The following is a 56,339-nucleotide window of genomic DNA, read 5'->3' as shown; positions in this document are numbered from 1 at the left end:
TGGAGCCGGAGCAGTGATGTCCGCGTCGAGGCTCACCACGTGAGCGGCGGGAGCACGTCCTTCTGGAGCGCGCACATCTCGTCGATGAGGTTGACCGCGGCGCGGTACGAATGGCACGTGGGTTCGAGCAGAAGCGCCTGGAGAAGCTTGTTCTTCGACCGTTCCTCGAAAGCCTCGACGAGCAGCCGGTTGATGCTCGTCTGCGGATGGAGCAGGCCGAGCACGCCTTCGGGCAGCCGGGGCATCGGCGTCGGGTGCAGCCCCTCGCCGTCGGCGCGGGCGGGCGTCTCGACCACGGCGCCCTCCGGCAGCCCCGGCACGTAGCCCCGGTTCGGCACGTTGACGGCGTCGAGCTCGCGCGGCTCGCCGCAGAAAACACCCTCGATGATCGGGACGGCAAGTTCGCCGGATGCTTCGACCGGCCCCTCCGCCGTGAGCGCGCTTCGATCCGGGCGCAGGCGCGGCAAGGGACGTTCGGGAAAGAGCGGCACGTCGGTGGGGTGCTCCTGGAGGTTATAGATCCACGTGGGCACCTCGCCCGTCTCCCACGGATGCCCCCCGACGGGATCGTAGAAAAACTGAAGGAGGCTGCTCCCGAGGAATTCCTCCGCCCATCGGAGGTACTCGCCGATGTGGTTCGCGCCGGGCGAGGGGTACAACCCGTAGACGCGGAAAAGAATGCGGCTGAGGGCGATCTCGTCCCACTCGGCCAGCCAGTGCGCCGCCCGCTCGCGCTCGCGGAGCTTCGGGTAAAGGTCCTCGCCCGTCTTCCGGTGACGGAGCGACTGAAACCACGTAAAGTGGTTCAGCCCCGAGGCACGCGCGTCGAGATCCGCCACGTCCATACCGAGGAAGTGCGCCACCTGCCCCATCCCCTGAAAGACGCCGTGACACAGCCCGACGAGGTTCACCGAAGAGAGGCGGGTGATCGCTTCGCAGAGTTTGGTGAGCGGGTTCGTATAGTTGAGCAGCCAGGCGTCGGGACAGACGCGTTCCATCGCCCGGGCGATCTCGAGCGTTGGCCCCATGTTTCGGAGCGCATGAAAGAGCCCCCCCGGCCCCCCGTTCTCCCCGTAAATCTGTCGGAAACCATGCTTGCGCGGCACGTGAAAGTCCATCGCCCAGTAGAAATAGCGCCGGATCTCTATGGCCGTCACCACGAAGTCCGCGCCGTCGAGCGCGACCTCCAGGTCGGTCGTGTGCGTGATCTTTGGCGAGCGCCCGAGCCGTTCGGCCACGGCTTCCGCGTAGCGATGCATGGCGGGCAAGCCCTTTTCGCTCACGTCCATGAGCGTGATTTCGAGGTCGCGGGCGCATACGGGATCGCTGAGGAGGATGTCGCGGATGGTCGCCGGGCCGAACTCCCGACTGCCGGCTCCTACGAGGACGATTTTGAGCTTCATAGCATGATGAGGTTAGTGCCGGAAAGCGACGATGAGGCTCATGAAGCCAGGTGCGCGGTCCGGGCGATGCGGATGGTGCCCAGGGCGCTCAGCGTCGAGAAGGCGATGAGGAGAATGCCCACGAGCGGTTTGCCCAGGACGAGGTATCCGACCCCCAGGAGGGCGGAATAGATGAAGAGCACGCCGAGGAACCAGCCCATCCACTTTTGCGATGCCGTCATGTCCGCCTGCACCTCCGGACACCGGGCGGCGACCGGCCCCCACCACCCGCCGGGACGCACTTTCCGGTAAAAATGGTCAAGTTTTTCGTCCGGTGCGGGCTTCGTCTTCAGCGCGACCACCACCCAGACGAAGGTGCAAAAAAGGAGGATGAAGACGGCCCGGATGAAGTTGTATTCTTCGCCATAAAACGTATCGACTGCCTGCACGACCGCGTCGGGCAGCAGGCCGATCTTTTCGAGGAGCCGCGCCGCGAGAAAACCGTTGGCGATGGCCACGGATCCGATCATCGCGCTGATCTCCGCCCACGCGTTGACGCGCCACCAGTACCATCGGAGCAGCAGCACCATCGCCATACCCGCCGTCAACTCGATGATATAGATCCACGCCCGTTCAATGGATTCCATCTGCCATGCCGTCAGCGCCGCGATGACGACGAGGATGACCACCGCGACGCGAGAGGCCAGCACATAGTGGCGAGCCGTCTCATTTTTTCGAAGGAAGCGTTTGTACACGTCCGTGACGAGGTACGAAGCGCCCCAGCACAGGTGCGTGTCCATCGTGCTCATGAACGCTGCGAGGAAAGCCGCCACGAGCAATCCCCGCAACCCTGCCGGCATCATCTTCGCAATCATCATCGGATAGGCGAGTTCGGGATCGGCGGCCAGATGCGCCACGGCGCCGTCGACCGGAAGGATGATGAGCGAACCCAGACCCGCGATGATCCACGGCCACGTCATGAGCGTTCCGGCGAAGGCAAACCAGAGCGCGGTCAACGTCGCCTGCTTGTCGTCCCTGGTGGCGAAGAGGCGCTGGGCCATATAACCGTCGTGCCCGCTCCGGGTCCAGAGCACGAGGATCAGACAGAGGTAGGAGAAAAACTCGAGCGGGCTGATGTGCGCGGGGTTCGGCACGAGGTCGAGCGCGCCCGCCGGGGCGTCCGAGAGGGCGCTTATTTGCCGCACCATCTCGACGGGTCCGCCGACTTCATAGAGGATGATGCCGGCCAGGATGAAGGACCCGATGATGCCGACGGAAAACTGGAGAAAATCCGTAGCCACGACGCCCCAGAGGCCTGAAGCGATGGTATATACGAGCGCCATCGTGACGCACACGGTGAGGGTGAGCACCGGTCCCCAGCCGAGGAGGATGCGGCTGAACTTCACCATGGCGAGCATCACCCACCCCATGATGACACAGTTCCGCAACACGCCCTGATAGATGGCCGTAAAGCCCCGCAGCGCCGAGGCCGAACGCCCGCCGTACCGGAGCTCGATGAACTCGGCGTCGGTGATGACCTCCGCCCGCCGCCACAGCTTGGCATAGAAGAACACCAGCAGCATGATGCCGGCGGCCTCGTACCACCACAGCCAGTTCGCGTAGATCCCCTGCTGCCGGACGAGTGAGGCGGCCGCCAGCGGCGCGTCGGAGGCGAACCATGTGGCGGCAATGGACGTGCCCGCCAGCCACCACGGCAAGGTGCGCCCCGCCACGAAATACTCTTCGATGCTCTGTCCTGCCCTGCCGGTGAACCACAGACCGAGCGCAAGCGTGATCACTCCATAGGCTGCAATAACGATCCAGTCAGCCGCGACGAGTTGCATAGACGAGGGGCTTCGGGTGAGCGTGAGGGCTTCGGAACGGCCTCGGTGATCAGCCGCGAACGAAGATAATGAAAACGATACCATCACGCCAGGCGCAGGAAAAAAAGACCCTCGCCCGGATCTCCGCCCCGGCCCGATTCCCGCGTCCCGGGCTCCTTCAGCCCGCCGCCGTCATCGAAGCTCGACGATCTCTTTCCGCCCGTCCTTCTGCGTGATGGACAGGCTGTTGATCCGCCCGTCCTGCTCATCTACATAAATCTCGACGGGATGATAGATGAGGTGGTCGAGGTTTTCGACGGCGATCTCCAGGAGGTCGTCTTTCGGATCGTAGGTAATGCCGATGAGGGGCAGCCACTTCGTCTCCGGCTGCGTGCCGATCTCCGGCGAAAGCACCTGAATCTCGGCATAATCGACCCGCTTGTTCTGGATCATCTCCCGGGAGAACCGATCGAAAAACGCTTCCCACGCTTCTTTCTCTAGTTTGCGGACGCTCATGAGTTCACCTCGTCTGGACGTGGTTTCGGCAGAAAAAGGTCTTTGACTAATGATATCTCTGGCGGAGCAACACTTCATGCACGGCCCGGCGCGGAGTCGCTCGCACGCTCGGTCCATAGCCCATCCGGAGCACCAGTTGCGGCTGACGCTCGCCTCCGATCAACTTGCGCACCTCGGTGCGGAGCGCATCCACTTCCACGGGCTGATTGAGGAACGAGGCGTACAGCCCCAGATCCGTGGCGCGGAGCAGGGCCCGTTCGAGCGCCTGTCCGGCAGTCAGCCAGGCGGGCGGCGTGTCGGCGCCGGTGCTGAGGACCAGCAGCGCGGGAGAGCCTTCGGCGAGTTGCCGATCCCGGGCGGCCCGCCCTCGGCCCCAGTCGAAGGTGCGAATTATGAGAGGTTCGGCGTATGCGCCGGGCCCGGAGCGCCCCAGAGCATAGCCGGGAATCCCGTCGCGGCTGTGGCTTCGCCCGGGATGGACCCATGAGGCCAGCTCCCGGCGGAAATGACGATCGCTCGCCTGCCGCCGGTCGCCCTCCGCGATCAGGTCGGCCAGGCGCTCCCGGTCCGCCCGTTTCCGGATCACGTGCAGCTGCGCGCCTTCCCGCGCCGCCGCCTCCTGCACCGCCCCCAGGTCCGCCTCCGGTATGGGTCTCGGCTCGAAGGGCCGCCGGTTCGTCCGCCGCTTCTTGATCGCCATGAAAAGCCGGTGATCTTCCACGGACGCCTCGCGCCCGGACCCGAAGCGCACAAAGGCCAGCAGGTCCGGGTCGTCGAGCTCCGGGAAAGTGTGCGTCACGGGCACGAAGCCATAGTGGATCATGGCGATCCGAAGGTTGAAGAGCGCCGCCCCGCAACTCATGATGAGTTCGCGGTCTTCCGGGTCGAGGACGGCCAGCCCGCGCGTTCGGTCGGCATACAGCTCCAGTTCATCCCCGGCGATCTTGAAGAGCCACGGCTGCGTGTTGTGTCCCGAGGGCGCCAGCACCGCGTAATTTAGAAGAAACTTGAAGCGTTCTTCTGCAGTCCCCCGCCAGGGAAAGTCTTCCTCACGGACCATCCAGGGATCATCGAGGTTTTCCATGACACGATTCCGGATACTGTCAGGCAAACGTGCACCCTTCTAGGATAACGGCATGTTATCCCGCCCTTTGCCGTGTTTTCGCGGAAAAATGCTGTCGGGGAAACTCCCACAATAGCCGGGTCGGACGGGCGCCAACGAAAAAAGGCGGAGACGCCGAAGCGCCCCCGCCCTCTTCGCCCGGTTCGTCCGGATTCAGAGCGGCAGTTCCTTTTTGCAGAAGTACCAGTCCACGCACTCGTAGCCCTCGTGCATCCGCGCCTCGGCTTCCTCGGCAGTCGCCGGCGGGGGCACGATCACCTTGTCGCCGGGATGCCAGCCTTCGGGCGTGGCGACGCCGTACTGGTCGGTCGTCTGGAGCGCCCTGACCAGGCGCAGCACCTCGGGAATCGCACGGCCGTTGGTGAGCGGATAGTAGATCATCGCCCGGAGGATGCCCTTGTCGTCGATGACGAAGACGGCTCGGACGGCCGCCGTGTCGCTCGCGCCGGGCTGCACCATTCCATACTTACTCGCGACGTTCATCGAGAGGTCGGCGATGATCGGGAAGGGCACGTCGATGCCGAACTTCTCCTTGATGTTGCGGACCCACGCCAGGTGGGAATAATTGCTGTCGATGGAGAGTCCGAGCAGGTCGCAGTTCATCGCCTGGAACTCTTCGTAGTGCTTCGAGAAGCCCAGAAACTCGGTCGTGCACACAGGCGTGAAGTCGGCCGGGTGTGAGAACAGCACGAGCCAGCGGCCCTTGTAATCGGAAAGCCTCCGGACGCCGTGCGTCGTGGGCGCTTCGAAGTCGGGCGCGGGTTCGTTCAGACGGGGAAACTGGATCGTCTGCCCGTGCGCCGTCGTGGTTCCGTTCTGGGTTAGTGTATCTGCCATGATGCAACCTCCAGTATTTTTTTAAGGGTTGAGCTCTCCGGAAAAAGCGACTCCATACCCCGAAGAGTGATCAGTTTTTTATTCGAAAAAAAGTACAGAAATGACTTTTTCAAATACGCTAGTCTTCATGATCCGGTTCCGCATGATTTTCATCGGCATCGTCGTCTGAAGTCGAAACGGATGTCGTGTTCGCGCGAATCTCCGGATGGTTGATTTTTCCGCCGAGCGAGCCCGTCCATACCATGAGGCCGCTCGTCACGACGGCGAGCGCGAGCGCCACCGGTGCCAGGCGCCGGTGCAGGCTCTGCAGGAACAGGGCCGCCAGCGACGCCACCCCGAGCACGAGGGCCGCGATGAACGCGAAGAGCGCCGCATCTTCGTGCGCTTCGATGAGACTTTCCGAGACCCCCGGCCCATGTTCGACGAGTTCCTCCGCTCCCTCCCCGGAAAAGTAAACGGCTATCGCCACGAGACCCGTGAAGACGAAAAGCGCAAGGCTCAGACGCACCATCTCGGGTTTCTTTCGCCACAGAGCGAAGGCAAGCAAAACGGTCCCGAAGAGGATGCCGAGAATTGGAATGTGGTTCAGAAGCAGGTGTATTTGGGCGGCATTCATTGCGACCTCCAGGGGTTATTTCGACATGTACTCCGAGTTATAAACGATGTCCTCTCCGGTAAAGCGTTCGAGTTCGATGAGGTTGCGGTAGTACTCATGAAGGACGTCGTAATAGCGTTTCTGGCTGTTGAGATACGTGCGCTGGGTATCGAGGAGCGTGAGCAGGTCGAGTTCTCCCAGGCGGTAGCCCTCTCGGGTGCGGCGCATCAACTCGGCGGAGCGGCGGCGCACCACCTGCTGATACCGTCGGATCGTGTGGAGACTCGTGTCATAGTTGTGCCACGCCTGCTCGATATCGTTTTTCATCCGGAGCAACACGTCCTGCCTGCGCCAGACCTGGTCCTGCTCCTGTGCCCGGGCCGTCTCGATCCGCCCCCTGTGGTTGAAAGGCAACCAGAGCGGCACGGTGAACCCGACCTGAAATCCGAAATTTCGATACCCACGGCCAAAATCCTGGGGATAGTACTGAAAATTTAGCCGGGGTAAAAGCGCGCTTTTCTCCTCTTTGAGCCGGACCCTCGCCGCCTCCAGGTCCCGGTCCGCGGCCAGAAGCGCCGGCTGGGCCTTCAAGCGCGCCAGCACCGATGCCTGATCGATCTCGACCGGAAAAAACCCGAGCGTGTCGGGGAAGCGAATGGCATAGCTCTGCTCGTCCGGATCCAGCCCGATGACGCGGAAGAGGACGTAGCGGGAGGTGTGAAGCACCTTCTCGGCTTCGGCCAGCTTGTTCTGCGCCTCGGCATGCTCGATCTCGGCTTTCATCAGGTCGATCTCGGCGGATTCGCCCACCTCCATCCGCGTCCGGACGGCGCGCATGAGGTCCTCCATGAGGCTCACTTCCTCCCGCCGCAGGCGCACGAGTTCGAGCGAATAGACCAGATCGGTGTAGGCCCGTTTGACGGCGGCCCGAACGGTCCGCACCGCGTCTTCGACCTCGAGGGTGCGCGCTTCGCGTTGTGTATCGATCCGACGCACCCGAAAATAGCTCTGGAGCGGGAAGTCTATCGTCTGCGAAACGCCCCACCGTTGTTCCGTGAACCCGCCGCCGCCGCCGGTGGGAATCCCTTCCCGGAAATAGGTGATCTCCGGGGCATGGATCCCGAAGGCCGTCCACCGTTCGCCCTGCTGCATTTCCACCTGACGGCGTTTCCGGTTGAGGAACGGGTTGTTCGCCAGGGCCGTCTCGATGGCGTCGTACACCCGCAGTTCCGGCCCCACTTCCGGCGCCTGGGCATGAAGCGTTCCGGCGGCGGGAAGGAGCCAGATGAGCGCGAGCAGCATCCGCCGCGCGCCGAGATCGGTCGTCGAAGTGAAAAAGCCGTCCTTCATCATGCGCCTGCTCCTTGCGTCTGATCGGTGAGGTCCACTTCCCGGAACGGGTCTTCGCGCCCCGGCACGTGCGCGTCGCTTTCGAGCCAGTTGTAAATCGTCGGGAGGACGAGGAGCGTCAGCAGCGTCGCCGTGATGAGGCCGCCGATGACGACCGTCGCCAGGGGCCGCTGCACCTCCGAGCCGGGTCCGACGTTGAAGGCCATCGGGATGAAGCCGAGGCTTGCCACGAGCGCCGTCATAAGCACCGGGCGGAGCCGGTCGGCGCTGCCCCGGATCGTCGCCTCCCGTACGGAGAGACCTCGACGACGGAGCTCGTTCAGGTGAGAGACGAGCACGATGCCGTTGAGCACCGCCACCCCGAAGAGCGCCACGAAGCCGATGCTCGCCGAGACCGACAGATACAATCCCCGCGCGAAGAGCAGAAAGACGCCGCCGGAGAGCGCAAACGGGAGGTTGAGGAAGATGAGCCACGCATAGCGCATCTGACCGAACATGAGGTAAAGCAGCCCGAGGATGATGAACAGCGAGAGCGGAACCACCACGTAGAGGTGGCGCATGGCGCGCTGTTGGTTTTCGAACGCCCCGCCGTATTCGATGAAGTTGCCGGGCGGGACGTCCAGACGCTCCTCGATGGCGTTTTGCAGGTTGGCCACGTACGTGCCGATGTCGATGTCTTTCAGGTTGGCCCCCACCACGACGCGCCGCCACCCGTTCTCCCGAGCGATCTCGCGCGGCCCCTCCTGCGCCGTGATCTTGGCAAGGCGACTCAGCGGAACGTCGTCGCCGCCGGGCAGGTGCACGGGCACATTCATCAGGTCCCGGAACGTGCGGCGCAGGTGCTCGGGATAGCGCACGGTGATGTCGTACCGGCGCTGCCCCTCGAAGACCTCGCCTGCCGTCTGCCCGCCGATGCCCGCCTCGATGATCTGCTGCACGTCCTGCACGTTTAGTCCGTACGCCGCGATAGCCTTGCGATCGATCTCGATGTTCAGGTATGGCTGCCCGATGGATTGTTCGAGGAAGAAGTTGTCCGTCCCCGGAAGGTCCGGCAGGATGCGCGTGATCTCCTCGCCGATGCGATTGAGCACGTCGAGGTCTTCGCCGTAGACCTTCACCGCCACGTCGGACTTGACGCCGCTCGTCAGTTCGTCCACGCGCATGGCGATCGGCTGCGTGAAATTGTAGGAAAGCCCCGGCTCGGAGGTCAAAAAAGGTCGTATCTCTTCAATGATACGCGCTTTCGTCATGCCCTTGCGCCACTGATCGCGGGGCTTGAGAATCACCCATACGTCGGTCTGATGCACGCCCATCCAGTCGTTGGCCAGGTCCGAGCGCCCCGTCTTTGGAACCACCGTGGCGATCTCGGGAATGTTCGCGACGAGTTGTCCCGCCAGCCGGTCGGCGTTCCGGACGGACTCTTCGAGCGTCACGCTCGGCATCCGCACCTCCTCGATCAAGATCGAGCCTTCGTCGAGCTCCGGCAGAAACTCGGTGCCGAGCAGGGGTATGACGGCCATCGAGAGCGCAAAGACGACGAGCGACGCGCCGATGACCGCCCACTTCCGATCGAGACTTTTTTCGAGGAAGCGTCGGTAGCGGGGCAGCATCCGGTCGAGCACGTAATTCTTCCGCACCCGCACGCCCCTTCTGAAAATGACGGCCGCCATCGCCGGGACGTAGACGAGCGCGAGCAGGAGTGAGCCGAAGACCGCCGTCGCCACGGTGATCGCCATCGGGCGGTAGAGGATGCCCTCCATCCCCTGGAACGTGGCAATCGGGACGTAGACCATCAGGATGATGAGCACGCCGAAAAAGATCGGCCGGGCCACCTCGTGCGCGGCTTCCCGGAGCACGAGGACGACCGGCCGCTTGCCGTCGTTCTCCTGAAGCTTGTGCACCATGTTTTCGATCATCACCACCGAGCCGTCGACGACCATGCCGAAGTCGATCGCGCCGAGACTCATGAGGTTGGCGGCGAGTCCGAGCTCGCGCATGCCGATGAACGCGAAGAGCATCGAGAGCGGGATCACCGAAGCCACGATGAGCGCCCCCCGGATCTCTCCGAGCAGGAGCAAGAGCACCGCGATGACGAAAAAGCCCCCCTCGACCAGGTTCGTCGCGACCGTGTGCGTCGTGCGGTCGACCAGGTCGGACTGATCGTAGAACTTCTCCACACGGACGCCTTCGGGGAGTCCGGCGTTGACCTCCTCGATTTTCTCCTCGATGGCCCGGATGACCTCGCGGCCGTTGCCGCCCCGGATCATCATGACGATGCCCGTGACGATCTCCCCGCGTCCATCCTGCGTGACGGCGCCCTGCCGGAGCTGCCGTCCGAGCCGCACCTCGGCCACGTCGCGCACGTAGACGGGCCGCCCCGAAAGCTTGGTGACGATGATGTCCTCGATGTCTCCCAGATCCCGAATCTGCCCGAAGCCGCGGATGATGTACTGCTCCCGATTGTGTTCGAGATAATTGCCCCCGGAGACGCTGTTGTTCTGGTCGATCGCCTCGATCACGTCGCCGAGTCCGATGTCGTACACCCGGAGTTTGCCCGGAAGCACCACGACCTCATATTGCTTGACGAACCCGCCGAAAGAGTTGATTTCCGTGACCCCGCGCACGGTCTTGAGCTGGGGTGCGACGAGCCAGTCCTGGATGGTCCGCAGTTCCGTCAGCGAGTGGCCGTCTCCCCGGACGACGTACTGATAGATCTCGCCGAGCGCCGTCGAAATGGGGCCGAGTTGCGGTGAAGAGACGCCTTCCGGCAACTCATCGACGACGCTCTGAAGCCGCTGGCTAACCATCTGCCGGGCAAAATATATGTCCGTACCCTCGTCGAACTCGACGGTAACCGCCGAGAGCCCGAACTGCGAGATCGAACGCACCTCTCTCACGTCCGGGAGGCCGTTCATGGTGGTCTCGATGGGAAAGCTGACGAGGCGTTCGACGTCGTACGGCGAATACCGCCCGGCCTTCGTGATGACGAGCACCTGGACGGGCGTCACGTCCGGCAGCGAGTTGATGGGCAGGTGCATCAGTGCCTCGACGCCGCCGAAGGACATCAGCGCCACGAGCGAGAGCGCCACGTATTTGTGACGAAGGCTGAAATCTATGACGCGGGTGAGCATGGTCTCTTTCGATGGACAACGGCTTCCGGAGACGAGCACACGCGCGCCGTCCGAAGAAAGCCCGGTGTTATTCGGCGTATTGCTCGAAGCGGCCGATCGCTTTCAGGCTGAACAACTGGGAGACGGCGATCTGCTCGCCTTCCCGCAGCCCCTCGCCCACGATCACTTCGTCGCTCGTGATGCGACTGACGGTGATGGGCCTCCGCTCGTACGTCGTCTCGCGCTTCCTGACGAAAACGACGGGCTGCTCCCCCTCATACACAACTGCCGACAGCGGAATCCGGATCGCCGGCGCATCGGAGCCGATGCGGAGGGTGAGGCGCACGTTCTGGCCCGGCTTCGGCCACCCGCGCCGCGTCTTCACGCGGATGTTGACCGTCACCGACTTGTTCGCCGGGTCGAGGGCGGGGTTGATGGTGGTGACGGCGGCCCGAAGGTCCTCGCGCTCGAAGGGCTGCCCGCCGACTCGCACGGGATCGCCCGGACGCAAAAGGGGCGCGTCTTCGGGCGAGACGAACCCTTTGATGAGCACCTCCTCGGGGTTGAGAATGGACATCATCGGGGCATAGGCTTCCACGGACTGCCCCAGGTCGATGTCGTGCGCATCGATGATGCCGGAGATGGGCGCGTGGATCGGCAGCACGGGACGCGTGGTCTCCCCCGCCGTCCACGCTTCGAGTTGCGCTTCGGTGATGTTGAGCGCGCGCAACCGGGCGTAGGCGGCGCTCACGGCGGCGCCGGCGCGGGCGAGGTCGGCCTGCGCCTTGTCGAGCGCGGCGCGGGGGCTGATCTTTTTCTCCACGAGCGTGGCCAGCCGCTCGACCTGCGCACGTCGGTACGTTTCCTCCGCGCGAGCCTGGAGATATTCGGCGGCGAGGTTCGCGAATTCGAGGCTTTCGAGTTCGAGCAGCACCTGCCCGCGCCGCACGGGCTCGCCTTCGTGCGCCGTGACCCGCACCACCCGCCCGCTGATGGGCGCGCTCACCCGCGCGAAGAAGCCGGGCGCCGGATAGACCTCGCCGGGGAGGGCGACCGTGTAGCTCAGCGGCCGCAGCCGCACCGTGTCCGTCTCGATCCGAAGCTCGGCGGCCTGCTCGGGCGTCAGTTCGATCACTCGGACGTCGGTGAGGGAAACTCCGGCAGAGGAAGGCGGTGGAGGCGTGACCGGCGGCTCGGTGGGCTCACCGCATGCGGCAAGCCCCAGCGCGAGAAGCCACCCCCCCCATACCCTCGCACCCATCCGTGTCTTTCTCATGATCCCCGTGTAAAGATCCTGGTTCGATTCGTCGCACGGGATATACCGGTGCGCCCTGCCAAAGATCGTGAGAGGACGATGAGAGATGCATTAGAAAACCGTGAGAACCGTCCGGGGTTTGCGCAGATTTATCGAGATTTATTTCAGCGCATTCATTTCCCTGAATTCCAACCCGGCAGCATCACGTCGAAGCGCGCGCCCGTGCCGGGCTCCGAAGCAACCGAGACGTTGCCCCCATGGCGGAACACGATCTGCCGGACGATGGAGAGGCCGAGGCCGCTCCCACCGACCTGCACCCGCTGAACGCCGGGCACGCGGAAGAACCGGTTCCACACGAGCGGCGTGTATTCGGGCGCAATGCCGGGCCCGGTGTCCGCCACCGAGAGAACGACCGGATCGCCGCCCGTCACCCGCACCTCGACGCGCCCCTCGGTCGTGTATTTGAGCGCGTTGTCGAGCAGATTGCGCACGATCTCACGGAGCAGGTCCGGCTGCCCGTCGACCCAGGCTTCCCCGTTCGCCTCGATCGTGAGCGCCAGCCCCCTTTCGCGGGCGCCGGGCGCGAAGGCTTCTCCCTCCTCCCGCACGAGGGCCGCGAGGTCGACGCGCTCCGTGGGCAGCGCGTCGGAACGATCGAGACGGGCCAGCATGAGCAGCGCGCGCACCGTGCGCGTCAGTTCCGAGAGGCGGGTGTCGAGGAGGCGCAGCGTCTCCCGGTAGGCTTCCGGCGACCGCGCCCGCCGAAGCGCGATCTCGACGTGCCCGCGCAAGACCGTGAGCGGCGTCTGAAGCTCGTGCGCCGCATTCGACGTGAACCGTCGCATCTCCTCGAAAGCGTCTTCGAGCCGGTCCAGCGTCTCGTTCATCACGTCGGCGAGAAGGGCCGTCTCCCGGTCGGCATCGGGCGGCACGGCCACGCGGGCGCCGAGTTGCCGGGAGGTGATCGACTGCGCAAAGGCAGTGATGTGTTCGAGGGGCCGAAGCACCCGCCCCGCCGAGACGCCTATGAGCCAGAGGAGCACCATCGAGAAAAAGAGAAAGAGCCCGACGAGGAAGAAGGCCAGGGGCCGCAGCAGCGAGGCGGTGTCCGGCACGAACCGGCCCACCTGAACGTAGCCGACCGTCTGCCCGTCCGGCCCTTCCACCGGACGCGTGATGTGATACAGGTCCATCTCCCCCACCCGGAAGCGATGCAACTTCGAGATCAGGATCGTCCCGGAAACGTCCAGGAGCCGATCGGGATAGTGGGGCGGCGACAGTCGTTCGATGTTTTTGGAGGCGCGCAGCAGGCGTCCTTGCCCGTCGAAGACCTGAAGAAAGAGCGGATCGAAGCGACGCTCGATAAACAGATGATGCGGTTCGTCCCAGAAATAACGGTCCACCAGGAGCGCACCCGAGGGGGTGAGGATCTCCGAGATCACCTCTTCGATCTCGCGTTCGACGAGATCGTTGGCGGTGTGGTTGAGCGTGGCATAGGCGATGCCCCACACCAGGAGGCAGAGCACGGCGAGCACGAGCACGAGGGTCGGGCCGACGCGCCCGAGCAGCCGGCGCCGGAACGACGGTCGCGCGACGGGAGCGGCGGCGCGCGAGGGAGGGGCGGCCTCAGGCATCGGCGACCTCCCCGGCAGGCACGTACCGGTAGCCGACCCCCCGCACCGTCTCGATGCGCGCGGCGCACCCGACCTCGGCGAGTTTGTGGCGGAGGTAGTTCACGTATACGTCGATGAGGTTCGTGCCCCGGTCGAAGTCGTGCCCCCACACCTCCCGATGGATCACTTCACGGCTGAGGGCTTCGTTGCGCCGCCCGAGGAAGAAGGCCAGGAGGTCGAACTCTCTGGGGGTGAGCGAGAGCGCCCGCGCCCCGCACCGGCACGTGTGCGCCACGGGATCGAGCGTGAGCGCGCCGTCCCGGAAGAGTCCCTCGTACGGCGTGTTCCGGGCGCGCCGGAGGAGCGCTTCCGTTCGCGCGAGCAGTTCGACGAAGGCGAAGGGCTTGGGCAGGTAGTCGTCCGCCCCCGCGCGCAAACCGCGCACCTTGTCCTCCACCGCGTCGAGCGCCGTCAGCATCATCACCGGGAGGGTCGGCCGTACGATGCGCAGGCGGCGACACACCTCCAGGCCCGTCATGTCCGGGAGCTGTACGTCGAGCAGAACGAGGTCGGCAGCCTCTTCCCGAAGGTGTTCGAGCGCTCCCCGCCCCGTGCTCACCCACGTCACCGCATACCCTTCCTCGTCCAGCCCCTGCCGGATGAAGGAGGCGACGTCCGGCTCGTCTTCCACCAGAAGAATTCGTGTCATCGCGTTCAAATTGTTTGTATTCGGTCGGGCGTCTGCGCCCTCACGGACGGCGCCCCCTCGCGGCGGTCTCACGACCCGTCGGCGCGCCTCCGCCATCCGTTCCACGCGGCGCCGACCACCGTCGGCAGCAGGCTCATCAGGAGGATGAGCAGCCACGCGCGTCCGTCGGGCGCCTCGATGCGGAGCACCCCGGCAAGCCCGGGCACGTACACGGCGGCGAGAAGGAGCCCGACGCACAGCGCGAGGGCCGCCCACACGTACGGATTTCGCGTCACTTCGTTCACCCACAGGCCCTCCCGCCGACCGCGCATGTTGAAGACGTGCCAGAGTTGCGCCAGCGCGAGCGTGAGGAAAGAGACGGTGACGGCGGCCCCGGCCGGCATCGACAACGCCGTCCGTGCCAGAAAGAGCGAGCCGAGCACGGAGGTGGTGATCATCCCCCCGTAGGCCGCGATCCCGTACCACTGACGCCGCCCGAGCACCGGCTCGTCCGCTGCCCTCGGGGGGCGACGCATGACGTCCGACGGACCCTTCCCGACGCCGAGCGCCAGCGCCGGAAAGACGTCCGTGACCAGGTTCAGGAAGAGGATCTGAAGCGGAAGCACGGGCAAGGGCGCGCCCGCCGCCGAAGCCAGACCGACGACCATGACCTCGCTCACGTTGCACGACATCAGGTAAAACACGAACCGCCGGATGTTTCCGAAGATGATGCGCCCCTGTTCGATGGCCGCGACGATGGTCGAGAACGCATCGTCTTCGAGCACCATGTCGGCGGCTTCTCGGGCGACCTGTGTGCCGCGTTTGCCCATCGCCACCCCGATGTCCGCCTTTTTGAGGGCGGGCGCATCATTGACGCCGTCGCCCGTCATGGCCACGATGCGCCCGGCCCGCTGATGCAGTTCGATCAGGTCGAGCTTTTGCTTCGGGGTGACGCGGGCGAAGATCGGCGCTTCGAGGACGCGTCTCCGCTCGTCTTCCGAGAGCGCCGTCAGGTCCGGCGCCTCCGCGCCGTGGATGACCTCGACGTCCCCATCCGCGATGCCCACGGCTCGTGCGACGGCCAGCGCCGTCACGGGCTGATCGCCCGTCACCATGACGACGCGGATCCCGGCGGCCCGGCACGCTTCGACGGCGGGTCGCGCATCGCGGCGAGGCGGATCGTGGAGCGCGACGAGGGCGAGGAGGGTGAGCGCTTCGTACGGCTCCGCCTCCAGATTCGCCACCGTCTTCTCGGCCACGGCGAGCACGCGAAACCCTTCGGCGGCCAGCGCTTCGTTCCGGCGCATCCAGGCCTTGCGCCCGGCCTCGTCGAGGGGCCGAGGGCCGCCCTCCGTCCCCACGTGGGTCGCGGCGGCGAGGACGGCCTCGGGCGCGCCCTTGACCGCCACCCGAAAGCCTTCCGCCGTCTCATGAAACGTCGCCATGAGCTTCCGGTCCGGGTCGAAGGCTTCCTCACGCCGTTCCGGAAACGATCGGATCAGCCGCTCCCGGTCGATGCCGGCACGGGCGGCCGCGACGAGGAGCGCCACTTCGAGCGGATCGCCCGTAGCCCCTTCCTCGCGCCCGTCCCGGAGCGAGGCATTGTTGCACAGCGCCATCACCTCGAGCGTCTCCCGCAGTTCCCGGCGCTCGTCCGGCGTCACCGGCATGCCGTCCTTCCCGAACGTTTCGGCGAGCACCTCCTCGCCCTCGTCGAACACGAGGCGGGCGACGGTCATGCGATTTTCGGTGAGCGTCCCCGTCTTGTCGGTGCAGATCACGTGCGTCGCGCCGAGGGTCTCGACGGCGGAGAGGCGGTTGACGAGCGCGTGCTTCTTCGCCATGAGGCGCATGCCCCGCGCCAGCGCTATCGTGGCCACGATGGGCAGGCCCTCGGGGATCGTCGCCACGGCGAGCGCGAGGGCGGTCTCGATCATGAGGAAGGCGTCCTTGCCCGCCCACATCCCCACCGCGGCGATGACGGCCGTGAGCGCGAGGGTGACGTGGATCAGCCGCCTGCCGAGCCGGTTCAGCCGCTTCTCGAGGGGGGTGGCCTCCTCCTCCGCCTCCGCCACGAGCGCCGAGATGCGGCCCAGCTCGGTCGCCATGCCGGTCGCCGTCACGAGGGCCGTGGCCGACCCGCGCGTGACCGCCGTGCCCTTGAAGAGCATGCACGAGCGCTCGGCGAGCGGCGCCTCCGGAGGCGCCGGCCGGACGTCCTTCGGGACGGGCAGGCTCTCGCCCGTGAGCACCGACTCGTCGGCTTCGAGCTTCGAGCTTTCGACGAGCCGGAGGTCCGCCGTGATCACGTCCCCCCCTTCGACGAGGACCACATCGCCGGGCACCAGGTCTTCCGCCGGAACGGCCGTCACGCGCCCTTCGCGCCGCACGCGGGTGTGCACGACGCCGAGCGCGAAGAGCGCCTCCATCGAGCGCACCGCCCGAAGCTCGGTGGCGAAGCCGAGGACGGCATTGATGAGAATCACCACCACGATGGCCAGGCCTTCGATCGTCTCTCCAAAGAGAAAGGAGACGACCGCAGCCGCCAGAAGGAGCCCAACGATGAGGCTCTTGAACTGATCGACGAAGATCCGCCACGCCGCCCGCTTTTTCCGTCGGAGGAGCCGGTTGGGGCCGTAGCGTTGCCGCCGCCGCCGCACCTCGCCCGCGTCGAGGCCTCGCGTCACGTCCACGCCCAGGCGTTCGGCAACGACCGTCCACGGCAGGCTCCACACGGGGGCCGCCCCGTCGCCGACGGGAGCCGGCGACGCCCCCACCGAAGCGCCGGGCTCAGCCCGGCTCGGTTGCTTCGGCAACGTCTTCGGCATCTTTGGTCTTCTCCGCCTTCTTCTGCCGCGTGGCCAGCACCGGGCACGGCGCCGACCGGGCGACGCGGTCGCTCACGCTCCCGATGAAGAACCGCTCGGTCCCGGACAATCCTCTCGTTCCGAGAACGATGAGATCCGAGGAGAGCTCTTCCGCGAAGTCGAGAATCGTACCGGCGGCATGGCCGTCGGCGATGTGGAATTTATAGGAGACGGACATGCCCCCGATCTCGCTGACGAGTTCCTTCATGCGCGTCTCCACCTTCGCATGCAGATTCGGAACGATGTCATAGATCGTATTGACGCCGGTGAGCGAGGTCGGGAAGGCGAAGGGCTCGACGACGTGGAGGATGTCGAGATGGGCATGATAGGTTTGCCCGAGTTCACGCGCCCATCGGAGCACCTCCGTCGAATGGTCCGAGAGATCGATCGGCACGAGGATGTTCGCGACCTGCCCGGGCTTCACGCCTTCTTTCTCGGGCACGGTGAGCACGGAGCACGGCGCATTCCGAAGCACTTCGGCGGTCACACTCCCGAGAAGCAGGCGTTTGAAACCGCCCCTGCCGTGCGAGCCCATGATGATCAGGTCGATCTTTTCCCGCTCTGCATAGTGCGTGATCGCAGGCGAGATGCGGGCGCTTCGCTGCTTGACGAGCTCGACCCGGAGCCCTTCCGTGTCGAACGGCTCCATGCTTTTCTGGAGCATCTCATACACACTCACGTCGGGGGTCTTCTGGAGCGCCCGTGCCTCGGGAGCGAACTGCAGGGGGCTGTAATGATCCCCTTCGAGCGGATCCATGACGTGAAAAAGGTGGAGGGTGGCCCCGGCGCGTTTGGCCAGGTCGACCCCCAGGGCGAGCGCCTGCTCCGCCCCTTCGGAAAAATCGGTTGGGACCAGTATGTGTTTGATGATTTGCATCGCGGTGTACCTCCTCAGGTATGCAATTTCGATGGTTCTCTTTGTTGGCGCTCCTCCTCCGCCGAAACCGGACGATAGAGCAGCGATTTGCCGAAACTCCGCACGGTGAAGACGGGGCACGGCGCGCTTCGCACGACCTTCTCGGTCACACTTCCGGCAAGGAAATGCCGAAGGCCGGTCTGCCCGTGCGTCGCCATCACGATCATGTCGGAGGGCCGACGCTCGGCGAAGGCGAGGATCTCATAGGCGGGATATCCCGTCACTGCGTGAAAGGAGACGGCGCCGTTGGGACCGGGCGCCAGCTCATAGGCAGCCTCCATCTCACGCCTTGCCTCCCCCTCCAGATCCCGCTCGCGCGTTTCGAGGGACATCGGTGACAGGCTGTAAAAATCGGGATACGCGGTCCAGTGGATCACGTGCAGCAGGTCGAGGTGGGCCTCGTAGAGCGCGGCGAGTTCCTTGGCATACCGCAAGGCCTCACGCGAGTGGAAGGAGAAATCGAACGGGGCGAGAATGTGCCGCACCCCCTCGACGACCGGGGCGCCCTCCTCTTTCGGAGCGTGCGCCGTGAGCACCGGGCACCGGGCTTCCCGCACGACCGCCTCGGCGACGCTCCCGAGCAACGCTCGTCTGACCCCGCGCCGACCGTGCGTCCCCATCACGATGAGGTCCATGTCTTCCCGCTCCGCATACTCCAGAATGACTTCCTTCGCCGAGACGCCCCGCGAATGCACCCGTTTGATCGCGACGCCGTCGTGCGGGCGCCCCTCGATGAACGCCCGCATCTCGCGGTCGGCTTCGGCCCAGAGCGCCTTAAAGAACGCCGTCTCGTCGATGGAGCTCTCGAACGCGCCCCGGATCGGATCCTCACCGAAGGTCGGCGCGACGTGAAGCACGTGCAGTTCGGAGCCATGCTTCCGCGCGAGGTAGAGGGCATGCTCGAACGCGGCGTGCGCACACGCCGAGAAGTCGGTCGGATGAAGGATTCGTTGGATCCGCAACATGACGCTGCCCTCTTTCCTGACGGATGGAGAAACGCTTCCGCCGACGCGCCCGGCAATCCCCGGCTGCCCCGGCCGAAGCGCGGCTCTCCCGACCTCGCCGATTTGATACTACCGGGTCACCCCTTGCGTTTCAGGTCCCGGAGACGGAAGCGGATCGGGATCGCCATCCGCACACGCACGGGCACGCCGCGTTGCTTGCCCGGCTTGAAGCGCAGTTTCATCACGGCTTCGACAGCGGCCTTATCGAGCACGTCTCCGGCGGAACGGGCTACGACGGGGTTGGCAGGCCGTCCGTCAGGCTCGACGACGATCTGCACCACCACGAGCCCTTCCAGGCCGGCCTTCCGCGCAATGTCGGGATATTCGAGGAATTTGTAGATCTGGGCCGTCCCCCCGATGATCTCCGGCATCTCCTCGACCACCACGAAGATCTCCGCTTCCTCTTCCTGTGCCGGCTCTTCCTCCTTCGGCGGCGGTGGCGGCGGCGGCAGTTCGCTGAGCGCTTCGTTCATGTCCAGCGTGGCGTCGAGGTTCAATTCCACGTCATCGAGGACGACGTCGTTCGGCACCTCGACGGGCACCGGCGGGCGCGGCGGCGGCGGCGGCTTGACCTCCTGATGGGTCTGCGTCACCTCCTCCATCTGCACCACCTCCTGCGTCGCCAGATCGATGTTGAAGCCCTCTTCCTTCGGGCGCATCGGGGCGCGGAAAAGCGCGATCAGAACAAGCAGGGAGGCGATGAGACCGATCTCGATGTACAGACTATAATTCCGACGGAGATCGACTTTCGGGTTTCGGTACGGCTTGAAGCCCTTCGTCCTCGAAGGGGAGCGAGACGGGGCGCCCCGACGCGCCTTCCCGGGTTCGGACCGACGCGCGGCCTCCCGGACCAGTGGTTCGCGCGCGCGTTCCACCGGCGTTTCGGGCCGGATTTCGGGGGCATCTATTTCTAGCTGGGCATTCATGACAACCTCCATGGCTCAAGGTTGACCGGGTATGTGGATCACGCTCGTGCGGATGACGCTTCCGTAGCGAGCGCGGCAAGGGCTTCGACCTGATCCTTCTCGGAGAGGAGCATCTTGCCGAAGCTTCGAACGGTGAACACGGGGCAGAGCGCCATCCGGATCACCTTTTCCGTGACACTGCCGAGGAGCAGGTGCCTGATGCCCGTCAGGCCGTGCGTGGCGATGACGATCAGGTCGTGCCCCCGCGTCTCGGCAAAGTCCAGAATTTCGTGTACGGGATAGCCCACACTGACGAAAACGTCGGTGGGGACGCCCACCTCCGCCGCCTCTCGCGCCAGGGCTTCAAGCGCTTCCCGGGCGCGGGCGCGCACCTCCGGCACGGCTACGAGCGGCGGCTCCACACTGTAGACCTGTGGAAGCGCCGTCTCTTCGATGACGTGCAGAAGATCCAGATGAGCGCCGTAGATGGCCGCCAGATCCCTCGCGTAGGCCAGCGCCAGGTATGAATGCTTCGAAAAGTCGATCGGAGCGAGGATGCGGCGGATCTCGGGCTTTTGCATCGGATCCTTCACGCCTCGCACCGTGAGCACGGGGCAAGTCGCAAAACGTATGACCTTCTCGGCCACACTGCCCAGGAGAAGGCGCTTGATCCCCCGCCGTCCATGCGTGCCCATCACGATGAGGTCGATGTCGTGCGCCCCGGCATAAGCGAGGATCCCATCCGCAGCCGACGGATTTTGCACATAAGCCGAACGCACGCGCGCCCCGTCGTCCCTCCTTGCTTCGATGGCCGCTTCGAGCCGCTTGCCCGTGGAGAGGTGGAGCTGTTCGGCCACCTCTTCCTCGGTCAACGGAAAAAACGAGAGCGGGCTGTCCGAGTCGAGGGCATCGGAAGCGATCACGTGCAGCACGTGAAGTTCGGCGTCGAACCGGGCCGCGAGATAAGCCGCCTGTGTGAACGCCCCCTCGGCGCACATCGAGAAGTCGGTCGGAAACAGTATGGTGCGGATGTTCATCATGAGGCGGCGCTCCTGAGTCTGGGTCTGGCCTTGACCGGCGGCGGATCGTCCCTGAGATTCTTTTCGCTCGGCTCGCTTCGAAGCAGGGATTTGCCAAAGGCTTTGTCGGTGAAAACAGGGCACGGAGCGGCGCGGATGATCTGTTCCGCCTCTTTGCCGAGCCGGCGTTCGTCCAGCCCTTTCCGCCCGTGTGAACTCAGCACGATGATGCCGGACCGATCTCGACCGGCAACCTTCAAAATCTCCCGCGACGGCCTGCCCCGCCGCACCACCGGAAGCATCTCGACCTCCGGCCCTTCCGCCGAATCATAAAATTGCTTCAACGCGTCGAGCGCAGCCTCCTCCGAAGGGGCGGCTCCCCCGGCTTCGGCTCCCTCGAGGACGTGAAGCGCGTGGAGCGGCACGCCGTAGAGCCATGCGAGATGCTTCGCGTAGGACAACGCGCGCCGGGCGTGCCCGGAGAAGTCCACCGGAGCCAGCACGCGTTCGACCAGGTCCGGCATGCGGCTGCTCCGCGGACCTACGGTGAACACGGGCCGGTCGGCGAGTTTGATCACCTGCTCGGCGGTCTTCCCGATGGGCCAGTGATCCTCCACGTCGTTCAGGAAACGATCCACGCTGCGATGACCGTGCGTGCCCAGCACAATCAGGTCGACGTCGTGCTCCTGACCATACTCCAGGATTGCCGGTGTGGCCTCGATGCTTTCTCGCTCGATACGGCGGACGGGAACCTCATTCCAGCAGGCATCCGCATCGCCTCCGGTCTCCTCTCTCGGCTCACGCCGTGCGTAGACCCCGGCCAAATCGGCGCTGACTTCCGGCATGATCCGATCATGATCATACGCGATCCCCCCCTCCACAACGTGGAGCACGTGCACTTCGGCGCCGAGCGCCTCGGCCAAGTGCAGGGCGTGCATCAAGGCGGCTTCGGCACAGTTCGAGTAATCCGTCGGGACCAGTATTTTCCGGATCTGAAACATGGCGCGCACCTTTGTCAGGCTATGCTCAGAGAACGATTCAGGATCAGGCCGAGGTCTCGGCCATGGCCGGTTCGCCGTCTTCGAGCAGAGACTTGCCGAGGCTCTTCACCGTGAAGACGGGACACGACGCCGTGCGGACGACCTTCTCGGCCACACTGCCGATGAAAAGGTGCGCCAGGCCCGTCAGGCCGTGCGTCGCCATCACGATCATGCTGCGCTCGCGCTCCCGCGCGAAATCGGTGATCGCCTGGGCGGCGTGTCCGGTCAGCACGTGGAAGCTGACGTCCTTCGGCGGACCGAAGGTGTCCTCATAAAGTTTTTTCAACTGCTTTTCGGCCTGCTCCTCGAGGTCGGGTTTCGTGTCATAGATCGAGTAGGCCGTCACGTTGTAGAAAGCCGGATAAACGGCTTCTTCGACCACGTGGACGACGTCGAGGTGGGCGTCGTAGAAATCCGCCAGTTCACGCGCATAGCGCAGCGCCACGAGGGCATGCTGGGAGAAGTCCGTCGGCGCGACGATGGACCGGATGGTCGGCGACGGCGGCTTGCCTTCCCCGCCGCCGCTGATGGTGAGCACCGGGCACTTCGCCATTTGCACGACCTCTTCGGCCACGCTCCCGAGGAGGAGCCGCCGCAGCCCGCGCTTCCCGTGCGTGCCCATCACGACGAGGTCGACGTCATGCTCCTCCGCATACCGGAGAATGGCCGGGGCGGCGGCAACGTCGCGCATCACCGTATACTTGAGTTCGAGCGCTTCGGGATCGACGGAACCCACCGCTTCGGCCTGCGCGTTCACCCGCTTCTTCATCTCTTCACGCACCCGCTCGTTGTGCCGGGCGGGATAGGCCGACGGCGCGAACGGATCGCCATAGAGCACCTGTGCGTACAGCACGTGCACTTCCGCCCCGTGACGCTGCGCCAGGTCGAGCGCAAAGCCGAGCGCGGCATCCGAACACTCGGAGAAATCTTCCGCCACTAATATTTTGTTTATCCGCAACATGATACACCTCCCAGACCGACTTGCATATTCACGTCCTTCGCTTTGATTTAGAGCATACGAAGTCTCTCTTCCCACCGTTGACAGGCGGCGTAGAGAGACCTTGTGGGGAAATGCTTTTGCACCCGCGTGAGGGAATCCCCGACGCAAAATGCAGGGATGACGCGTAGCCCGTGGAACGCGAGGCGGTCAAGGCGTCATCGGAACCCGCGCCCCGGCGCCTGACCGCTCATCCCGGAAGGCGACAGCCTTTCCGGCTTGTGCGCCACCCCCGACGAGCGTATGTTTCCGCACGCAACCCCTCCATCCTCCCGAGACTGTCATGTCGTCTTCTCCCCCACTGAAACAGGTCGCCGCCGGAGATTTGAAACAAGAGATTGCCACTACGCGCCGCGTTCTCGAACGTGTGCCGGATGCGCATTTCGGCTGGAGACCCCACGAGAAGTCGATGAGTCTCGCCGAACTCGCGGGCCATCTCTCCAACCTGCTCTTCTGGCAGCGATCCATCATCGAGGACGATTTTTACGACACCGCCGCCGCTCCTCCCACTCCCGAACCCCCTTCCGGCCGGGAGGAACTCCTGCGTGACTTCGACGCCGGACGGGACGCGCTCTTCGCCGCATTCGAACGCCTCGAAGATGCGGATCTGCGCCGCCCGTGGAGCCTCAAACGGGGCGATCAGGTGATCTTTTCCCAGCCCAGGGGCGTCGTCCTCCGGAGCTTTGGCATCAACCACATGGTGCACCACCGGGGACAACTGAGCGTCTATCTGCGCCTGCTCGACGTGCCCGTGCCCTCCATCTATGGCCCGAGCGCCGATGAAGCCTCGCCGTCCTGAACATGCGCGTCCACGGGCTCACGTTCGTTCGTCGTCAGGGAGCTTGCCGCGCTCGCCGTCCCGATCACCCTTACACCCATACAGGCCGCCGGGCGTCAGAAGTCCCGCTTTTCGAAGAGCCTCAGCCCGGCATAGAGGGGTACGGCGAGCCAGATACCGAGCATTCCGAAGGCCACCGCCAGCCCGAGGCCGGAGCCGAAGAACTGCCGGAAGACGGCGCCGGTATATCCCATGAGCGCCGAGATGTCGAAGTTCATGAGCAGGGCCACCCGCGTCAGATCGACGGGGTTGAGCATCATCAGCGCGAGCACGGGTTTGTCGAGGGGGTAGTCGGAAAACGCGCCGAGGAAGAGGAGCACGCCGCCGTCGTAGATCACGGTGAAGAAGAGCCAGAGGATGATGGCCGTTCCGAGGCCCTTCACGCGGTCCACGAAGGCGGTGGCGATCAGAAAAGCCAGGGCGACAAAGATGAGCGTCAGCCAGACGCCCGTGACGAGGAGCATGATGAGCGCGCCCGTTCCCGCTCCGGCGCCGCCGCGCATGAGGAACGGCAAGGCCACACCGGCGGCAAAGCTCATCGCCAGGGGCAGCGCGAGCCCGCTGAACATCCCGGCAAAGAGCGAGCGCCGGTTTACCGGCTGCGCCAGAAGCATTTCCACGAACTCCCGCGCATTGTACAGATACATCGTCCCGAAGAGGATGCTCACGAGCGGAATCAGCAACAGCACCACGTTGACCAGGCTCAGGAGCGCCTTCACGTTCGCGCCGCTGAAACGAAGCAGTCCCTCCGTGAGCACGAAGAAAAACAGCCCGTAATACGCCACCCACTTGCTCCGGAGAACATCGTTGAGTTCGTATTTGACGATTTTGATCGTAGTGTCCATGATGACGCTCGTGGTCGGTCGGAAGACGAATGGTGGATGGCGCCCCCTCAGGGTGAGGCGACGGAGGTGTGTCCGTTACGGGAAAGCGGGGAGGCGATCGCCTGATGCAGCCCCTTCGCTCCGGTCGGACCGGCGGCGCGCTGCTCCAGAAGCGCCGCGATGGCGCGCTCGAGCCGTTCCTCACCCGTGACGGCCTTGATCTCGTCCCGCGGTCCCTCGAAGCAGATCTTGCCTTCGAGGAGGAAAACGATGTGATCCGAAAGCTCCTCGATCTCGCTCATGATGTGCGAGGTCAAAATGACGGTTTTGCCCGCCTCCTTCGCCTCGATAATCTTGTCTTTGAGCCGGCTGCTCGCGATGGGATCGAGACCGGCGGTCGGTTCGTCGAGGATGAGGATGTTCGGACGAAAGAGGAACGCGATGACGGCGCTCACCTTCTGGCGCGTCCCGCCGGAGAGCGTGCGGATCGGCTTGTCGAGATCGTCGGTGAACGAGAAGGCGTGCAGCAACCCTTCGTCGAGCCCGTCGGGGTTGCCGCGCAGGTCCTTGTGCATGCGGATCACCTCGCGCGCGGTCAGGTTCTCCGGGAAGCGCGCCGCCTGCGGCATATAGCCGATCTTTGAGCGATAGGTCCAGTCGCCGTTGAGCCGTTTCCCGTCGATCTCGATGCTTCCGGCGTCGGGGCGGGTCAGGCCCAGGAGACACTTGATGAGCGTCGTCTTCCCCGCGCCGTTCGGCCCCACGATGGCCGTCACACGTCCGCTTTCGATGCGGGCGTCGAGCCCCCTGAGCACCTCTCGGGGCCCAAAGCGCTTCTTCAAGGCTTGAATGTCAATCATGGTTCGGGAGTGCAGTGGTGGAAAAAGGCGCCCCGGAGGGCCGGTCGGGATACGGCTTCATCTTCGGCATCGCATCGACGAGCGTCTCCGGCGTGAGCACCGGGAAAACCCGCTCGGCGGCGTCGAGCAAATCGATGAACAGGCTCCGCATCAACACCAGCGCCGGCTCGTTCTGCTCGACGATGAGCGAGAAGAGACGCACCGGGTGGAAGGGCACGTCTCCGTAGCCGTCTCGGTCGAGGTCGTAGCCCTCGTACCGGTCCCAGTAGTTCTCCTCGAACGTGCTGGACGTGCGCCGACTGCTCGTCGAGACGTCGAAGGAGTTCCCGATAAAGTTGTTCCGAAAAAATCGATTGTCCTGCGAGCTCGACATGAGCTTCACCGCCCATCCGTTCCCCTCGAACACATTGTTCTCGACGGTGGTCCGGTTGACGCTCTCGGCATAGACCCCCGTGGTGTTCTCGACGAAGCGATTGCCTTCGACCCGGCTGTCCCGAATCTCTTTGAGGAGCAGCCCATACGAAGCTCCGCCCCAGTTCCGCTCGAACGTGTTTCCGACCATCTCCACCTGATCGGTGTACATCACCGCGACACCCGCGCGGTTTTCCCGGAAGACGTTCTGCTCATACCGGCTTCGATCGGAGAACATGAAGTGGAGCCCGTATCGGAGGTTGTTCCAACTCTCATTCTTGCGGATGATGGAGTCTTCGACGAACTCCATGTAAATGCCGTCCCGATGGCCGTGGATGCGATTGTGCTCGATGGTGATGTTCTTGCAGTACCACAGGTGGATGCCGTTGCCCGAGGCGGCTTCGCGGGTGTAGGTGCCGACCATCTCATTGTCGGCCACCCGGCAATCGGCGGTCTGCGCGAGATACACGGCGAAAAAAGTGTTTTCGAAGCGGTTGCCTTCGATGAGGCAGTTGCGCGCTTCTTTGACCTTGATGCCGGCGCGGTCCTCCACATAACTCACGCCCACGTTTCGGAAGGTGAGGCCGCGCACGGTCACGCCGTCGGCCAGGATGGTCATGATCTGCCGGTCCCCCTGCCCGTCGAGTATGGCGCCGGGTTCACCGACGAGGGTCAGCGGCTTGTCGACGACGAGGGTCGGCTCCCGATAGACACCCGCTCGGATGACGATGCGGTCGCCGGGGTGCGCGCTCGCGAGCGCTTCCGTAAGGGTCGTCACCGAGCCGCCGGGACCGACGACGAGGTCCTGCGCCCGCGCGCCCGCACACGCCGAGGCGAGGACCAGGATCACGACTACCAGGATGACGTGCTTCGTGCGCATGGTTCGGAACCGTCTAGGGCATCTGCATGACCTTGTGCCCGTGCTCGACGTCCGGACGCGAGGTCTTCACCAGTTCGAGCACTTCATCCCATCCGAGCACTTCGCCGCCGGTCCGCTCGCGCACGGCGTCGAGACCCGCCCGGTTCGCGAACGCCGCGAGGTTCATTCCCATCGGGCTTCGGATGTTCTCCCCGTGGAGATAAAGGGCATCCTCGGCGCGGATGAGTGTGGGCGGATGGGCGAAATCCGTGACCCAGAGCGAGTGGATCTCCTCGGGCGCAACCTGTCCGTCGAGAACGAATCCGGCGAGGCATTCGATGGAGTCGAATTTGTAGACTTTGCCCTTCTTCGTCACCAGTTCCGCCCCGAAGCGTTGGTCGGTGATGGTCATCATACAATAGGCGCCGTTGTCTTCGCCATAGCGAATCGGTTCCGGCTTCGGCTCGCACGCCGTTACGACGACCATCAGCGCGGCCGGCAACCAGAGTCGTGTCCATCGACGCATCATCTCAAACCACCGAAATCTTGTTTTTCCGCCGCTTGATTTCCAGGTACGAGGCGGTGAGACCGAGCGCCAGCGCCAGAAAAGCCATCCAGCCGCCAAAGGCGGGCCAGGAGTGGGCGGTAAAGTTGAGCAGCTGTTTCGAGCCGAGCAGGGGCGGCTGATAGCTCATACCCGGCACCTTGATCGCCGCGTGCGGATTGAGGTTGTGCCCGTAGTCGTATTCCCACAGGTAGAAGTCCACCAGCCCCACCACGGCGATGATCAGGAAAGCGGCCGTCCAGGTGTAGAGCATCCAGGGTTTCCCGGTCCAGGCCGCCAGAAGGCCGAAGGCCATCAGGGCGGCAATCAACCACGGCATCACTTTCAACTCGGTGATCGAGTCCGGCTCGATCCGTTTCATGCCGATGTAATGATTGAGACCGTTGATGTTGTCCAGATCGTTGGGCTTGATGCCCTCGATGTCGTTGATCCGAATATACATCCCGATCCCTTCGGGGTACTGTGGCGCGTCGAGCGTGATCTTCCAGATCGGAAAAAGATACATCATCCCCAGCGCCAGCACCGCGATTATCAACAGGGTGCGCGATTGCTTGGTCATAGCTCTCATCCAATGAATGACGCATGGACTCGGGTCGTGCGGAGGGCCTTCCCTCTCCGCCCACCGGTGCGGAGAGGGTCCGCGCCTCCGCACGACCGGAGCGCCATACTCAGATCAGTTTCCGGTTCCATACGAGATCGGGACGTTCGCGCCGGGCGGAGACACGCGGATGTATCCCTGCATCTCCTGGTGGAGGGCCGAACAGAAGTCCGTGCAGTAGAACGGGAAGACACCGACCCGCTGCGGCTTCCACACCAGCGTCCGGGTCTCGCCCGGCATGATCAGCAACTCCGCGTTCCGTGCGCCAAGCATGGCAAAGCCGTGCGGCACGTCCCAGTCCTGTTCGAGGTTCGTCACGTGGAAGTACACCGTATCCCCCAGCTTGATGCCCTCGATGTTGTCCGGGGTGAAGTGCGTGCGGATGGTGGTCATGTACACGTGCACGTCGTTGCCGTCACGCTCCACGCGCGCCTCGCTCTCACTCTTGATGGCGTCCGGGTTATTGTTCTCCTGCAGTTGATAGAACTTCAGCTGCTTGTCCATGATCAGACTTGCCGGCAGGGCCTGCCCATAGTGCGGCTCGCCCATCGTCGGGAAGTCGAGGAGCATCTCCATCTTGTCCCCGGAGATGTCGATCAACTGGGCCGCGTGCGCCAGTTCCGGTCCGGTGGGCAGATAGCGGTCCTTGGTGATCTTGTTCAGGGCCAGGAGATACTTGCCCCACGGCTTGCGGCTGTCGCCGCCGGGGATGGAGAGGTGCCCGACCGAGTAGTAGACGGGGATGCGATCGACCACCTGCCAGGTGCCGAGCTCCCACTTCACGATCTCGGAGGAGATGAAGGCCGTCGTGTAGGCATAGCCCTTTCCGTCGAACTCGGTGTGGAGCGGTCCGAGGCCCGGGTTTTCCACCTCACCGGCGATCACGGCGTCGTATTTGAGCACCGGGATGCCGTCGACCTCCGTCTCGAAAGCCTTGTCTTCGATGGCTTTGAGCATTTTCGAGAACGAGTGCACGGGGATGACCGTGGCCAGCTTGCCGCCCGCGACGATGTACTCGCCGCTCGGGTCCACGTCCACGCCGTGCGGCGACTTGGGCGTGGGCAGGTAATAGACCAGGCCTTCGCAGTCGGTCGGGTAGAGCACCGTAACGCCGTCTTTCTGCTCCGAAACGGCGATGCGCGCCTCGTTCAGATAGTTGTGGACGTACTTGCCCGACATCCGCTTCCCTTTCCCTTCGGCCAGGCACTCCTCGGCCCGTTTCCAGTGCACGGCGGCGACGAAGTCCTTGTCGTTCTGCGAAGCGTTTACTTCGAGGAGCGTGTTGGCCTGCTCCGTGTTGTACGACGTGAAGAACGCCCAGCCGAAGGACGGACCCTTGCCGGCATGCGCCAGGTCGTAGTTGTAGCCGGGCACCAGGATCTGGAAGGCCACGTCCATCTTGCCGGGTTCGTCCGCCTTGATGAAGCTGATCGTGCCCTTGAAATTGTCCTTGTACTCGTCGATGGACATGTCACGCTGCGGGATCGGCACGCTGAAGCGCGTCGAAGCCACGATGTACTCGGAGTTCGGCGTGATGAACGGCGAGGCATGGTTGCCGGCGGAGTTCGGGATCTCGACGATCTCGTCGGTCTCGAACGTCGTCAGGTCGATGCGAGCCACACGCGGCGTGTTGTTCGCGTTGATGAAGAGCCACCGTCCGTCCGGCACGCCGTCGGTCTGCGAAAGCTCGGGATGGTGCGCGTCGTCCCAGGGCAGGAAGCCCCATGACGTGTTCAGCATCGCCTTCGTCTCTTCCGTATAGCCCCATCCGTTCTCGGGAAACTGCGAGAACACGGGGATCGTCTTGAGCAGGCGGCCCGAGGGAAGGCCGTGCACCGTCACGTTTCCGCTGAATCCTCCGGAGAGGAACGAGTAGAACTCGTCGTATTCACCGGGCGCCACATACACCTTCTCGGCGGCGGCTTTCCGGCTGCCGGCCTGCTCGGCGCCCGTGCAATTCACGCCGAAAGCACCGAGGAAAAGCAGCACAAATAATCCGTAACCGAGTTTCTTATAGTGGGATTTTGACATAGGTATTACCTCCTAAGGTTGACCAAACGGGGAACGAGGGTGGGGTGGAATCAGGGTTGTGAGGATCCGCCTTCCGCTTCAACCTTGCGCAGATATTCCAGAATGGCGCGGGCCTCCTCTTCCGTGAGACTCTGATTCGCCATCTGGGCCATGTACTGCGCCAGGAGTTCCTTCACCACGGGATGTTTTTGCATCATCTCCTCGGGATTGAGCATCATGTTCATGATGAACTCCGGCGTGCGGCGGGCCGTAACATCGCCCAGGGGCGGACCGATGTACCGGGAATCCAGCTTATGGCAGGCCGTGCATTTCACCTTGAAGAGCTCGGCTCCGCGCGCCGCCAGCGCCTCGTCGATGGGACCGAGGGTGACGCTGGTGATCGGGCCGATGCCCTTCTCGATCTGCTCCTGCGTCAGACCGGACGCGTCGGCCGCTGCCTTCTGACCGCCCTGGTTTTCGCCCGCCTGTTCTCCGCCGCCACAGGCGGAAAGCCCCAGCAAGCCCAAAACCAGCAGCCCGGAGAGGATGAATGTCTTTTTCATGGTTGGTCTCAGTTGGTGGTTCATGTTTGTGTAACTCAGTCGTTGATTGGAGCCGGCCTCCCCTGGAGCCCGGGCAGGATCGCATTCATGCGTTCCGGATCAGGCTGGAGGACGTCACGTCGGTGATGCGAAGATTTTCTTCGACGATGCGCCGCCCCAGTTCTTCCAGCGTCAGTTCGGAGAACATGGCGAACACCTGCTCCCTGGCCTGTGACCATCGCTCGTGCAAGGGGCACGGCTGCCCTTCCCCGCAATCCGGCATCCCGAGCACACACTCCGTGAACAGCCCCGGACCGTCGATGGCAATGACGATCTCGTGCAGGCGCAGTTCGGAAGGCGAACGCGCCAGGGCCACTCCACCTTTGGGTCCTCGAAGTGATTGCATGATGCCTTGCTGGGTCAGGTGTTGAAGGATCTTGGTCAGAAAGTGGGACGAGACCCCGAGCATCTCTCCTATCACATGAATCGGGATGAACTCCTGTTGCGGTTGAGACGCCAGAAAGAGCGCCGTGCGAATCCCGTACTCGCAGCTTTTGGAGAGCAACATACCCATTCAGGTTTTAGGAGTCCTTTATCTTTAATATCAGCCATTCCCCGACCTCGATCAAGTGAGTTTGCTCTAATCACAGGTTCTTCAAATGAGAGACGAAGTCCGGTCCCGGTCCTAATCAGGGCTCATATACGGATGCGCGGCCGGACGAAAAGCGCCCCGGGCGTATTCTTCCACCTCATCGCGGGCGAGCGCTTCGAGCAGTTGGATCCCCTGGATGGCCGCCGGCTCCGTCCCCACGAAAATCGCCACCCCGACGGTCTCGGCGATCTCCTCACGAGTGGCGCCGGCAGCGAGGGCATTGTGCACGTGGTAGGCGATGCTCGTCTCGCTCCGCTCGGCCACCGAAATGCCCAGCGCGATGAGTTCCTTCACCTTTTTGTCGAGGGCCTGATCTCCCATGGCCTCGGCGCGGAGCCGGTCGAGGTCGTGAATCAGTCCGGGCAACATGCCCGACCCAACCTGCCAGGCATGTTTCGTCGGCGTCTCCGCTTCGTGTGTCCGTGTGCTCATGGTTCGCCTCCGTTTGATGGACGCGTCGGTCGTTGGGATAGACCGGTCGCTCACCGCACGTCGATGCGCAACGGCGCATCCTTTTCCAGTTTCGGAATTTTAATGGTCAGAATTCCGTCTTCGAAGGAGGCTTCAATCCGATCCACGCGCACGGCTTTGGGCACCGAGAAGGCCCGATAGAAGCGCCCGAGCGCGGGTTTCGAACGGCGCGCCTCGCTCGATGGACGCGGCGACGGTAGGCGCTCGCCCGTCACCGTGAGGCAATGATCCCTGAAGGTCACCTCGAGCCCCTCTTTTTCAACGCCGGGAAGCCCCACACTGATGAGGTACTCCCGCTCCGTCTCCGCCATATCGATGCCGGGCGCCCAGCCGAAGCTTGCATGCGAAGGATGATTCGGGTCGGATACCCGCCGAGATCGTGTCATGGATCTGAAATTCCTCATGGATGAGCCGGGCCGCACACTCCTCCCTCACTTTCCGCAAAGATCGAAGAATTCGGCATCAGAAATTGAGAGTGTTCCCCCTTCCGGCACGTAAGTGTTCTCCCGACCTTTCGTAGGGTATCCACCTACAAGCCGCCCGGGAACGCCTCATTTTCCATCCTGCCTTGAGGTCGGGCTTCCCATCCTGTATTTTGGCGACTTTTCAGCAGAAAGCCCCCTCTTTTTCGAAGCCTCTTTTCGCATGCGCGCTCCAGACGACAAATTTCCGCCCACCGCCTCCCGTCTGCTCGAAGCGGCTGAAGCCTTCGGCACGCCGACGTACGTTTACGACGAGGCCGTGGTGCGTGCGCGGGTCGCTCGGCTACGGGAGCACCTGAAGGGCCTGCCGCTCCGCCTGCTCTATGCGATGAAGGCCAACGCGAACCCGGCCATTCTGAAGATCATCCGTGAAGAGGGGCTCGGCGTCGACGTGGTTTCGCCGGGAGAGATGGAGTTGGCGCTGCGGATCGGCTTTCCTCCGGAGCGCATCCTCTTCTCCGCCAACAATATGACGGACGAGGAGATGCACGAGGCCCACGCGCAAGGGGTGATGCTCAACATCGGGGAGCTGTCCCGGCTGGCGCGGTTCGGGGAAGCCTACCCCGGTGCGGAGGTCTGCGTGCGACTGAACCCGGCCGTCGGCGGTGGGCATCACGCGCACGTCGTCACGGGCGGAGAGCGTTCCAAATTCGGCATCCCGGTGGCCGACCTCGACCGCGTGCGGGCGCTCCTTCGCAAGCACGATCTCCGGCCGGCGGGCCTGCACCAGCACATCGGGAGCGGCATCATGAGCACGTCGCTGATCTGGCAGGCCGTCCGCGTGCTCCTCGAAGCCGCGAAGTCCTTCGACGAACTGTCGTTCATCAACCTCGGCGGAGGATTCGGCGTCCCGTATCGACCGGGCGAGCGGCCCCTCGACCTCGAAAACTTTCACCGCGCCATCGTCGAGCCCCTCAAAGCCTTTCGCGCCGCCCATCCGGCGACCGCGTTGACCTTCCTTTTCGAACCCGGACGGTATCTCGTCGCCGAAGCGGGCGTGCTTCTGACGCGCGTGAACACGCTCAAGGCCGCCAACGGTCGGCTCTTCGCGGGCACGGATTCGGGCATGAACCACCTGATCCGCCCGGCGATCTACGATGCCTACCACCACGTCGTCAATCTCACCAACCCGGACGCCCCTCCCCGGACGTATGACGTGGTAGGCAACATCTGTGAGTCCGGGGACTACTTCGCGCGCGACCGGGAGATCGCCGAGATCAGGGAGGGCGACGTGCTGGCCGTGCTCGATGTGGGCGCTTACGGCCTGTCGATGGCTTCTCTCTACAACCTCCGCCCCCTTCCGGCCGAGGCGCTTTTGCCCGCCGCGCCGGGCGCTGCGCCGAAGCTTCTCCGCCCGCGCCGCTCGCCCCGCGCCCTCATCGACGCCTTCCTTGCCGAGCACACCGGGCGCGCCCGCGCAACCGTCTGAGGAGCGCCGTCACCGCTTTTCCCGCCGCACCCGCACCCGCAGCGACGGCACACCGGTGATGTGCGCTTCCAAAACGTCTCCTTCACGCACGGGCCCGACGCCTTCGGGCGTGCCCGTATAGAGAAGGTCGCCGGGCATGAGCGTGAAAATCTCCGAACAGTATGAAACGAGCCGGGCGACCGAGAACATCATGTCGCGCGTGTGGCCGTGCTGCCGCACCTCCCCGTTGACCTCCAGGCGTATTTCGAGATCCTGCGCGTCGGGGATGTGCCGGGCATCGACGAGGGGGCCGAGCGGCGCAAACGTATCGAACCCCTTCGCCACGCTCCACGGAAGCCCCTTTCGCTTGGCCACGGCCTGAAGGTCGCGAGCCGTCATGTCCAGCCCTACGGCGTACGCATCCACGTGATCGAGCGCCTTCTCCTCCGGGATGCGCTTCCCCCCCACACCGATGACCGCCACCAGTTCGACCTCGTGATGCACCTCCCGGGATCGCTCCGGGAGCAGCACCGAGCCGCCGTTCCCGACGAGCGACGTTGAAGGTTTTAAGAAAACAATGGGTTCCTCCGGGACGTTGCTCTGCATCTCGGCAGCGTGTTTCGCATAATTTCTGCCGATACACAGCAGTTTTCCCACCCGCACCCCTTGCCCGAGCGAAGGCAACAAAAGTTCCATCATGATCGTTGGGATTGCCTCAGCACACAAATTTTCCTATTTTTGCGGGCTGAAAGTTTTTTCGTTTCGGGAAATCACTCTCGCGTCGGATTTTTCCTCCGGCGCCCCAAAGCAGAGGCACACCATGTACGCAATCGTAGAAATAGCCGGCAAGCAGTATAAGGTACGGAAGAACGACAAACTCTACGTTCCCCGTCGGCCGGAGGAGGTAGACGCAACGCTCACCTTCGACCGCGTCCTGCTCGTTTCGAATGGCGAAGAGGTGCACGTCGGCACGCCGACGGTGGAAGGCGCCACCGTCGAAGCCAAAGTGCTCGATCACGTGAAGGCCGACAAGGTGCTCGTTTTCAAGAAGAAACGCCGCAAGCGCTTCAAGGTAAAACGCGGTCATCGCCAGCCCTACACGCAGATCGAGATCAACGACGTCTCCATCTGACGCGCCCCGGCGCGACCATGTGCAAGAACATACACCATTAGACCGAGAGGTTGCAATGGCTCATAAGAAAGGAATGGGGTCCACCAAGAACGGACGGGACTCCAAGCCCAAGATGCTCGGCATCAAAGCTTTCGGCGGCGAGTTCGTCAAGGCGGGCAGCATCATCGTGCGCCAGCGGGGCACCAAGTTTCACCCCGGCGCCAACGTCGGACGCGGCGGCGACGATTCGCTCTTCGCGCTCACGCCGGGGAAGGTGCGCTTTGCGCGCGGACGCAATGACCGCCGCTTCGTGCACGTGGACCCGGTCGAAGCATAACCGGGCCCGAGTAAACAAGAAAAGGCTTCGGCGCGCACGTCGAAGCCTTTTTTTATGCCATCTCGTCTCGAAGGGCTTCCCCGCAGTTCACCGTACCGGGCCCTGACGCAGCCGGGTAAAGGCCGCCTTCGTTTCGTGGAAGAGCGTCCGAAGCCGCTGCAGGTCCTTTCCGTCCGCTTCCGGCGCATACTTCTCCATGCGTCGGCAATGCATGCCCAGCGCGAGCGCGCCGATGTTCAAACCGGCCCCCTTCAGTGTGTGCGCGGCGCCTTTGAATCCCGCCGCATCGCCTCCGGCGCCCGCCGTTTCGAGCCGCGCGATCAGCTCCTCGGCGAGCGAAAGAAACTCGTTCACGAGTTCACCGAAAAACACCCCCGCGCCATCGTCGAGCGCCATCAGCTCCCGGATCATGTCCATGTTGAGAAGCGCCTCCTCACCGTCCGGACGCCTCTCCCCCGCCTCGCGTGCGAGCCTACGTCCGACTCGATCCTTCGCGCCCGAGTCAGACCGTCGCGGCTTCGGACCCGGATTCACCTCTCGTTCCACAGCAAGCCTCTCATTAAGGTCGTTTTCCGGCTTCCCCCGGACCGGACTCTTGATCGCTCCTTCCGAAACCAAGAAGTCACGCTTTCCGAACGGAGCGCCGCCAAGGGTTCACGACGTTCGCGGACGAACGGCCACCGTAGACGAACGCACCGGCCCAACGGAGCATCGTTTTCGATATCGGGGCGGGACCGAACGGACTTAACCCGGAGCCTCCTCAAAAACTGTCCTTCCCGCACGTCGAAGCTGCGATCGCGGCGGCCTATCCCACGGCCGACTTCGCGCCCGTCTCATACGAGAATAGCCCGATAAAGTCAGCGCACAGGTGCTCGACGAGTGCGATTTCCTCAGACGAGAGCACGCCGGCATAAGCGCCGACGCGCGCGTCCGAGATCCCCTTTCCGTAGAGCTTTGAGAACCACGGGCTGTCGGTGCGCGCGGAATAGTCGACGGTCCCGGTGTCGAAGTCGGCGGTTCGGGTCGCGTGAGAGAGGTCGAGGCCGGTAAAGGCCTGAACGTCTTCCAGGACGCCATCCGGGTTCGTGACGAGGTCTTCGTAGCGCACGAAGAGGGAGCGTTCCCAGAATCGTTCGTCCTTCACCGGCCACAGCGACGCATAGAAACCCGTGAAGTACCGGCACAGCCGCTCGATGTCCCGCGCTCTCGTGGCCGCCGCCACGAAGTCGTTTCGGCCTTTCGCAAGCATCTTCTCCCCCACGCGCAGCAACGAAGCCACGACGTCGCGCGGGTCGCGCACCATGCAGATGAACCGCGCCTCGGGCATGAGTTCGAACAAATCGGGAAAGGATTGGGTCATCTCCCGATCTTTGAGCACGAGGTGACGCGCGCCGGCAAAACGGCTTCGCGTGCGGGACACGAAGCGCTCGATGATCTCTGCATTGAATCTCCGGAAGTCTTCCGCATCGTCGAAGAACTGGGGCGTCTGATGCGCCAGGCTGTTTTTTGCGAGACGATAGGAGGTGATCAGACAGCGGAGATAATGCGCTTCGGGCGCCATCTCGTTCGTCGAGTCCGCCTGCGAGAGCAGGATCTGCATGAGGGTCGTGCCGGTGCGCGCGCCTCCGCCCACGAAGTAGACGCGAGGCTCCTCTTCCACCGGTGGAGGAGCCGTAGGCGCGACCTTCGCCGGAGCGGCCACGGGCGCGGCGGCGCGGGGCGAGGCCTCCAGAAGTGTGGCTCGTCCCACGTCGGAGAGCATCGCGACGAACTCGGGCGGCAACTGATCTCGATGATCCCGCAGGTGGGTGAACACTTCGCGCGCCTCCGGCTGGTCCGCCTGGATCCGCCGGTCGAGCAGGAGCCCGGCGACCACCGCCGAGGTCTGTCGGCCGATGCCGTACTTGCTTTCGAAAACCTGTCCCCGATTCAGAAGGATGCGCACCAGCTCCGGCATCGCAAGCCTGCCCGCCTCGCGGAGATAGTGGCCGCCGAGCGTCATCGAGACGAGATTCATGAGGATTACGATGGGTGAGAAACGTTCCCGCGAGGAAAGGGAACGGGGGTGGATGCGGCGCATGCGGCGTCCCGATTCGGCCACGTAAACTTTCCGATCCGGATACCGGGCGCACAGCCGGGCGAGCAGCACGTAGTCCTCGCTCAGCCGGAAGAAGGGCTCCGGCAAGAGCGGAACCATCTCGTCGGTTCGAAAGAGTGACCCGGCCACGAGCGCCCGCATCTCGCCCGTGCGGACGAGGTATTCGAGCACCTTCCGACCGGTCCATCCGTGGAAAGGCCTGCGGTCGTATTGGGGCACGGCCTTCTGATCCGCGGCAAACTTGTGGATCTCCGGCATCGTCACGAAGAGCACGTCGTCGTGGCGGCGCTTGATCTCGGCGGCTTCTGCGAGGAAGGCGGCATAGTCGACGTTATAGTCATCGTCGCCGCAGAACATGTAGTGGCTCGTCTCCACGCTTCGCACGCCCACGCCGATGGCGTGCGCCACGCCCCGGTTCGGCTGCTCGTCAAAGATGGTCACCGTCCGCCCTTCCGTCCGCGCCCGGAGGTCCGCGACGATCTCGGGCGCGCACCCGTCGCACACCATGTGAATGCGGACGCCCTCCCACCGACCTTCTTCGAGGTACTGAAGGAAGTACTCGGTGCGGTTGTACGTCGGGATCACGACGGTGAGGTCGCGGGCGGGATCGAAGGCGTCCGGTGCGGAGGACGCGGGAAGCCATTCCGGGTTCGGCATCGTCGGGTCGGTCAGGGGTGAGAAGGGGCGTGCGGGGTTCAGACGGCGGTGCGCAGGCGGACGCGCTCGGCGAGGCTTTTCTCCCTGGGCGCACGATCCGGACCCGAAGGCGAGACCGTGAGCGAAGCGAGGATCGAGCGGATCTTTGCCATCTGTTTTTCGAGCGAATAGTGCCCTTCGATGAAGGCGCGGTACATGGCCGAATCGTACTCGGGCGACGTGATCATCGCCACCGCTTCATCGACCGTATTGAAGAGCATTTCCTCGGCCCAGATCTCGCCGGCGAACGGGAAGTTATGCACCACCGGCTTGAGCCCCCGCGCCATGCTTTCGGCGATGGCGTAGCCGAAGCTCTCGTGAATGCTCGTCGAGAGGAGATAGTGCTTGTCCTCCAGCCAGGCGGCGATGTCGGACTGCCATCCATCGAGGTGAACGTGGTCGTCGAGGTTCATCGCGTGCACCATGTATTCCCAGTACAGCCGGGTCATCTGGTCTTGAAACTTCCCGGCGACGAAGAGCCGGTAGCGCGGGTCCTCCGCCACCAGACGGGCCATCACCTGAAGCAGCATCATCGGATTTTTCCGGAGGTGGACGTATCCGATGTACGCCAGGTTGAAGCCCGGTTCGCGCGCCTGGAAGGGATAATTGTCGAGGTTGACGCCGTTTTGAACGACCTCCATAGATACCCGATCAGAGATGCGGAATACCGTGTCGTTGAGGATGTGAGCGAGATGATCGGTGACGAGCATGAGACGGTCCACGTGCTCCCACCGCACGTTCGCCGGATAGTTCGTGAAAGCCTCGTACCGGTGAAGTCGGCAGACGATCTTTTTCTCGGACGCCATCGGAAGCGCGGTTCCATGGATGAGCGGTTCGTTGCACCACTCGAACCAGCAGATGTCCGCCCATTCCATCGCTTCGGCGACCCCGTTGGCGCCCGAGACGCGAAACTTACGCACCTCATAGTCCGGGGCGAGCTCTCGCAGGATGTCGTCGAGGAACTGATCGAGGTCTTCGCGTACGATAAAGGCAAGCTTCGGGCTGAGGATCGGCTCGGCGACGCCGGCTTCGCGCAGTTTCTGCCATCCCGGCGCGATCTGCTCGAGCTGATCCCCTTCCGCGATCCGGAGGGCGCGCGTGTAGAGCCGCGCCGCTCGTTCGTGCGCGGCGCGTTCGAGATAGAGGTTGCCGAGCATGAGCAAGGCGGTAAAGTGCTCCGGTTCCCGCGCAAGGCAGGCGGCCAGCACTTGCTCAGCGGTCCTTCCATCCCCTTCCATCATCGCCACGGAGGCTTCGACGGGTGGGAGGTCGCTGTCGTCCGGGAAACGCAGCTTGTGCCGGGCAATGACGGCCCGAGCCTCCTCGAGGTCGCCCGCGGTCAGGGGATCGAAGATGGAGAGGAGGTGCTGGAGACGGGCCTGATCGCTGTGGGGTCCGAAGCCGGCCGCCTCCGCAGCGACGTCCGCGAGCCAGGCGCGATGTTCGTCTGGAACGACGGCCCGAAACTCGGGCGGCAACGCCTCGCGCTGCGTGTGAAGAAAAGCCGCCGCACGCAGCGCCTCGGGCGTCTCGCAGGCAAGCTGCCGTCCTTCGAGCAGGGCAGCAAAAAGCGCCGCACTGTCCTCTCCCACGTCATATGCGGCCTTCAACACCTGCCCCCGGCGCGCGAGTATGCTCTGCAGTTCGGGGAGCGTCAGCGCGCCCGTCTTCATGAGGTAATAGGCTCCCACGAGGACGGAAACCAGGTGCATGGCTACCTTCTCGGGCGTATAACCCTTCACGGCCGTGATCGACTGATCGTGCAGGAGCCGCATGTACTTTCCGGTCGAAGCCACGCGAACGCGGCGGTCCGGATATCGGGCGCACAGCCGGGCAAGCATCGCGAAGTCGTTGGCCATGCGGAAGAACGGCTCCGGCAAGATGTCGAGCAAATCGGAGCGTTCGAACATGACGCCGGCGCCCATGGCGCGCATCTCCCCTTCCTCCACCATCTTTGCGAGCAATTCCGCCCCCGTCATGCCCGCAAGTTCATTGCGATCATACTGCAATGAACGACGTTCTCCCTTAAACTTGTAGACATACGGCATCGCCACCAGGAGCGCATCGGGGTCTTCGCGCATGATCGCCTCGCTCTCGCGAAGGAAGGCGTCGAGGTCCCGGCAATAGTCATCGTCGCCGACCATGACCACCTTCGAGGTTTTCGCCCGCCGGATCCCCTCGCCGATGGTGAAGGCCACCCCCTCGTTTTTCTCGTTGTGATGCGCTTCGAAGCCGTGGACGTTTGCCAGATCATCTATCCGGGCGGCGATGGCCGCCTCCGAACCGTCGTCGACGAGCAGCACCGGCGCGCCGTCCCAGAAGCCGGAGGCGGCGTATTGCTCGAAAAAATCTATGCGATTGTACGTCGGGATGACGATGGTCGCGTCGGGGCGGGCGCGATTCGGATCCGCTTCGTTCGGGGTCTTTTCGTTCGGATGCATGGTCGTGAGGGTTACGATGAGGAAAGGCGAGCGATGCGCGTCAGTTTTGCACGGCAAGCGCGCGGATCAGCTGTTGGATGATGTTTCGCGGGAGCGTGTGGCGACTGCTCAGCGGCAAGCGTTCGGGCAGACGCGAGAGGCTTCTCTCGCCGAGACCGGCGAAGTCGAGGACGCGCGCGATCTCGGCGCGGGGCCGCCGGCAGAGCGATTCGTACTGAACCTCCACGAACGGCGCTCCGGTCGTGCGCAGACCGTTATAGATGTCCTGATAGATCCCGTTGACCTGCAGGGCGATCTGATCCGGCGGGGGCACGTCCTGCGCGTGCGCTTCGTTGGAGGGCCGGGTAGACCAGTACACCCGGGGATCGCCATAGAGCTGCAACCGCGCCCGGTAGATCGACTGCGCGATGAAGAGCGGATCGCGCCGGAGCACGACGAATCGCACGTCGTCGAAGAGGCGGCTGAAGTATTCGACGTTCAAGCCGACGAGATCGCTTTTGACGAAAAACGGCTGGTCGTAGAGGGACATGAGCGCCCGGAGCTCGCCCCGCAGCCCCTCCGTGAGGTGGTCCGGCATGAGCGCCGGCGCCACGCGGTGGGTGTCGCCGTCGAAGACGAGCCAGCGGTTCCAGAAAAAGCCGAATTCGTGCGGCTCGTGCGGCTGCTTCGTGACGCCGTAGGCAGATTCCACCTCCGCCGTGAAGGGCGCCTCCCGCACTCCGAGCTTCTGCTCGATGAGCCCGGCGAGATAGGGCGCTTCCCAGAACCGGGCCATGAAGTTCGTCACGTAGTGGAAGGCCCGTGTGCGCGCCAGCAGTTGCCCGAAGAGCGTCGACCCACTCCTCGGAGGATAGCACAGAATGACCATCGGCTGTCGGGGCGCGGGGGCCTCCGCAGCCAGCCGCGCTTCGATGGGACCAAGCGCGTGGTTCGCCTCGGCAAGGATCTCCTCGAAGGGGTGGTCCACGGCGAAGCGTCCAAGGCGCGGAGCCTCGGGACGCACGCGGGGCGGGCGGGGCTTCCAGGCATCAGGGGACCCATGGGAAGCGCTCATACGGGTTTCGGTATGGGGTGGGGAAGAACGAATTCGGGAAGCATCTCCACGGGGACGAACGGCATCCCGGCAGCCTCGGCAGCGACGCGATCGGACGCGGCATCGCCCACGTAGAGGGCCTCGCCCGGAGCCACCCCGAACCGCCGACACGCCTGCATCAGCCCTTCCGGATCGGGTTTTCCGGACCGTACGTCTTCTTTCCCTACGACGAACGGCGTGAGGCCCTCCCAGACGGGGTTGCGGAAGATGGCCGAAAGTGCCAGCCGGGTGTTCGACGACACGACGGCGCCGGGCCGCTCACCCCGGCTTCGGAGGAGCGCGACCGTCGGCGCGTGGACCGAGGCAGGGTCGAAGCCCGACTGTTCGGCTTCCGCCACGACGGCGCACAGCCTGCCGAAGAGCGCTTCGCCGCGTTCCCGCCGGAGCCGCCGCAGGTTGACGTCGAGGCCGTCCTCCGGCGCCCACGTCCCGCCACTCGCGCGCGTGAGTCGCGCGAGACGGGTCTTGAGAGCGGTCCAGTCCACCGAGAGGCGCGCCATCGTCCCGTCGAAGTCGAGGATGAGGAGCGGCGCTTCGATCATGCGGCGCGTTTCGTCAGCCATGCGTCACCTCTGAAGAGCCGGGGCGCCCGGTCCACGCCGCGCACCCAGTACAGGTCGGCGTCGAGCGGGTTGAAGGTCGGCATCTCGGGGAGGTCCTCCCCGAAAGCCAGCCGGACGTAGTAATACGGCATGTTGCACCCGGCGGCGCTGAAAAAATTGCTCGTCGTAAAGAAGCGTCCCAGGTTGATTTCCGTCACGCAGGGTATGCCCGAGGCATTCTCTTTCATGTCCACGCAATAGACTCCGTGCGGCCGGGCATCGACGGCTTGCACGGCCCGCGCGCCGATGTCGTTCACGTCGTCCCGGTGCACCGTACGCGCGATCGACGGCGACGAGGACTGGCCGCTCGGCATCAGGTTGCCGAAGAGGTATTCCATCCGCTCCCGGGCCATCGAAGTGACCAGTTCGCCGCGATGCCACAGGCTCTGGAAGGCGAACTCTTTGCCCGGAAGAAACTCCGCGAGCATGAAATCCGAAGGCGTGAGGCCCCTGTTCGCCCCCCAGTACCGGATCCATCCTTCCGCCTCGGCGCTCGTTCGGACGGGGAGCGCCGCCCGGGAGCCCGCCCCCCGGACGGCGCGGACCCACACCTTTTCTCCCAGCGCCCGGAGGGCGTCCACGACGGCCGGGAGGTCGTCGAGATCCGCGAGGGCGTGCGAGCGCGGAACCGGCACGCCGGCAGCATCGAGGACGCGGTTGCACGCGAGCTTGTCGTGACACGTGCGGATGGCGGTTTGGGAAGGGAGCAGGAGCCGTGCGGGGATCTCCGCGCGGTGCTCCGAGAGGAACGCCACCTCCACATCCGGCTGGGGATGGACCAGGTCGATGCGTTCTCGTACGAGGATGGCCCGGAGGGCGTCGAGATAGCCGGGGTCGTCACACCGGGGCACGAGGCGACGCTCCTCCACCTCGGCACACGCGAGATGGAACGGGTTCGTGTCCACGCCGACGATGTGGAACGGCTCCTCCGCCATGCGCAGAGAAGCGACGAAGTTGCGCGCGGCGTTGCCGCCTGCGCCGGTGACGAGGATGCGTTTCATGGTCATGAGGCGACGCGGATGACGGGCTGTTTTTTATAGGCGGAGGCGCGGATGGCCACGTCGAGCACGCGGAGTCCATCCTCGCCCGTGATGGCCGGAGGAGCATCCGTGGCCACGGCGTCGAGAAAAGCCTGAAGTTGTGCCAGGAGCGGTTCCCGGTGCCGCACGTACATGTCGCGCACGAGGTAACTTCCGTCGTCCCCCGAATAGCGGCTCGACTCCTGCACGTGGCGGGTGAGCAGATCGGCGCGGATGAGGCGGTCGGCGGTGATCACCTGAATCTCGCGCGCTTTGTACGGTGTGATCCAGTTGGCCGTGAGCTGCGCGCCGACGCCGTTGTTCATCCGGAGAAGGATCGACGCCGTGTCTTCGAAGAGGTCGAAGTTGGCGGACGTGACGCAGAACACCTCCTCGACGGCGGCGCCGGTGAGGAAGTGCACGAGGTCAATGTCGTGCACGGCCATGTCGATGATGACGCCCGCGTCTTTGATGCGCGGCGGTCGCGGCCCCACGCGGACCACGTTGATCGAGATGATCTCTTCGGGGCGAACGGCCTTTTTGATGGCCCGGACGGCCGGATTGAAACGCTCGATGTGCCCCACCATCAGCTTGCGACCGGCGCCTTCGGCGGCGCGGATCATCGCCTCCGCCTCGGCGCGCGTCGCGGCGATGGGTTTTTCGACGAGGACGTGCAGCCCCGCTTCGAGCGCCTGAAGCACGATCTCGTGGTGAAGGGAGGTCGGCGCAGCCACGCTGACGGCCTCGATGCCCGCGTGGAGGAACCCGTTGAGGGTGGGAAAGGCCCGGCAACCGAACCGCCCGGCGCACGCCTCTGCGCGCGCACGGTCTGCATCGAAGACGCCCACGAGGTCGGATTCCGGGAGCTCGGCGTACACGCGGGCGTGGTTGGCCCCCATCGTCCCGACGCCCAGCACCCCCGTTCGAATCTTTTTAATCATAGAGGCACAGAGTCTCGCGCCGCCGACCGTCCTCCCGGACGCGCCTTCGCCGCACATAGATGAACTTCCTCGCTCCTCCCCGGTGCATGACCTGTGCCAAGTCGACGAAAAAGCTACGCGCCCGACCGAAATGGGCCCATTTCGTCCAAAATGCAAACAATTCCTTCGGGACGATGGGAATTTTTCCCACCTGATCACGACGGGCATCGCCCCTCATTGGTCCGATTTTGCCCGGCGGGGGCAAAATGTTCTCCCCGTGCGTAGGGGGTAAACGGACACCCCTCCTCCCCACTCGACCCTTCCTCCTTCCGATGCGACGCATCCACGTCACCCGCGATCTCCACCGGGCGCTCCTCCTTCGTCAGGCCCTCGAGAACCACGGCATTGCCTGTGCGATCCTCGGCGAGCACAGCTCGTTCGGGGCTTCGGCTTTCGGGGGGCTGCTCGAACGCCGGCTGGAAGTGTGGATCCTCGACTCCGGAGCCGAAGAAGCGGCCAGGGGCGTGGCCGAAGCGCTCTTCGATCCGGGCGAGGCGACGTCCCTGACCGGTTGGACGTGCCCGGGGTGTGGAGAACGGATCGAGGCGGCGTTCACGGCGTGCTGGCGATGCGGGCGCGATCGCGCATGAGTCCGATCAGGGCCGGGGCTCCGCCTCGGGCGTGCGGGGGTCGAGGTTGAAAAATGCCTTGAGCGCTTCGAAAAGCCGGGGATGTCGGCGCGCCAGCTTGTGCGGGCGCTCGAAAAAGTTTTCCACCGCCACGGCAAAGAACTCGGCGGGGTTCGTGGCGGCATACCGGCGAAGCAACGACCGCCCCGTCTTGACGCGGTGCATCTCCCGATGGACGAGCTTGATCCAGGCCGCCGCCGAGGCGGGATCCATGAGGGAAGGGACGCCGTCGGCGAAGTTGTTGTCGTAGTCGAGGAGGTGCGCCAGTTCGTGCAGCACCACGTTGTTTCCGTCGGCGGGGGCGGCCCAGCCCATCTCCATCGCCTTGACCGAGAGGATGACCGGTCCCTGCGCGTGGACCATCCCTTCGTAATGCGCCTCGCGGGTATCGTAATAGTCCTCGTCGAAGTGGTCGGGGTAAAAGAGGAAGGAGCGGTTCGTCGAGAACGCCCAGTCGGGGCGGCCGTGGAGCATGAGCGCGGCTCCGGCGGCCACTTCGAGCAGGAGCCGGTCCGTGATCTCCACGCCGTCGACGGCCTCGAAGGTCTGGTCGGCGATAAAGAGCCGGACGTCGCGTTCGAAACGGGCGCGGCCTTCATCGTCGAGGTGATGGTAGAAAGGCACGTGTCGGTGCAACCAGGCGCGGTGCGCCTCGGGGAACGGTTTCCGGCTCGCCCGGAGGCGGGCGACGCTCTTCCGCAGTCCCCAGCCGAGGACCACCACCGGCGCTGCGAGGCCGAGCCACTCGCCGTTCGGCCACAGGTTCGCCCCGATGACCGCCAGCGCCAGGCCCGTAAGCGCCGAGATCACCAGCAGGAAGATGAGACTGGAACGGCGAACGATGCGCATGAAGGCGGAGCGTAGAGGAACGGATGCGGCGAGAACGTACGGTGTGGCCTTCCCTGAATCACCGGGCTCCCGGTGAGGTTCCTCGGGGGACCGGAGGGCCGGCGTCCCGGCGCAGGCAACCGGGCTCGTAGGCGTCCCGGCCGTTAGAAAAAAATGCCCGTCGTCCGGGAAAATGATGCCGGACGACGACCCGCAAGCGGCGCATGCGCCTCGATTTCGCAGATTCGATCCCTGGCAGATCGTTTGTATCACGGACGGACGCCATTAATCCGTACGTGCTATGCTGCTTCGTCTTCGTAATAGTGTTGAGGCCATGAGCCGGATGGTGCGCCAGCAGGAGCGCATCGCCAACAACCTCGCCAACGCCAACACCGTCGGCTTCAAACGGGATCGGACCTTTACGCAGATCCTTAATGAAGAAATCGATGCCGAGGGCGCGCCCCGGAGCGACAAGCTCGTGCAGCAATGGGCCGACCTGGCGCCCGGCGCTTTCGAGCAGACGGGCAACCCTCTCGACGTGGCCCTTCAGGGAGAAGGGTTCTTCGAGTTGGCCGATGAGGCTTCGGGCGAGACCCGCTTCACCCGCGCGGGTCGCTTCACGCTCGACGCCGACGGCACGCTTCGAGACGCCTTCGGATACGCCGTTCAGGGAGACGGCGGGCCGATCCAACTCTCCCTTCAGAACGGCGGCCCGATCACCATCGCCCGTGACGGCTCGATCCGGGTGGGCGAAGAGCAGGTCGGGAAGATCCGCGTGGTCACGTTCGACGACGTCGATCGCCTCCAGCGCCTCGACGGCGCCGCCTTCGACGCCGCCGGCATGGAACCCGTCGACGTGGAGACGCCGGACGTGCGCCAGGGCTTCCTCGAACAGAGCAACGTCGACGCCATCTCGGCCATGACCGAGATGATCGAGTTTTACCGGCTCTTCGAATCCCAGCAGAAAAGCATCCGCACCGAAGACGAGATCCTCGGACGCATCACCCGTGAACTGGGCAAATTCTAGACTTTCCTTTTTCAACTGAACCGCCAACCACCCACTTTCCGTACTTCGTTATGCTTCGAGCCATCCGCACCGCCGCCACCGGCATGAGCGCCCAGCAAGCCGGCGTGGACAACATCGCCAACAACCTCGCCAACGCCAACACGGTCGGGTACAAGCGGTCGAACATCGTTTTCCACGACCTGCTCTACCAGACCATCCAGGCCAGCGGCGAAGGCGAGGCACAGAATGCGCGCCCCGCCTCGCTTCAGATGGGGCATGGCGCTTCCGCCGTCGCGACGGTCCGCAATTTCACACAGGGCAGCCTCCTCGACACGGGCAACGTGCTCGACCTCGCCATCAACGGAGACGGCTTCCTTCAGGTCCAGCGCCCGGACGGCTCGATCGCCTACACCCGCGACGGCACCCTGACGCGCAACGCCGAGGGCTCGCTCGTCACGCAGACCGGCCTGGCCATCGAGCCGGACATCAGCATCCCTCCCGATGCCGTCGAGGTCCACATCAGCATGGACGGCCTGGTGTCGGTGCGGATCGACGGAGAGCCCGAGATGGTGCAGATCGGACAGTTCGAACTGGCGCGGTTCTCAAACCCTGCCGGCCTCAACCCGGTCGGGGGCAACCTCTATGAGCAGACCGAAGCCAGCGGCGAGCCGACCGTCGGCACACCCGGACAGGACGGCGTCGGTGTGCTCATGCAGGGCTATCTCGAATCCGCGAACGTGGACGTCGTGCAGGAGATGGTCAACCTCATCGCGGCTCAACGCACCTATGAGTTAAACTCGAAGATGGTCACGACGAGCGAAGAGATGATGCAGGTCTCGAACAACATGAAGCGTTAACCCTGACCGACCGGTAGTCCTACGGCATGCTTTTGCGACTCACCTTTTTCTTTCTCGCCTTCACGGCTTCGTCCGGCTTCGTCCGGGCGACCGTTCCGCCGGTTTCGGAGCGCATCCGCGTCGCCGCCGAGGCCGCCCTGGCCGAGCATTTTCCCGGCGAGGCGCACCGGCTACAGGTCCGCGTGATCCGCACGGGAGGCGCAGTGACGGACGAGGCGGGCCTGAAGGTGACGTTCCAGTCGAGCGATGCGATGCCGCGCGCGCACGCCAAGGTGGACGTGTGGCGTCAGGCAAGCGACGGGTGGACGAAAGCCGGGTGGGCGCTCCTTTACGTGTCCCACTTCGACTCGGTGGTCGTCGCCCGGGAAAGCATCGCCCAGGGCGGAGCAGTGACGCCGGAGCAGGTGACGTTCGCCTGGATGGACGTCACGGGCTTCCGGGGCGAGCCGCTTCGTCCGGCCGCCTACCGCACCCTCGCCCGCGACGACGTTTTCGCCGCGCGACCGCTTCGGGAGCGTCGCCCCCTTCGCGCGGGCGATCTCCGTCCCCCCTTCGCCGCGAACACCGGGGACGCTGTGCTGATGCAGTACCGGCGTGGCAAGATCACCCTTCGGATGGCGTGCAAGGCCCGTGAACCCGGCTTCATCGGCGACGTCATCCGTCTGTACAATCCCGACACCGACACCATGTACCGCGCCCGCCTGACGGCTCCCGGCGTGGCACAATGGATGGAAACACGCTAAGTGAGGACTTCGATGATGCACCGGCTGATAAAGACGTATGGTCCCCGCGTGATGGTCACGCTCCTGATGCTCGCGCCCGCCCTGCCCGCGTGGGCTCAAAACTCCATGTTTTCAGATTTCAAGGCGCGGAGCGAGGGCGACATCATCACCGTGATCCTCTCCGAACGGACGGCGGCGCAACGGGAGAGCGGTTGGAAGAACAAGTCCAACTCGAAGGTAGGAGGCTCCTCGAGCCTCGCGGGCGGAAGCAGTCTCTCCGGGAAATTTGCCGTCGACGCGAGCTTCAACAAATCGGCTCTTCACGAGAACGAGTCGGTGCAGAGCGACCTGCTCAGCGGGACGATGACGGCGATCATCGTGAAGCGGGATGCTGCGGGCAACCTCTTCGTGCAAGGGGAGCGGCAATTGAGCGTCAACGGGGAATCGCATGTGATGCGGATCAGCGGCTTCGTTCGGGCCAATGACATCCGCCCCAACAACACGGTCATGTCCTACCAGATCGCCAACGCTTCCATAGAATATCACCGGAAGGGCGGCATCACCCGGAGCTTCTTCAAACCCGGCCGGCTGGCGCGTCTCGGGGCCCTGGCAATCCTTGGCGGCGCGGTTGCTTTCGCCCTGAAATAACCCTGAACCTGCGCCTTTCATGATGGCACGATTTAGAACCTATCTCCTCGTTGCGCTGACGGGTCTGGCGCTGGCCGCGCCCGTTCACGGTCAGCACAGCAACTCCGCCCGTTTGAAGGACCTCGTGCGCATCGAGGGCGCGCTTCCGTTGCAGCTCACGGGCTTCGGCCTGATCGTCGGGCTCGACGGCACGGGCGACCGCGTGCGAGGGCGGCGCGGCTCGCCGCACACGGTGCAGAGCATCGCGAACATGCTTCAGCACTTCGGCATCACGGTCGATCCGGCCCTCGTCACGGCGCGCAACGCCGCCGCCGTCATGGTCACGGCCACCGTCGATCCCTTCAGCTCGCCCGGCAGCCGCGTCGACGTGACGCTCTCTTCGCTCGGCGACGCCCGTTCGCTCTCCGGCGGCATCCTCCTGCAGACGCCCCTGCTCGACGCGAACACCGGCGAGGTGTATGCGACGGCCCAGGGTCCCGTCTCGACCGGCTCGGTCCTGGCCTCCTCCCTCGGATCGAGCGTACAGGTCAACCATACGAACACGGGGCGCATCCCCGGCGGCGGCTTCGTCGTGAAGACCCCGCCGTTCGATTTGAATGCGACGACGGCCCTCGGTCTCGTCCTCAAACGACCGGATTTCACGAACGCCGCGCGCATCGCCGAAGTCATCAACACACAGTTCCCCGGGGTCGCCGAGGTGTCGCACGCCGGGCTCATCCGTGTAAAGACGGGTGCGCATCCGGGCGGCGTCTCCGGTTTCATGGCGGATCTGGAAGCGATGGAGATCGAGGTGGATCTGCCGGCCCGCGTCGTCATCAACGAGCGCACGGGGACGGTCGTCGCCGGCGGCAACGTGCGCATCAGCGAAGTGATGGTGACCTACGGCAGCCTCATCGTCACCACCCAGGCCGACCCCTTCGTTTCGCAGCCGCCGCCGTTATCGGGCGGTGAGACGGTGGCCGGCGCGGCGGGGACGGCCGGCATCGAGGAGGAAGGCACCCGCTCGGTGGTCCTGCCGCCGAACACGGACGTGAACCAGCTCGCCGGCGCATTGAACGACCTCGGCCTCACCGCCCGCGACGTGATCGCCATTTTCCAGGCCATCGACCGCTCCGGAGCCCTCCAGGGTGAACTCGTAATCCTTTGAGCCATGCAGATCAACGAACAAAACCTCACCACCGGACCGGTCGCGCCCGGCTCCTCCGATGCCCTGAGCCGGGCACGGACGCCGGAAGAAGCCGCGAAACAGTTCGAGGAGATTCTTGCCCGGCAGTTCGTCAAGACGATGACGGACGGTCTCTTCAAGACGAGCCTCGCCGGAAAAGACGCCCCCGGATGGATGGAGACGTACCAGAACACCCAGCGCGACGTGCTGGCCGACGAACTGACGAAGCATCTCGTCCAGAGCGGCACGCTTCGGCTCTCCGACCTGCTTCTGCGCCAGTGGACCGGCGCCGAAGCATCCCCTGACGAATCGACCCCCGACCGGACCCTGCCATGACCTCGCTCCCGGAATCTCCGAACAGGAACGGCCTGCTCAGCATCGCCGGACGTCTGCGCGACACCCTTCGACAGGAGGAAGAGACGCTTGCCCGCCTGCACGAGACGTTCAACGATCAGATCGAGGCGTTGCGCCGCCACCAGCACGAGGTCCTGGAATCCTCGACGGCGCAGGTCAACGAAGCCGTGCACGCGATGGAAGGGCTCCGAAAGGCGCGGGAGCGTCAGGCCCGGTTGCTCGGACGGCTGCTCGGCCTCGAAGGCGGCGACGTCTCGCTCGAGGGCCTCGCCGCGGCGCTCGAGAACCTTCCCGATGCCGCCGGCGAGGCGCAAAGGCTCCGCGAGGCCCGCGGACGGATCCACGAACGCGCACGTCAGACCCGGCAACGCTGCGAAGCGTTCGAGTTTGCGCTGCAGTATGCCGTCAAGCTCGGGCGCGAGATGCTGCAGGTCATGCAAGACCTCGACGTGCCGCCCCCGGCCCGCATCTACACGGCCTCGGGCGATGCCACACAGACGGCCCAGCCCCGTTCTCTCGTCAACAAAATGGGGTAACCGCACCGACCCATGAGTATCAATCAGCTTTTTCAGATCAGCCGCCGTTCGTTTCAGACCCTCGACGCCGCCATGAACGTGGTGGGGCAGAACGTGTCGAATGCCGAGACGGAAGGATATCACCGGCGGCGCGTGACGCTGGAAGCCACCGACTTCGTGGGGCGTGGGATCTACAGCCGTTCCATCGGTCCCGGCGCAACGGGCTACGGCGCCTCCATCGGCTCGTATGACCGCGTGCGCGACCAACTGCTCTCGAAGGCGACGTGGGAAGCGAAAAGCGGTCTCGGGTACGCCGAGGAAAAGAACCGCATCATGAGCTCGGTCGAAGGCCTCTTCCCCACCGGAACAGGCTCGCTCGACAGCCAGCTCAACGATTTCTGGAACGCATGGAGCGACCTGGCCGACAACCCGCTCGGAACGGCGGAGCGCCTCAACGTACGCAACCAGGCCGAGACCTTTGCCGACACCCTGAACCGCCTCGACGCCGACCTGACGTTTCTGCAATCTCAGACGGAATCCGACCTCTCCGACGGCGTCGACGCGGTGAACGACCTGTTGACCCGGATCGCGGAGCTCAACCGCACCATCGCGCAGGCCGATAATCAGGGCACCCCCGATTTCGCCGCGCAGGACGCGCGCGATCAGTTGGTGAAGGACCTCTCCGAATTCGCGCCCGTCCGTGTGAGTGAGAGCGGGAACGACGGCTACCTCATCACCATCAACGGCATGGCCGTCGTGCAGGGCGACGTCACCACCCCTCTGGCGCTGGATTTGAGCGGGAGCGCGCCCGTCCTCTCCTTCGGCGACTCGGGCGTCACGCTCAATACGGGCGGGACGGACGACGGAAAGTTCGGCGCGTGGGTGAGCGCCCTCACCGACGATCTGCCCGATGCCCGCGCCGCCCTCGACGAGATGGCGAGCACGCTCGTCACGGAGATCAACGCGCTCCACAGCGGCGGATACGGCCTCGACGGGAGCACCGGCATCGACTTCTTCGATCCCTCCGGCGTGACGGCGGGCACGATCCGCGTCTCCGACGACGTCCTCGCCGACGCCAACGTCATCGCCGCCTCCGGGGACGCCGCCGCCGAGGGAGACAATGCCGTTGCGCTCGCGCTGGCCGACCTGCGCAACGCCCCGCTCTTCAACGGGGGAACCGACACCGCCGAAGACTTCGCCATCAACCTCGTCAGCGACATCGGCGCACAGGTCGCCACGACCGCCACGATGGCCGAGAGTCAGACCGGCGTGGTCGATTACCTCGACGCCATCGAGAGCGGGGTATCCGGGGTCTCCATCGACGAGGAAATGACTCGCATGATCGAGCTTCAACAGTCCTTCGCCGCCACCGCCCGCGTGCTCGACACCGCGCAGCGCATGATGGACACCCTCCTGGCCCTCTAATCCGACGAACCCCAACTCCGCCTTTTCATGAGATCGATCAGCCTCGCCCGACAGATCAGCCTCGACAGCGTCTCGCTGGAGCGTATGCTTCAGGTGCGTCAGCGGGACCTGGCCGGGTATCGCGAACAGCTCTCGACGGGGCTGCGCGTCAACCGTCCCTCCGACGACGCCCAGAGCTTCTCCCGGGCGCGCAAGCTCGAGGTGATCACGAATCGATACGATCAGTACGAGCAGTCCATCGTCGTCGCACAGAGCTGGGTGGATCATACCCAGGATAACCTCAACACGCTCACCGACCTCTTCACGAGCGCGCATGAAGAAGCCATCCAGGCCGCCAACGACACCCTGTCCGACGAGGACCGGGAATCCATCGCCTCCAGCCTCGAGAGTTCCCTCTCCGAGATCCTCGACGTGCTGAACACCAGGGTAGATGACGAATACCTTTTCGCCGGCACGAACACGACGGTGCGGCCTTTCGAGCAGGACGGCTCCGCCACCGCCGACGGCGCCGGCATCACCTACTACGGCAACGACGAGGGCCGCACCCGGGCCGTCGGCCCGGACGTGAACCTCGACGTGAACATCACCGGGCAGCGGATCCTCGACACCGGCTCCGGCTTCACGATCACGGAAGCCTTTCAGGGAATGATCGACGCCATCCGCACGAACGACGCGACCCAGATCGACACCGCCCTGGGCGACCTCATCACCGCCCGCGACCACCTTCTCGACACCGCGACCGAGGCCGGCAACCTGGCCAACCGCCTCGACCGAATCAACGAACAGCTCGGAAGCGCCCGCATCGAATTCGAGAGCCGGCGCTCGTATTACGAAGATGCCGACGTCACCGAGGTCGTCCTTGATTTGAACCGCACGGAGACGAGCCTTCAGGCCACGCTCCAGATGATGGCCACCCTCCAGCAGAACACCCTCCTTGACTTCCTCCGATAAACAACCCCGTGCCAAGAGCTATGCTACGCAAAATCACGACCCGACAGACCCAGGGATTCCTCGCCAACTACCGGTTGCCCGACCTCGGCTTCACGCCGCATGAGAAGCTGCCCGAGACCATTCACCCGATATGGGATGCGCTCCACACGGGCAACCCGGCCCTGGCGCTCACGCGGGCCCGGCACATCCTCGACGAGCAGCGGCTCTTCGCCGCAAGCGAGCGCGCCGCATTAAAGGTGGGGTTGGCCGCTGCCGAATTATACAGTGGAGCCACCGACCGCGCGCGGAGACAGGCCGGTCGTTCCCTCGACCTGTTCCCCGAACAGTGGTCCGCCCACCGGATTCACCTGTCGATCCTTGCCGTTCAGCGCGCCTTCAAGGCAGCCTACATGCATCTGTCGAACCTGGAAATCGCCCGGCCGGTGCCGGTATGGGATGAGCCGCTCCGCCGCATCGACCGGCTGCACGCGCTCGCGTCGTGGAGCTGGAGGCTGGGCGAATGGGAAACGGTCGCCGGGCATCTGAACGAAGCCTATCCGAAGGGTCTCCCGTCGATGCCCACCGAGGTCCTGGAAGACTGGTTCCGGCTCTCGCTCTACCGCAACCGCCCCGAGGATGCCGCCGCCGCCGCCGCGATCCTGATCGCCGAGCGTCCCGCCGAACTCGCCGACGAACTGCTTCAGACCATCGTCCAGAGCGGATGGACCAAAGAGGCCCTGCCGCTCTACCGAAACGCTTTCTCGCGCGAGCCGCAGAGCCAGCTCCTCCGCCGTCGGCTGGTGGCGCTGTGCATCCGCGAGGGGAAGCTCGACGAGGCCCGCGCCCTCACGAAGCCGGGCGCTCTCAGCCTTGCCGCCTGAATCACCCACGATGTGCCCTCTCCCGGAGGGGACGTCCCAGTTTCCGAGCCGTAATGAGTATGCACGGATCATCAAACGGCGTTAAGGGGCGGTTTCGCCCGACGTTGAGCAATCTGGAACTGCGCAGCCCGCCGCTGCCTCAGACCCTCGTGGAGGCGATGGATCTGATCAACCAGCCGGACCAACTCGAGATGGAGCCGGTGACCACCATGGTCGAGCGCGACCCCATCGTGGTGGCGCGGTTGCTTCAGATCGTCAACTCCGCATACTACGGGCTCCAACGCTCCATCGACAGCGTGGAGCGGGCCGTGGTGATGCTCGGTCCCGTGGCGGTGACCGGCATCGTGATGGGGATGAACATGCTCAAGCTGCGTTCCGCCCTCGAAGGTCCGGCCTCCAGGCTCTATCTGCGCCTCATCCGCCACAGCATCGCTACGGCTTTTCTGACCCGCCATCTCATCGAGGGACCCCCGCGGTTGCACATGCCCCGCCGCAAAACAAAAAACATCGGGGCAAGCTTTACCGCCGGTTTGCTCCACGACTTCGGGAAGATCATCCTCGTCTACAACTATCCCGACGACGCCGTCGAACTCTACGAACGCCAGACCTACGACCAGCAGATTCTCTCCGGAGACATGCGGGGACTCGAACAACTCCTCTTCGGCTGCGACCACACCGAGGCCGGCGAGTACGTGGCCCGCAAGCTCGGCTTCCCCGACGCCCTCACCGAGGTGATCCGTCTTCACCACGACTTCGACCGGGACACCGGAGACGAGTCCACGAACCGGCTCCTTCGCGCCACGGCCGCCGCCAACATGATGGCCAAAGCCATCGGCTACTCGTTCACGCACAAAGTATCTTGGGACCACTGCCGGAATCATGCGCTCTGGGACAAGATCATCACTACCGACCTGCCGCAGTTCGAGACTTCGGACGCACTCTTTGCCGAGCTTGAAGCAGAACGAGAGCACCTCGACTATTACGTCCAGAACCTGACCTCCACCACACTCTCAGGCGTAAAAAAGCTCGGATAATCCCCACCAGCCGTATCTTCTCCACCACCACCCCCGCACTCCGAGAGCTCACCTTTCATCATGAACATCCTGATCGCCGATCAATCCACCACGGTCTGTCGAATGGTCCGCAACACGTTGCAACCGGCGGGCATAATGGATCTTTTTGAGGTTACCTCAGGATCACAGGCCGTCCAGCTTGCCACGGCAAACGGCATTTCCGTCATCATCACCGGAGCGGATCTCGAAGACATGAGCGGGCTGGAACTGACCCGAACGCTGCGAGAGACCCCTGGACACGAACACACCCAGGTGGTCCTGTTCTCCTCGAAAGGGACGCCGGAGGATGTGCTCGACGCGGTGAATGCGGGCGTGAACTTCTATGTCATCATGCCCTTCAGCCATGCGTTGCTCGTCCAAAAGGTTAAAAGGGCCATAGCGCGCGCGCGGAAACTCGAGGCCCAGGCTCGAAAGCAAACGCCGGCCCCCGGCAAAGGCTACAAGCGCCGTCAGGTGTTGTGACGCCCGCGCGTGCGCTCCGCTTCCCCCCTTCTCTCCAGAGCCGCAGGCTTTTCCGCCGCCGCATACGAATTCCCCTCCCTGCTCCGTTTATCGCCTGACGCGCGCCGAAAGCGACCCGTCCCGCGGCCCTTCCCGGACAGGGCGATGATGGATGCTCCTTCGGCGCCCCGCCCGGTCGGCATGCTTTTTTCTTCCACTCCGGCGCTTGAGATCAAGCCTGTTCTTCTGCCAGATTGACGGTAGAACCCTTTATCCTACTCACAAAGCCGGTGACGCCGTTCACTTTTCGCGTCACCTTTTCAAATACAGAGAGGACACCTATGCGTATTCAAAGCAAAACTTCCGCTCTCGTCCTCGTGGTGGCTGCCTTCCTTGCAGGCATTCTTTTCACCACGGCGGGCGCGAACCTTTTCACCTCCGGCGCTGCCTGGACCGAGGCGAGCCACGCCGCAGCCTTCAACGACAGCGCCGAAGCGCCCGTGCGGCTCGGCAGCGAAGCCCGCAACTTCGAAGAGGCGTTCATCCAGGTATCCGAGACCATCAATCCAACCGTCGTTCAGATACATTCGGAGAAAGTGGTCCGGCAGCAATTAACCAATCCCTTCGAGGGCACGCCCTGGGAAAACTTCTTCAACGCGCCGGGCGGCGATCAGAACCGTGAGTTTCGCTCCCAGGCGCTCGGCTCCGGCGTCATCATCCGCTCCGACGGCTACATCATCACGAACAACCACGTGATCGACGGCGCCGACGAACTCGAAGTCAAACTCTTCGACGGAGAATTCTACGAGGCGCAGGTGGTCGGGAGTGATCCCGCCAGCGACCTCGCCGTCATCAAGGTCGACGCCGAGAATCTGCCCGCCATCACCTTCGGCGACATCGGCACGGTGCGCGTGGGGCAGTGGGTGCT

56 protein-coding genes (2 of these 56 running past the window's edge) are annotated in these 56,339 nt (G+C 64.3%); 19 read left to right on the top strand and 37 right to left on the bottom strand.

Annotated features, from left to right (window positions below; all coding sequences use genetic code 11):
• Window positions 1-17 carry the end of a HEAT repeat domain-containing protein gene (locus AC1HIY_RS09050; protein ID WP_479576404.1) on the top strand. The gene continues 526 nt to the left of window position 1, outside the view, so the window shows 17 of its 543 coding nt (coding positions 527-543); its start codon lies off the left edge, out of view; it ends in the stop codon at window positions 15-17.
• Window positions 18-32: 15 nt separating this feature from the next.
• Here AC1HIY_RS09050 and AC1HIY_RS09045 read toward each other — a convergent pair whose 3' ends face one another.
• The 18 genes from AC1HIY_RS09045 to AC1HIY_RS08960 form a co-directional block, all read right to left on the bottom strand.
• Window positions 33-1,403 carry a family 4 glycosyl hydrolase gene (locus tag AC1HIY_RS09045; RefSeq protein ID WP_479576403.1) on the bottom strand — a complete coding sequence of 457 codons (1,371 nt, stop codon included), beginning with the start codon at window positions 1,401-1,403 and terminating at the stop codon, window positions 33-35.
• A gap of 38 nt (window positions 1,404-1,441) precedes the next feature.
• On the bottom strand, window positions 1,442-3,226 hold the full coding sequence (locus AC1HIY_RS09040; RefSeq protein WP_479576402.1) for a sodium:solute symporter family protein: 1,785 nt from the start codon (window positions 3,224-3,226) through the stop codon (window positions 1,442-1,444).
• Window positions 3,227-3,397: 171 nt separating this feature from the next.
• Window positions 3,398-3,721 (bottom strand): DUF5335 family protein, encoded by a 324-nt coding sequence (locus AC1HIY_RS09035; protein WP_479576401.1) that lies wholly within the window; start codon window positions 3,719-3,721, stop codon window positions 3,398-3,400.
• 46 nt (window positions 3,722-3,767) lie between these two features.
• Complete coding sequence (locus AC1HIY_RS09030) at window positions 3,768-4,805, bottom strand: Acg family FMN-binding oxidoreductase (protein ID WP_479576400.1); 1,038 nt, start codon at window positions 4,803-4,805, stop codon at window positions 3,768-3,770.
• Between the two features lie 192 nt (window positions 4,806-4,997).
• Window positions 4,998-5,681, bottom strand: a complete 684-nt coding sequence (locus tag AC1HIY_RS09025; RefSeq protein WP_479576399.1) for a peroxiredoxin — start codon at window positions 5,679-5,681, stop codon at window positions 4,998-5,000.
• 118 nt (window positions 5,682-5,799) lie between these two features.
• Entirely contained in the window at window positions 5,800-6,297 is a 498-nt protein-coding gene (locus AC1HIY_RS09020; protein ID WP_479576398.1) for a hypothetical protein, read from the bottom strand.
• 15 nt (window positions 6,298-6,312) lie between these two features.
• The gene (locus AC1HIY_RS09015; protein ID WP_479576397.1) at window positions 6,313-7,629 is read right to left on the bottom strand and encodes a TolC family protein; all 1,317 of its coding nucleotides are present in this window, start codon (window positions 7,627-7,629) and stop codon (window positions 6,313-6,315) included.
• On the bottom strand, window positions 7,626-10,757 hold the full coding sequence (locus AC1HIY_RS09010) for an efflux RND transporter permease subunit (RefSeq protein ID WP_479576396.1): 3,132 nt from the start codon (window positions 10,755-10,757) through the stop codon (window positions 7,626-7,628). Before AC1HIY_RS09010 ends, AC1HIY_RS09015 begins: the two co-directional genes overlap by 4 nt.
• A 67-nt stretch (window positions 10,758-10,824) precedes the next feature.
• Window positions 10,825-11,871 (bottom strand): efflux RND transporter periplasmic adaptor subunit, encoded by a 1,047-nt coding sequence (locus AC1HIY_RS09005; protein WP_479576395.1) that lies wholly within the window; start codon window positions 11,869-11,871, stop codon window positions 10,825-10,827.
• 293 nt (window positions 11,872-12,164) lie between these two features.
• Entirely contained in the window at window positions 12,165-13,625 is a 1,461-nt protein-coding gene (locus AC1HIY_RS09000) for a sensor histidine kinase (protein WP_479576394.1), read from the bottom strand.
• Window positions 13,618-14,313, bottom strand: a complete 696-nt coding sequence (locus tag AC1HIY_RS08995; protein ID WP_479576393.1) for a response regulator transcription factor — start codon at window positions 14,311-14,313, stop codon at window positions 13,618-13,620. The genes AC1HIY_RS09000 and AC1HIY_RS08995 overlap by 8 nt, the downstream gene beginning before the upstream one ends.
• Before the next feature lie 68 nt (window positions 14,314-14,381).
• Window positions 14,382-17,120 (bottom strand): cation-translocating P-type ATPase, encoded by a 2,739-nt coding sequence (locus AC1HIY_RS08990; RefSeq protein WP_479576392.1) that lies wholly within the window; start codon window positions 17,118-17,120, stop codon window positions 14,382-14,384.
• Complete coding sequence (locus AC1HIY_RS08985; RefSeq protein WP_479576391.1) at window positions 17,083-18,036, bottom strand: universal stress protein; 954 nt, start codon at window positions 18,034-18,036, stop codon at window positions 17,083-17,085. Before AC1HIY_RS08985 ends, AC1HIY_RS08990 begins: the two co-directional genes overlap by 38 nt.
• A gap of 14 nt (window positions 18,037-18,050) precedes the next feature.
• Window positions 18,051-19,040 carry a universal stress protein gene (locus tag AC1HIY_RS08980; protein WP_479576390.1) on the bottom strand — a complete coding sequence of 330 codons (990 nt, stop codon included), beginning with the start codon at window positions 19,038-19,040 and terminating at the stop codon, window positions 18,051-18,053.
• A gap of 116 nt (window positions 19,041-19,156) precedes the next feature.
• Window positions 19,157-20,005, bottom strand: a complete 849-nt coding sequence (locus tag AC1HIY_RS08975; RefSeq protein ID WP_479576389.1) for an energy transducer TonB — start codon at window positions 20,003-20,005, stop codon at window positions 19,157-19,159.
• A gap of 38 nt (window positions 20,006-20,043) precedes the next feature.
• The gene (locus tag AC1HIY_RS08970) at window positions 20,044-21,024 is read right to left on the bottom strand and encodes a universal stress protein (RefSeq protein WP_479576388.1); all 981 of its coding nucleotides are present in this window, start codon (window positions 21,022-21,024) and stop codon (window positions 20,044-20,046) included.
• Window positions 21,021-22,004: a universal stress protein gene (locus tag AC1HIY_RS08965; RefSeq protein ID WP_479576387.1), complete on the bottom strand. Its 984-nt coding sequence runs from the start codon at window positions 22,002-22,004 to the stop codon at window positions 21,021-21,023. Before AC1HIY_RS08965 ends, AC1HIY_RS08970 begins: the two co-directional genes overlap by 4 nt.
• 43 nt (window positions 22,005-22,047) lie before the next feature.
• The gene (locus tag AC1HIY_RS08960) at window positions 22,048-23,004 is read right to left on the bottom strand and encodes a universal stress protein (RefSeq protein WP_479576386.1); all 957 of its coding nucleotides are present in this window, start codon (window positions 23,002-23,004) and stop codon (window positions 22,048-22,050) included.
• Window positions 23,005-23,323: 319 nt separating this feature from the next.
• On the opposite strand from AC1HIY_RS08960, the gene AC1HIY_RS08955 reads away from it, so the two are divergent.
• Window positions 23,324-23,839, top strand: a complete 516-nt coding sequence (locus AC1HIY_RS08955; RefSeq protein ID WP_479576385.1) for a DinB family protein — start codon at window positions 23,324-23,326, stop codon at window positions 23,837-23,839.
• A gap of 95 nt (window positions 23,840-23,934) precedes the next feature.
• On the opposite strand, the gene AC1HIY_RS08950 is transcribed toward AC1HIY_RS08955, so the two are convergent.
• The 10 genes from AC1HIY_RS08950 to AC1HIY_RS08905 form a co-directional block, all read right to left on the bottom strand.
• A complete protein-coding gene (locus AC1HIY_RS08950) occupies window positions 23,935-24,723 on the bottom strand; it encodes an ABC transporter permease subunit (protein ID WP_479576384.1) in 789 nt (262 codons plus the stop codon).
• Window positions 24,724-24,770: 47 nt separating this feature from the next.
• The gene (locus AC1HIY_RS08945; protein WP_479576383.1) at window positions 24,771-25,562 is read right to left on the bottom strand and encodes an ABC transporter ATP-binding protein; all 792 of its coding nucleotides are present in this window, start codon (window positions 25,560-25,562) and stop codon (window positions 24,771-24,773) included.
• Window positions 25,555-26,853, bottom strand: coding sequence for a nitrous oxide reductase family maturation protein NosD (locus AC1HIY_RS08940; protein WP_479576382.1), 1,299 nt, complete (start codon window positions 26,851-26,853; stop codon window positions 25,555-25,557). Before AC1HIY_RS08940 ends, AC1HIY_RS08945 begins: the two co-directional genes overlap by 8 nt.
• Window positions 26,854-26,866: 13 nt before the next feature.
• The gene (locus AC1HIY_RS08935) at window positions 26,867-27,358 is read right to left on the bottom strand and encodes a nitrous oxide reductase accessory protein NosL (RefSeq protein WP_479576381.1); all 492 of its coding nucleotides are present in this window, start codon (window positions 27,356-27,358) and stop codon (window positions 26,867-26,869) included.
• 4 nt (window positions 27,359-27,362) lie between these two features.
• Entirely contained in the window at window positions 27,363-27,956 is a 594-nt protein-coding gene (locus AC1HIY_RS08930; protein ID WP_479576380.1) for a hypothetical protein, read from the bottom strand.
• Window positions 27,957-28,070: 114 nt separating this feature from the next.
• On the bottom strand, window positions 28,071-30,026 hold the full coding sequence (gene nosZ, locus AC1HIY_RS08925; RefSeq protein ID WP_479576379.1) for a Sec-dependent nitrous-oxide reductase: 1,956 nt from the start codon (window positions 30,024-30,026) through the stop codon (window positions 28,071-28,073).
• Window positions 30,027-30,076: 50 nt separating this feature from the next.
• Window positions 30,077-30,568, bottom strand: a complete 492-nt coding sequence (locus AC1HIY_RS08920; RefSeq protein WP_479576378.1) for a c-type cytochrome — start codon at window positions 30,566-30,568, stop codon at window positions 30,077-30,079.
• 85 nt (window positions 30,569-30,653) lie between these two features.
• Window positions 30,654-31,115, bottom strand: coding sequence for an RrF2 family transcriptional regulator (locus AC1HIY_RS08915; RefSeq protein WP_479576377.1), 462 nt, complete (start codon window positions 31,113-31,115; stop codon window positions 30,654-30,656).
• Window positions 31,116-31,232: 117 nt separating this feature from the next.
• A complete protein-coding gene (locus AC1HIY_RS08910; protein ID WP_479576376.1) occupies window positions 31,233-31,631 on the bottom strand; it encodes a carboxymuconolactone decarboxylase family protein in 399 nt (132 codons plus the stop codon).
• A gap of 50 nt (window positions 31,632-31,681) precedes the next feature.
• Entirely contained in the window at window positions 31,682-32,056 is a 375-nt protein-coding gene (locus AC1HIY_RS08905) for an Hsp20/alpha crystallin family protein (protein WP_479576375.1), read from the bottom strand.
• Between the two features lie 259 nt (window positions 32,057-32,315).
• Here AC1HIY_RS08905 and lysA point away from each other — a divergent pair, with 259 nt between their 5' ends.
• Window positions 32,316-33,581: a diaminopimelate decarboxylase gene (gene lysA / locus AC1HIY_RS08900; protein WP_479576374.1), complete on the top strand. Its 1,266-nt coding sequence runs from the start codon at window positions 32,316-32,318 to the stop codon at window positions 33,579-33,581.
• Between the two features lie 9 nt (window positions 33,582-33,590).
• Here the strand turns inward: lysA and AC1HIY_RS08895 are convergent, their stop codons facing one another.
• Window positions 33,591-34,256, bottom strand: coding sequence for a fumarylacetoacetate hydrolase family protein (locus tag AC1HIY_RS08895; protein WP_479576418.1), 666 nt, complete (start codon window positions 34,254-34,256; stop codon window positions 33,591-33,593).
• Window positions 34,257-34,380: 124 nt separating this feature from the next.
• Here AC1HIY_RS08895 and rplU point away from each other — a divergent pair, with 124 nt between their 5' ends.
• Together rplU and rpmA are read left to right on the top strand one after the other, a co-directional pair.
• A complete protein-coding gene (gene rplU, locus AC1HIY_RS08890) occupies window positions 34,381-34,692 on the top strand; it encodes a 50S ribosomal protein L21 (RefSeq protein ID WP_479576373.1) in 312 nt (103 codons plus the stop codon).
• 55 nt (window positions 34,693-34,747) lie between these two features.
• A complete protein-coding gene (rpmA, locus tag AC1HIY_RS08885) occupies window positions 34,748-35,008 on the top strand; it encodes a 50S ribosomal protein L27 (RefSeq protein ID WP_479576372.1) in 261 nt (86 codons plus the stop codon).
• A gap of 87 nt (window positions 35,009-35,095) precedes the next feature.
• Here rpmA and AC1HIY_RS08880 read toward each other — a convergent pair whose 3' ends face one another.
• From AC1HIY_RS08880 to AC1HIY_RS08850, 7 genes are all read right to left on the bottom strand, one after another.
• The gene (locus tag AC1HIY_RS08880) at window positions 35,096-35,425 is read right to left on the bottom strand and encodes an Hpt domain-containing protein (RefSeq protein WP_479576371.1); all 330 of its coding nucleotides are present in this window, start codon (window positions 35,423-35,425) and stop codon (window positions 35,096-35,098) included.
• Between the two features lie 388 nt (window positions 35,426-35,813).
• Entirely contained in the window at window positions 35,814-37,763 is a 1,950-nt protein-coding gene (locus AC1HIY_RS08875) for a sulfotransferase (RefSeq protein WP_479576370.1), read from the bottom strand.
• Window positions 37,764-37,801: 38 nt separating this feature from the next.
• On the bottom strand, window positions 37,802-40,243 hold the full coding sequence (locus AC1HIY_RS08870; protein WP_479576369.1) for a glycosyltransferase: 2,442 nt from the start codon (window positions 40,241-40,243) through the stop codon (window positions 37,802-37,804).
• 40 nt (window positions 40,244-40,283) lie between these two features.
• Entirely contained in the window at window positions 40,284-41,297 is a 1,014-nt protein-coding gene (locus tag AC1HIY_RS08865) for a sulfotransferase (protein WP_479576368.1), read from the bottom strand.
• Entirely contained in the window at window positions 41,294-41,899 is a 606-nt protein-coding gene (locus AC1HIY_RS08860) for an HAD family hydrolase (protein ID WP_479576367.1), read from the bottom strand. The genes AC1HIY_RS08865 and AC1HIY_RS08860 overlap by 4 nt, the downstream gene beginning before the upstream one ends.
• Window positions 41,875-42,939, bottom strand: coding sequence for an ATP-grasp domain-containing protein (locus AC1HIY_RS08855; protein WP_479576366.1), 1,065 nt, complete (start codon window positions 42,937-42,939; stop codon window positions 41,875-41,877). Before AC1HIY_RS08855 ends, AC1HIY_RS08860 begins: the two co-directional genes overlap by 25 nt.
• Window positions 42,940-42,941: 2 nt before the next feature.
• Window positions 42,942-43,898 (bottom strand): Gfo/Idh/MocA family oxidoreductase, encoded by a 957-nt coding sequence (locus tag AC1HIY_RS08850; RefSeq protein WP_479576365.1) that lies wholly within the window; start codon window positions 43,896-43,898, stop codon window positions 42,942-42,944.
• A 311-nt stretch (window positions 43,899-44,209) separates the two neighbouring features.
• Between AC1HIY_RS08850 and AC1HIY_RS08845 the strand changes: the two genes are divergently transcribed.
• Window positions 44,210-44,527, top strand: coding sequence for a putative signal transducing protein (locus tag AC1HIY_RS08845; protein WP_479576364.1), 318 nt, complete (start codon window positions 44,210-44,212; stop codon window positions 44,525-44,527).
• Between the two features lie 6 nt (window positions 44,528-44,533).
• Here the strand turns inward: AC1HIY_RS08845 and AC1HIY_RS08840 are convergent, their stop codons facing one another.
• Window positions 44,534-45,415 carry a M90 family metallopeptidase gene (locus AC1HIY_RS08840; protein WP_479576363.1) on the bottom strand — a complete coding sequence of 294 codons (882 nt, stop codon included), beginning with the start codon at window positions 45,413-45,415 and terminating at the stop codon, window positions 44,534-44,536.
• 280 nt (window positions 45,416-45,695) lie between these two features.
• Between AC1HIY_RS08840 and flgF the strand changes: the two genes are divergently transcribed.
• From flgF to AC1HIY_RS08775, 13 genes are all read left to right on the top strand, one after another.
• Window positions 45,696-46,421, top strand: coding sequence for a flagellar basal-body rod protein FlgF (flgF, locus tag AC1HIY_RS08835; RefSeq protein ID WP_479576362.1), 726 nt, complete (start codon window positions 45,696-45,698; stop codon window positions 46,419-46,421).
• 50 nt (window positions 46,422-46,471) lie between these two features.
• Window positions 46,472-47,257: a flagellar basal-body rod protein FlgG gene (gene flgG, locus AC1HIY_RS08830; protein ID WP_479576361.1), complete on the top strand. Its 786-nt coding sequence runs from the start codon at window positions 46,472-46,474 to the stop codon at window positions 47,255-47,257.
• A 32-nt stretch (window positions 47,258-47,289) separates the two neighbouring features.
• Complete coding sequence (gene flgA, locus AC1HIY_RS08825; RefSeq protein WP_479576360.1) at window positions 47,290-48,000, top strand: flagellar basal body P-ring formation chaperone FlgA; 711 nt, start codon at window positions 47,290-47,292, stop codon at window positions 47,998-48,000.
• A gap of 15 nt (window positions 48,001-48,015) precedes the next feature.
• The gene (locus tag AC1HIY_RS08820; RefSeq protein ID WP_479576359.1) at window positions 48,016-48,627 is read left to right on the top strand and encodes a flagellar basal body L-ring protein FlgH; all 612 of its coding nucleotides are present in this window, start codon (window positions 48,016-48,018) and stop codon (window positions 48,625-48,627) included.
• 22 nt (window positions 48,628-48,649) lie between these two features.
• Window positions 48,650-49,774 (top strand): flagellar basal body P-ring protein FlgI, encoded by a 1,125-nt coding sequence (locus tag AC1HIY_RS08815; RefSeq protein ID WP_479576358.1) that lies wholly within the window; start codon window positions 48,650-48,652, stop codon window positions 49,772-49,774.
• Window positions 49,775-49,777: 3 nt separating this feature from the next.
• Window positions 49,778-50,128: a peptidoglycan hydrolase gene (locus AC1HIY_RS08810; RefSeq protein ID WP_479576357.1), complete on the top strand. Its 351-nt coding sequence runs from the start codon at window positions 49,778-49,780 to the stop codon at window positions 50,126-50,128.
• Complete coding sequence (flgN, locus tag AC1HIY_RS08805) at window positions 50,125-50,682, top strand: flagellar export chaperone FlgN (RefSeq protein ID WP_479576356.1); 558 nt, start codon at window positions 50,125-50,127, stop codon at window positions 50,680-50,682. The genes AC1HIY_RS08810 and flgN overlap by 4 nt, the downstream gene beginning before the upstream one ends.
• Window positions 50,683-50,694: 12 nt before the next feature.
• On the top strand, window positions 50,695-52,086 hold the full coding sequence (flgK, locus tag AC1HIY_RS08800) for a flagellar hook-associated protein FlgK (protein WP_479576355.1): 1,392 nt from the start codon (window positions 50,695-50,697) through the stop codon (window positions 52,084-52,086).
• Window positions 52,087-52,113: 27 nt separating this feature from the next.
• On the top strand, window positions 52,114-53,037 hold the full coding sequence (gene flgL / locus AC1HIY_RS08795; protein ID WP_479576354.1) for a flagellar hook-associated protein FlgL: 924 nt from the start codon (window positions 52,114-52,116) through the stop codon (window positions 53,035-53,037).
• Between the two features lie 20 nt (window positions 53,038-53,057).
• On the top strand, window positions 53,058-53,897 hold the full coding sequence (locus AC1HIY_RS08790; protein WP_479576353.1) for a tetratricopeptide repeat protein: 840 nt from the start codon (window positions 53,058-53,060) through the stop codon (window positions 53,895-53,897).
• A 59-nt stretch (window positions 53,898-53,956) separates the two neighbouring features.
• On the top strand, window positions 53,957-54,931 hold the full coding sequence (locus AC1HIY_RS08785) for an HDOD domain-containing protein (protein ID WP_479576352.1): 975 nt from the start codon (window positions 53,957-53,959) through the stop codon (window positions 54,929-54,931).
• Window positions 54,932-54,991: 60 nt separating this feature from the next.
• A complete protein-coding gene (locus AC1HIY_RS08780; protein WP_479576351.1) occupies window positions 54,992-55,432 on the top strand; it encodes a response regulator in 441 nt (146 codons plus the stop codon).
• 320 nt (window positions 55,433-55,752) lie between these two features.
• Window positions 55,753-56,339 carry the start of a Do family serine endopeptidase gene (locus AC1HIY_RS08775; RefSeq protein ID WP_479576350.1) on the top strand. Its footprint extends 967 nt past the window's final position, so 587 of the gene's 1,554 nt are visible here — the first part of the coding sequence; it begins with the start codon at window positions 55,753-55,755; its stop codon lies off the right edge, out of view.

The sequence above is a fragment of the Rhodocaloribacter sp. genome (assembly GCF_056451265.1).
Note: the sequence above shows the minus strand (reverse complement) of the source record. Positions and strands in the feature narration are given on the sequence as shown.

Bases quoted from the DNA above. Each gene is read 5' to 3' on its own strand.
- AC1HIY_RS09045 (WP_479576403.1), bottom strand. From the start codon at position 1,403: ATGAAGCTCAAAATCGTCCTCGTAGGAGCCGGCAGTCGGGAGTTCGGC.
- AC1HIY_RS09040 (WP_479576402.1), bottom strand. From the start codon at position 3,226: ATGCAACTCGTCGCGGCTGACTGGATCGTTATTGCAGCCTATGGAGTG.
- AC1HIY_RS09035 (WP_479576401.1), bottom strand. From the start codon at position 3,721: ATGAGCGTCCGCAAACTAGAGAAAGAAGCGTGGGAAGCGTTTTTCGAT.
- AC1HIY_RS09030 (WP_479576400.1), bottom strand. From the start codon at position 4,805: ATGGAAAACCTCGATGATCCCTGGATGGTCCGTGAGGAAGACTTTCCC.
- AC1HIY_RS09025 (WP_479576399.1), bottom strand. From the start codon at position 5,681: ATGGCAGATACACTAACCCAGAACGGAACCACGACGGCGCACGGGCAG.
- AC1HIY_RS09020 (WP_479576398.1), bottom strand. From the start codon at position 6,297: ATGAATGCCGCCCAAATACACCTGCTTCTGAACCACATTCCAATTCTC.
- AC1HIY_RS09015 (WP_479576397.1), bottom strand. From the start codon at position 7,629: ATGATGAAGGACGGCTTTTTCACTTCGACGACCGATCTCGGCGCGCGG.
- AC1HIY_RS09010 (WP_479576396.1), bottom strand. From the start codon at position 10,757: ATGCTCACCCGCGTCATAGATTTCAGCCTTCGTCACAAATACGTGGCG.
- AC1HIY_RS09000 (WP_479576394.1), bottom strand. From the start codon at position 13,625: ATGCCTGAGGCCGCCCCTCCCTCGCGCGCCGCCGCTCCCGTCGCGCGA.
- AC1HIY_RS08995 (WP_479576393.1), bottom strand. From the start codon at position 14,313: ATGACACGAATTCTTCTGGTGGAAGACGAGCCGGACGTCGCCTCCTTC.
- AC1HIY_RS08990 (WP_479576392.1), bottom strand. From the start codon at position 17,120: ATGCCGAAGACGTTGCCGAAGCAACCGAGCCGGGCTGAGCCCGGCGCT.
- AC1HIY_RS08985 (WP_479576391.1), bottom strand. From the start codon at position 18,036: ATGCAAATCATCAAACACATACTGGTCCCAACCGATTTTTCCGAAGGG.
- AC1HIY_RS08980 (WP_479576390.1), bottom strand. From the start codon at position 19,040: ATGTTGCGGATCCAACGAATCCTTCATCCGACCGACTTCTCGGCGTGT.
- AC1HIY_RS08975 (WP_479576389.1), bottom strand. From the start codon at position 20,005: ATGAATGCCCAGCTAGAAATAGATGCCCCCGAAATCCGGCCCGAAACG.
- AC1HIY_RS08970 (WP_479576388.1), bottom strand. From the start codon at position 21,024: ATGATGAACATCCGCACCATACTGTTTCCGACCGACTTCTCGATGTGC.
- AC1HIY_RS08965 (WP_479576387.1), bottom strand. From the start codon at position 22,004: ATGTTTCAGATCCGGAAAATACTGGTCCCGACGGATTACTCGAACTGT.
- AC1HIY_RS08960 (WP_479576386.1), bottom strand. From the start codon at position 23,004: ATGTTGCGGATAAACAAAATATTAGTGGCGGAAGATTTCTCCGAGTGT.
- AC1HIY_RS08955 (WP_479576385.1), top strand. From the start codon at position 23,324: ATGTCGTCTTCTCCCCCACTGAAACAGGTCGCCGCCGGAGATTTGAAA.
- AC1HIY_RS08950 (WP_479576384.1), bottom strand. From the start codon at position 24,723: ATGGACACTACGATCAAAATCGTCAAATACGAACTCAACGATGTTCTC.
- AC1HIY_RS08945 (WP_479576383.1), bottom strand. From the start codon at position 25,562: ATGATTGACATTCAAGCCTTGAAGAAGCGCTTTGGGCCCCGAGAGGTG.
- AC1HIY_RS08940 (WP_479576382.1), bottom strand. From the start codon at position 26,853: ATGCGCACGAAGCACGTCATCCTGGTAGTCGTGATCCTGGTCCTCGCC.
- AC1HIY_RS08935 (WP_479576381.1), bottom strand. From the start codon at position 27,358: ATGCGTCGATGGACACGACTCTGGTTGCCGGCCGCGCTGATGGTCGTC.
- AC1HIY_RS08930 (WP_479576380.1), bottom strand. From the start codon at position 27,956: ATGACCAAGCAATCGCGCACCCTGTTGATAATCGCGGTGCTGGCGCTG.
- nosZ (WP_479576379.1), bottom strand. From the start codon at position 30,026: ATGTCAAAATCCCACTATAAGAAACTCGGTTACGGATTATTTGTGCTG.
- AC1HIY_RS08920 (WP_479576378.1), bottom strand. From the start codon at position 30,568: ATGAAAAAGACATTCATCCTCTCCGGGCTGCTGGTTTTGGGCTTGCTG.
- AC1HIY_RS08915 (WP_479576377.1), bottom strand. From the start codon at position 31,115: ATGTTGCTCTCCAAAAGCTGCGAGTACGGGATTCGCACGGCGCTCTTT.
- AC1HIY_RS08910 (WP_479576376.1), bottom strand. From the start codon at position 31,631: ATGAGCACACGGACACACGAAGCGGAGACGCCGACGAAACATGCCTGG.
- AC1HIY_RS08905 (WP_479576375.1), bottom strand. From the start codon at position 32,056: ATGACACGATCTCGGCGGGTATCCGACCCGAATCATCCTTCGCATGCA.
- lysA (WP_479576374.1), top strand. From the start codon at position 32,316: ATGCGCGCTCCAGACGACAAATTTCCGCCCACCGCCTCCCGTCTGCTC.
- AC1HIY_RS08895 (WP_479576418.1), bottom strand. From the start codon at position 34,256: ATGGAACTTTTGTTGCCTTCGCTCGGGCAAGGGGTGCGGGTGGGAAAA.
- rplU (WP_479576373.1), top strand. From the start codon at position 34,381: ATGTACGCAATCGTAGAAATAGCCGGCAAGCAGTATAAGGTACGGAAG.
- rpmA (WP_479576372.1), top strand. From the start codon at position 34,748: ATGGCTCATAAGAAAGGAATGGGGTCCACCAAGAACGGACGGGACTCC.
- AC1HIY_RS08880 (WP_479576371.1), bottom strand. From the start codon at position 35,425: ATGGACATGATCCGGGAGCTGATGGCGCTCGACGATGGCGCGGGGGTG.
- AC1HIY_RS08875 (WP_479576370.1), bottom strand. From the start codon at position 37,763: ATGCCGAACCCGGAATGGCTTCCCGCGTCCTCCGCACCGGACGCCTTC.
- AC1HIY_RS08870 (WP_479576369.1), bottom strand. From the start codon at position 40,243: ATGCATCCGAACGAAAAGACCCCGAACGAAGCGGATCCGAATCGCGCC.
- AC1HIY_RS08865 (WP_479576368.1), bottom strand. From the start codon at position 41,297: ATGAGCGCTTCCCATGGGTCCCCTGATGCCTGGAAGCCCCGCCCGCCC.
- AC1HIY_RS08860 (WP_479576367.1), bottom strand. From the start codon at position 41,899: ATGGCTGACGAAACGCGCCGCATGATCGAAGCGCCGCTCCTCATCCTC.
- AC1HIY_RS08855 (WP_479576366.1), bottom strand. From the start codon at position 42,939: ATGAAACGCATCCTCGTCACCGGCGCAGGCGGCAACGCCGCGCGCAAC.
- AC1HIY_RS08850 (WP_479576365.1), bottom strand. From the start codon at position 43,898: ATGATTAAAAAGATTCGAACGGGGGTGCTGGGCGTCGGGACGATGGGG.
- AC1HIY_RS08845 (WP_479576364.1), top strand. From the start codon at position 44,210: ATGCGACGCATCCACGTCACCCGCGATCTCCACCGGGCGCTCCTCCTT.
- AC1HIY_RS08840 (WP_479576363.1), bottom strand. From the start codon at position 45,415: ATGCGCATCGTTCGCCGTTCCAGTCTCATCTTCCTGCTGGTGATCTCG.
- flgF (WP_479576362.1), top strand. From the start codon at position 45,696: ATGCTGCTTCGTCTTCGTAATAGTGTTGAGGCCATGAGCCGGATGGTG.
- flgG (WP_479576361.1), top strand. From the start codon at position 46,472: ATGCTTCGAGCCATCCGCACCGCCGCCACCGGCATGAGCGCCCAGCAA.
- AC1HIY_RS08820 (WP_479576359.1), top strand. From the start codon at position 48,016: ATGCACCGGCTGATAAAGACGTATGGTCCCCGCGTGATGGTCACGCTC.
- AC1HIY_RS08815 (WP_479576358.1), top strand. From the start codon at position 48,650: ATGGCACGATTTAGAACCTATCTCCTCGTTGCGCTGACGGGTCTGGCG.
- AC1HIY_RS08810 (WP_479576357.1), top strand. From the start codon at position 49,778: ATGCAGATCAACGAACAAAACCTCACCACCGGACCGGTCGCGCCCGGC.
- flgN (WP_479576356.1), top strand. From the start codon at position 50,125: ATGACCTCGCTCCCGGAATCTCCGAACAGGAACGGCCTGCTCAGCATC.
- flgK (WP_479576355.1), top strand. From the start codon at position 50,695: ATGAGTATCAATCAGCTTTTTCAGATCAGCCGCCGTTCGTTTCAGACC.
- flgL (WP_479576354.1), top strand. From the start codon at position 52,114: ATGAGATCGATCAGCCTCGCCCGACAGATCAGCCTCGACAGCGTCTCG.
- AC1HIY_RS08790 (WP_479576353.1), top strand. From the start codon at position 53,058: ATGCTACGCAAAATCACGACCCGACAGACCCAGGGATTCCTCGCCAAC.
- AC1HIY_RS08785 (WP_479576352.1), top strand. From the start codon at position 53,957: ATGCACGGATCATCAAACGGCGTTAAGGGGCGGTTTCGCCCGACGTTG.
- AC1HIY_RS08780 (WP_479576351.1), top strand. From the start codon at position 54,992: ATGAACATCCTGATCGCCGATCAATCCACCACGGTCTGTCGAATGGTC.